This is a genomic window from Peribacillus sp. NPDC097197 (genome assembly GCF_050278025.1).
Lineage (GTDB): Bacteria > Bacillota > Bacilli > Bacillales > DSM-1321 > Peribacillus.
The window spans coordinates 346,029-393,822 of sequence record NZ_JBNNST010000003.1 but is presented as its reverse complement, the minus strand read 5'-3'; the positions used below and the strand labels follow the sequence as shown (position 1 = coordinate 393,822).

At 39.3% G+C, this 47,794-nt stretch carries 48 protein-coding genes and 3 pseudogenes (1 of these 51 running past the window's edge); 41 read left to right on the top strand and 10 right to left on the bottom strand.

The annotated features are described in order from the left end of the window. Positions 1-828: transposase (locus ACQKL6_RS06620; protein WP_427650870.1), on the bottom strand; the 828-nt coding region annotated here is incomplete at its 3' end. 116 nt (positions 829-944) lie between these two features. Here ACQKL6_RS06620 and ACQKL6_RS06615 point away from each other — a divergent pair. From ACQKL6_RS06615 to ACQKL6_RS06565, 11 genes and pseudogenes are all read left to right on the top strand, one after another. Beyond that, positions 945-1,469, top strand: a complete 525-nt coding sequence (locus ACQKL6_RS06615; RefSeq protein ID WP_427650869.1) for a hypothetical protein — start codon at positions 945-947, stop codon at positions 1,467-1,469. Then, positions 1,469-2,065 (top strand): immunity protein Imm33 domain-containing protein, encoded by a 597-nt coding sequence (locus ACQKL6_RS06610; RefSeq protein ID WP_402876156.1) that lies wholly within the window; start codon positions 1,469-1,471, stop codon positions 2,063-2,065. Before ACQKL6_RS06615 ends, ACQKL6_RS06610 begins: the two co-directional genes overlap by 1 nt. A 29-nt stretch (positions 2,066-2,094) precedes the next feature. Then, positions 2,095-2,239 (top strand): annotated as a pseudogene (locus tag ACQKL6_RS06605) (DUF6985 domain-containing protein); the annotation flags it as partial. A 496-nt stretch (positions 2,240-2,735) separates the two neighbouring features. Continuing rightward, positions 2,736-3,134: pseudogene (locus ACQKL6_RS06600) on the top strand (RNase A-like domain-containing protein); the annotation flags it as partial. A gap of 20 nt (positions 3,135-3,154) precedes the next feature. Further along, positions 3,155-3,460 (top strand): contact-dependent growth inhibition system immunity protein, encoded by a 306-nt coding sequence (locus tag ACQKL6_RS06595; protein ID WP_402873258.1) that lies wholly within the window; start codon positions 3,155-3,157, stop codon positions 3,458-3,460. Between the two features lie 201 nt (positions 3,461-3,661). Continuing rightward, complete coding sequence (locus ACQKL6_RS06590; protein ID WP_402873261.1) at positions 3,662-4,222, top strand: DNA/RNA non-specific endonuclease; 561 nt, start codon at positions 3,662-3,664, stop codon at positions 4,220-4,222. Between the two features lie 698 nt (positions 4,223-4,920). Further along, entirely contained in the window at positions 4,921-5,088 is a 168-nt protein-coding gene (locus ACQKL6_RS06585) for a Fur-regulated basic protein FbpA (RefSeq protein ID WP_427650868.1), read from the top strand. Then, positions 5,081-5,233 (top strand): FbpB family small basic protein, encoded by a 153-nt coding sequence (locus ACQKL6_RS06580; RefSeq protein ID WP_402873267.1) that lies wholly within the window; start codon positions 5,081-5,083, stop codon positions 5,231-5,233. The genes ACQKL6_RS06585 and ACQKL6_RS06580 overlap by 8 nt, the downstream gene beginning before the upstream one ends. 328 nt (positions 5,234-5,561) lie before the next feature. Next, the gene (locus ACQKL6_RS06575; protein WP_427650867.1) at positions 5,562-6,290 is read left to right on the top strand and encodes an MOSC domain-containing protein; all 729 of its coding nucleotides are present in this window, start codon (positions 5,562-5,564) and stop codon (positions 6,288-6,290) included. 120 nt (positions 6,291-6,410) lie between these two features. Next, the gene (locus ACQKL6_RS06570; RefSeq protein WP_427650866.1) at positions 6,411-6,830 is read left to right on the top strand and encodes a hypothetical protein; all 420 of its coding nucleotides are present in this window, start codon (positions 6,411-6,413) and stop codon (positions 6,828-6,830) included. 168 nt (positions 6,831-6,998) lie between these two features. Further along, positions 6,999-7,397, top strand: coding sequence for a UPF0715 family protein (locus tag ACQKL6_RS06565; protein WP_427650865.1), 399 nt, complete (start codon positions 6,999-7,001; stop codon positions 7,395-7,397). 70 nt (positions 7,398-7,467) lie between these two features. Here the strand turns inward: ACQKL6_RS06565 and ACQKL6_RS06560 are convergent, their stop codons facing one another. Beyond that, on the bottom strand, positions 7,468-8,157 hold the full coding sequence (locus tag ACQKL6_RS06560; protein WP_427650864.1) for a hypothetical protein: 690 nt from the start codon (positions 8,155-8,157) through the stop codon (positions 7,468-7,470). Positions 8,158-8,307: 150 nt separating this feature from the next. Between ACQKL6_RS06560 and ACQKL6_RS06555 the strand changes: the two genes are divergently transcribed. From ACQKL6_RS06555 to ACQKL6_RS06545, 3 genes are all read left to right on the top strand, one after another. After that, positions 8,308-8,862: a hypothetical protein gene (locus ACQKL6_RS06555; protein ID WP_427650863.1), complete on the top strand. Its 555-nt coding sequence runs from the start codon at positions 8,308-8,310 to the stop codon at positions 8,860-8,862. A gap of 198 nt (positions 8,863-9,060) precedes the next feature. After that, positions 9,061-9,402, top strand: coding sequence for a hypothetical protein (locus ACQKL6_RS06550; protein ID WP_427650862.1), 342 nt, complete (start codon positions 9,061-9,063; stop codon positions 9,400-9,402). A 136-nt stretch (positions 9,403-9,538) separates the two neighbouring features. Beyond that, positions 9,539-9,868, top strand: a complete 330-nt coding sequence (locus tag ACQKL6_RS06545; protein WP_403080204.1) for a DUF5658 family protein — start codon at positions 9,539-9,541, stop codon at positions 9,866-9,868. 162 nt (positions 9,869-10,030) lie between these two features. On the opposite strand, the pseudogene gsiB reads toward ACQKL6_RS06545, so the two are convergent. Both gsiB and ACQKL6_RS06535 read right to left on the bottom strand, forming a co-directional pair. Beyond that, a pseudogene (gsiB, locus tag ACQKL6_RS06540) lies at positions 10,031-10,225 on the bottom strand (glucose starvation-inducible protein GsiB); the annotation flags it as partial. Positions 10,226-10,393: 168 nt separating this feature from the next. Next, on the bottom strand, positions 10,394-10,804 hold the full coding sequence (locus ACQKL6_RS06535) for a DUF1648 domain-containing protein (RefSeq protein WP_402873283.1): 411 nt from the start codon (positions 10,802-10,804) through the stop codon (positions 10,394-10,396). Positions 10,805-11,340: 536 nt separating this feature from the next. On the opposite strand from ACQKL6_RS06535, the gene ACQKL6_RS06530 reads away from it, so the two are divergent. The 5 genes from ACQKL6_RS06530 to ACQKL6_RS06510 all read left to right on the top strand — a co-directional run bounded on the left by ACQKL6_RS06530 (position 11,341) and on the right by ACQKL6_RS06510 (position 17,247). Continuing rightward, the gene (locus ACQKL6_RS06530) at positions 11,341-11,838 is read left to right on the top strand and encodes a hypothetical protein (protein ID WP_427650861.1); all 498 of its coding nucleotides are present in this window, start codon (positions 11,341-11,343) and stop codon (positions 11,836-11,838) included. Between the two features lie 182 nt (positions 11,839-12,020). Then, complete coding sequence (locus ACQKL6_RS06525; protein WP_402873913.1) at positions 12,021-13,748, top strand: LytS/YhcK type 5TM receptor domain-containing protein; 1,728 nt, start codon at positions 12,021-12,023, stop codon at positions 13,746-13,748. Between the two features lie 21 nt (positions 13,749-13,769). After that, entirely contained in the window at positions 13,770-14,501 is a 732-nt protein-coding gene (locus ACQKL6_RS06520) for a LytR/AlgR family response regulator transcription factor (protein ID WP_402873915.1), read from the top strand. 206 nt (positions 14,502-14,707) lie between these two features. Beyond that, a complete protein-coding gene (locus ACQKL6_RS06515; RefSeq protein ID WP_427650860.1) occupies positions 14,708-16,159 on the top strand; it encodes a carbon starvation CstA family protein in 1,452 nt (483 codons plus the stop codon). Between the two features lie 170 nt (positions 16,160-16,329). Next, positions 16,330-17,247 (top strand): class I SAM-dependent methyltransferase, encoded by a 918-nt coding sequence (locus ACQKL6_RS06510; protein ID WP_427650859.1) that lies wholly within the window; start codon positions 16,330-16,332, stop codon positions 17,245-17,247. Positions 17,248-17,378: 131 nt separating this feature from the next. On the opposite strand, the gene ACQKL6_RS06505 is transcribed toward ACQKL6_RS06510, so the two are convergent. Further along, a complete protein-coding gene (locus tag ACQKL6_RS06505) occupies positions 17,379-17,552 on the bottom strand; it encodes a hypothetical protein (RefSeq protein ID WP_402873295.1) in 174 nt (57 codons plus the stop codon). Between the two features lie 283 nt (positions 17,553-17,835). Between ACQKL6_RS06505 and ACQKL6_RS06500 the strand changes: the two genes are divergently transcribed. From ACQKL6_RS06500 to ACQKL6_RS06490, 3 genes are read left to right on the top strand one after another with little or no spacing between them, the layout of a single operon-like run. Further along, positions 17,836-18,324 (top strand): hypothetical protein, encoded by a 489-nt coding sequence (locus ACQKL6_RS06500; RefSeq protein WP_427650858.1) that lies wholly within the window; start codon positions 17,836-17,838, stop codon positions 18,322-18,324. A gap of 11 nt (positions 18,325-18,335) precedes the next feature. Further along, a complete protein-coding gene (locus ACQKL6_RS06495) occupies positions 18,336-18,581 on the top strand; it encodes a hypothetical protein (protein WP_427650857.1) in 246 nt (81 codons plus the stop codon). 53 nt (positions 18,582-18,634) lie between these two features. Further along, entirely contained in the window at positions 18,635-19,393 is a 759-nt protein-coding gene (locus ACQKL6_RS06490; protein ID WP_427650856.1) for a hypothetical protein, read from the top strand. A 120-nt stretch (positions 19,394-19,513) separates the two neighbouring features. On the opposite strand, the gene ACQKL6_RS06485 is transcribed toward ACQKL6_RS06490, so the two are convergent. Further along, positions 19,514-20,314, bottom strand: a complete 801-nt coding sequence (locus ACQKL6_RS06485; protein WP_427650855.1) for an IclR family transcriptional regulator domain-containing protein — start codon at positions 20,312-20,314, stop codon at positions 19,514-19,516. Positions 20,315-20,499: 185 nt separating this feature from the next. On the opposite strand from ACQKL6_RS06485, the gene ACQKL6_RS06480 reads away from it, so the two are divergent. The 10 genes from ACQKL6_RS06480 to ACQKL6_RS06435 all read left to right on the top strand — a co-directional run bounded on the left by ACQKL6_RS06480 (position 20,500) and on the right by ACQKL6_RS06435 (position 28,248). Further along, positions 20,500-21,270: a dioxygenase gene (locus ACQKL6_RS06480; protein ID WP_402873304.1), complete on the top strand. Its 771-nt coding sequence runs from the start codon at positions 20,500-20,502 to the stop codon at positions 21,268-21,270. Positions 21,271-21,380: 110 nt separating this feature from the next. Then, the gene (locus tag ACQKL6_RS06475) at positions 21,381-22,244 is read left to right on the top strand and encodes an alpha/beta fold hydrolase (RefSeq protein WP_427650854.1); all 864 of its coding nucleotides are present in this window, start codon (positions 21,381-21,383) and stop codon (positions 22,242-22,244) included. Positions 22,245-22,320: 76 nt separating this feature from the next. Continuing rightward, complete coding sequence (locus tag ACQKL6_RS06470) at positions 22,321-23,052, top strand: carboxymuconolactone decarboxylase family protein (protein ID WP_402873309.1); 732 nt, start codon at positions 22,321-22,323, stop codon at positions 23,050-23,052. Next, positions 23,049-23,735, top strand: a complete 687-nt coding sequence (locus ACQKL6_RS06465; protein WP_427650853.1) for a CoA transferase subunit A — start codon at positions 23,049-23,051, stop codon at positions 23,733-23,735. Before ACQKL6_RS06470 ends, ACQKL6_RS06465 begins: the two co-directional genes overlap by 4 nt. Then, the gene (locus tag ACQKL6_RS06460; protein WP_403122542.1) at positions 23,732-24,373 is read left to right on the top strand and encodes a 3-oxoacid CoA-transferase subunit B; all 642 of its coding nucleotides are present in this window, start codon (positions 23,732-23,734) and stop codon (positions 24,371-24,373) included. Before ACQKL6_RS06465 ends, ACQKL6_RS06460 begins: the two co-directional genes overlap by 4 nt. A 21-nt stretch (positions 24,374-24,394) precedes the next feature. Further along, positions 24,395-25,510, top strand: coding sequence for a muconate cycloisomerase family protein (locus ACQKL6_RS06455; RefSeq protein WP_427650852.1), 1,116 nt, complete (start codon positions 24,395-24,397; stop codon positions 25,508-25,510). A 52-nt stretch (positions 25,511-25,562) separates the two neighbouring features. Further along, a complete protein-coding gene (locus tag ACQKL6_RS06450) occupies positions 25,563-25,712 on the top strand; it encodes a hypothetical protein (protein WP_427650851.1) in 150 nt (49 codons plus the stop codon). 31 nt (positions 25,713-25,743) lie between these two features. Further along, the gene (locus tag ACQKL6_RS06445) at positions 25,744-27,327 is read left to right on the top strand and encodes an amidohydrolase (protein WP_427650850.1); all 1,584 of its coding nucleotides are present in this window, start codon (positions 25,744-25,746) and stop codon (positions 27,325-27,327) included. 152 nt (positions 27,328-27,479) lie between these two features. After that, positions 27,480-28,022, top strand: a complete 543-nt coding sequence (locus tag ACQKL6_RS06440) for a DUF2975 domain-containing protein (protein WP_427650849.1) — start codon at positions 27,480-27,482, stop codon at positions 28,020-28,022. Positions 28,023-28,035: 13 nt separating this feature from the next. Continuing rightward, a complete protein-coding gene (locus ACQKL6_RS06435) occupies positions 28,036-28,248 on the top strand; it encodes a helix-turn-helix domain-containing protein (RefSeq protein ID WP_402873324.1) in 213 nt (70 codons plus the stop codon). Between the two features lie 48 nt (positions 28,249-28,296). Here ACQKL6_RS06435 and ACQKL6_RS06430 read toward each other — a convergent pair whose 3' ends face one another. Together ACQKL6_RS06430 and ACQKL6_RS06425 are read right to left on the bottom strand one after the other, a co-directional pair. Beyond that, a complete protein-coding gene (locus tag ACQKL6_RS06430; protein ID WP_427650848.1) occupies positions 28,297-28,752 on the bottom strand; it encodes a hypothetical protein in 456 nt (151 codons plus the stop codon). 186 nt (positions 28,753-28,938) lie between these two features. Continuing rightward, on the bottom strand, positions 28,939-29,484 hold the full coding sequence (locus ACQKL6_RS06425) for a GNAT family N-acetyltransferase (protein ID WP_427650847.1): 546 nt from the start codon (positions 29,482-29,484) through the stop codon (positions 28,939-28,941). Between the two features lie 206 nt (positions 29,485-29,690). Here ACQKL6_RS06425 and ACQKL6_RS06420 point away from each other — a divergent pair, with 206 nt between their 5' ends. After that, a complete protein-coding gene (locus tag ACQKL6_RS06420) occupies positions 29,691-30,104 on the top strand; it encodes a cytidine deaminase (protein ID WP_427650846.1) in 414 nt (137 codons plus the stop codon). Positions 30,105-30,939: 835 nt separating this feature from the next. Here the strand turns inward: ACQKL6_RS06420 and ACQKL6_RS06415 are convergent. Next, a complete protein-coding gene (locus ACQKL6_RS06415; protein ID WP_427650876.1) occupies positions 30,940-31,209 on the bottom strand; it encodes a tyrosine-type recombinase/integrase in 270 nt (89 codons plus the stop codon). 75 nt (positions 31,210-31,284) lie between these two features. Here ACQKL6_RS06415 and drmA point away from each other — a divergent pair, with 75 nt between their 5' ends. The 8 genes from drmA (at position 31,285) to ACQKL6_RS06375 (ending at position 47,328) form a co-directional block, all read left to right on the top strand. After that, positions 31,285-34,395 carry a DISARM system helicase DrmA gene (gene drmA, locus ACQKL6_RS06410; protein ID WP_427650845.1) on the top strand — a complete coding sequence of 1,037 codons (3,111 nt, stop codon included), beginning with the start codon at positions 31,285-31,287 and terminating at the stop codon, positions 34,393-34,395. Beyond that, positions 34,392-36,122, top strand: a complete 1,731-nt coding sequence (drmB, locus tag ACQKL6_RS06405) for a DrmB family protein (protein ID WP_427650844.1) — start codon at positions 34,392-34,394, stop codon at positions 36,120-36,122. Before drmA ends, drmB begins: the two co-directional genes overlap by 4 nt. A gap of 13 nt (positions 36,123-36,135) precedes the next feature. After that, positions 36,136-39,387, top strand: a complete 3,252-nt coding sequence (locus tag ACQKL6_RS06400; protein ID WP_427650843.1) for a helicase-related protein — start codon at positions 36,136-36,138, stop codon at positions 39,385-39,387. Continuing rightward, entirely contained in the window at positions 39,384-40,103 is a 720-nt protein-coding gene (locus ACQKL6_RS06395) for a DUF4391 domain-containing protein (RefSeq protein WP_427650842.1), read from the top strand. Before ACQKL6_RS06400 ends, ACQKL6_RS06395 begins: the two co-directional genes overlap by 4 nt. A gap of 164 nt (positions 40,104-40,267) precedes the next feature. Then, entirely contained in the window at positions 40,268-42,187 is a 1,920-nt protein-coding gene (locus tag ACQKL6_RS06390; RefSeq protein ID WP_427650841.1) for a site-specific DNA-methyltransferase, read from the top strand. 16 nt (positions 42,188-42,203) lie between these two features. Next, a complete protein-coding gene (locus ACQKL6_RS06385; protein WP_427650840.1) occupies positions 42,204-44,105 on the top strand; it encodes a site-specific DNA-methyltransferase in 1,902 nt (633 codons plus the stop codon). Positions 44,106-44,117: 12 nt separating this feature from the next. After that, positions 44,118-47,102 (top strand): DEAD/DEAH box helicase family protein, encoded by a 2,985-nt coding sequence (locus ACQKL6_RS06380; protein ID WP_427650839.1) that lies wholly within the window; start codon positions 44,118-44,120, stop codon positions 47,100-47,102. A gap of 16 nt (positions 47,103-47,118) precedes the next feature. Next, positions 47,119-47,328, top strand: coding sequence for a YdbC family protein (locus ACQKL6_RS06375; RefSeq protein WP_427650838.1), 210 nt, complete (start codon positions 47,119-47,121; stop codon positions 47,326-47,328). A gap of 183 nt (positions 47,329-47,511) precedes the next feature. Here ACQKL6_RS06375 and ACQKL6_RS06370 read toward each other — a convergent pair whose 3' ends face one another. Beyond that, positions 47,512-47,794: the 3' portion of a hypothetical protein gene (locus tag ACQKL6_RS06370; protein WP_427650837.1), read on the bottom strand. 8 nt of this gene lie beyond the right edge of the window; only the last 283 of its 291 coding nucleotides appear in the window; its start codon lies off the right edge, out of view; the stop codon is at positions 47,512-47,514.

Below are 47,794 nucleotides of genomic sequence, written 5' to 3'. Positions count from 1 at the left end.
TAGTTTCTTAACCGGACTGAGTTCCCGTCGTTTTTCTTTTCGTACCTGGACATCTTCTTCAAGTTGGATACCATTCGTTTCCTTTTCAACTTTTTTCACTAATGCTTTTTCTATTTGAGTTAGTTTTTCCTCTGCCGTTAAAGAGGACGTTTCGTCTTGAGCAGACAGTTCATGCCCTTCTTCATTTGTAATGGTCTGAATCTGTTGGTACATTTCTTCGATTTTTTCTTGTAGCTTCGCCTCAAATTTGGTCGTCGCCTTTTTCCACACAAATGAATACCTGTTTGCACTGGCTTCAATTTTTGTTCCGTCTAGGAAATAGTTCTCCATTGTGATGTGCTTTTCTTCTATTAGTTGATGGATCATTTCTTCAAATAGCTTCGGAAGGAGCTTTTCCATTTGTTGTGTGCGAAATCGATTAATCGTTCGATAATCCGGTTTCTGCAGGGCAGCCAGCCATATTGTTGGGATATTTTCTTCAACCAGTTTAGCGATTTCACGACAGGAATAGACTTTTTGAGAATAGGCATACAAAATGACTTTCGTCATCATTTTGGGATGGTAAGAGCTACGTCCGCCACCATTATAGTGCTCAAAAAAGACTTTATCTTCTACTGATTCAATCATTTGATCGATTACACGCGCCACGTGGTGAACCGGAATGAGATCCTGAATGTCAAAAATAACAGTGGTTTGTTGGTTATCATAGGGAATAAAAGTAGGTGTGGAATTTCGTTTTTGAGGAACGGTAGTTTCCTCTTGAATGGTGAGTGGTAGTATAGTCTGTTCCATGTTATAATTTTCTGTAGTAATCTTTGGATTGCTCATAAATAATCGTCCTTTCGTAAATGGTGTGTGGTAACTTCATTTTACTAAAAAGGGCGATTTTTTTGTGCATAAATTTCATAAAAAAAGGGTTGCCCTAAAAGTCATTTTCCTGACTTTTGGGACAGCCCCGTTTAGAGTTAGGGAAGTACCGGATACGAAATACTTACAAACATATCTCGGTTGATAAGATGCCGATAAAGGATCTTGCGCAGAAGATTACGGCGAAGGGTGAAGGTAGTAAGGGTATTACAAAAGGTGAATATAAAAATTTGAGGAAAAAGACACCAAGTAACGAAATAAGAAAAATGGTTAATCCAGATGGTCCTAAAGTAGACCCAGTATACGGGTATGAAGTTGATAAGTTTGAAGCAGACCATATTGTTTCAATGAAAGAAATAACTGAAATGGATGGATTCAGTGGGTTAACTCGAGAACAACAAATAGAAATTCTAAATCTAAAAGATAATTTTGTTGGTCTTGGAAAATCTTCGAATGCATCTAAGGGGGCTCATAGTTGGGCTGAATGGAAAGGGCATTCTAAGATGGGAGAGGTTCCTGTTAATGTTAGAATGGAAATGATAGAAAAAGAGGAACAAGCTAGAGAAGCTCTAAAAGTAGCTATAGAAGAGAGGTTGAAGTAATGAACAAATTTGAAAAGATTATTATGGGTAAAATCATTATAGTGACTGCCGAAAAAGAATTAGAACCTCAAGTAGAAACTTTGTTTGCTATATTAGAACAGGTAGATCGTAATAAATTAATTCATGGTTTCTCTCTACAAGTAGGTTGGTCCGTCTTTTATTTACATGAGAGAGAAACCGGGAGTTTTATATTGACTTCTCCTGATTATACTAGAAATCCATTTGAAGATATAACAGAAGATTTAACTTTAGCATTGTGGGTACAACTAGAACAAGGTCATTTTTTGAGAAAGATAAATGTCGAAGGTTTATCAATAAAATTTAGTGATAAAATCATACTTTCTAAAGGTGTACTAGAACTCGAGAAAATATATTTACAAAGAAATGGAGATGTAGAAAAAGGAGATTCAGGTTGGTATATAGGTCCTGTAGAAGATAATAATAACACGGAGTTGTATGCTCTATATGCTTATCAACTACTAAAAATTAAACCAGAAATCATTCAAGTGCTTGCTTTACCAAATGACTATATGGTTGTTTTTGAAGGTAATGAAATAAAAGCAGTATTAAACGAAAACGATGTAGATGTTTTTTAAAGGCTCCATATAGATTTTATATACGAAAAGGTATCTCTGTTCCGTATGATTTCCTTCGCGATGAACGTGATATAAGAGTATCATTCGATTGTACGTGGGATGATAAAACTGGTTTAGGGGTTCGTCTCATAAATGAAAAAGTAAAAAGTAGGGTATCAAGATGTCGCAATTTAAATTCACTAGTTGTTAGGTGAAATTTCTATGAGTAACAGCAAAACAGCAGATTTAATATTGGAGATATATTGTATTAATATTTGAAAATATTAATCATAAAGTTTTTGGAGAATAAGAATAGATTTTTGATGAGCCAGAAAGAGAATGTAAGACCTTAATATCAGTTAAGGTCTTTTTGCCGTAAAGAAGATAGATGTAATGAGTTCGTAGGCGGGCAGCCAAGGCCGCAGACAAAATGGCAAACGGGACGAAATTCATCCCCTACAGCAAAGAATATGTACATAATAAAGTCCAGAAAGCCCAAGGCACAATCAAAGATATGGGCAAGTCCCTCGGGAAAGTGGAAGTGCCAACTGGAGTTAATGTTAGGACAGTAGCCGATACGACTGGAAATACTTATAAAGCTATTGGTGTGGATAAGACGACGATAAAGGATCTTGCGCAGAAGATAACGGCGAAGAGTGAAGGTAGTAAGGGTACGGGGAATGGTAAATCAGGAGAAAAGAGTTCTCTTGCACCTGGTGGAGGATTGGCTGCACATGAGGTAAAAGGTGGGCATTTGATTGAAAGACATGTTGGAAAAACTGATGAAGAGTTATTAGAGAGAATAAAGAATAATCCTAGAATTAATGGGTCTTCTACTTTTAAAGATAGGGCTACTGCTGAGAAAGTTGTTAGTACAGCCTTAAGCGAAATTAATAACAAAAATGCGATTAAATCTTGGATGAGTAATTCACAAAGTAAGTCAAACTTAGTTTTGACTTATGAAGGAACCGAAGTTATTGGGCGTGGAGTAAAAAGAGGTTCTACCACTGTTGAAAATATGTCAAATGCTAGAATTATTTTGAAAAAGGATGGAGAAGGAAATTACATTTTAACTGGCTATCCAAATTAATACTCAAGAGGTGAGATGTTATGTTGTCTTCTAACAAACTAGAAGAATCAGTTTTTCAGTTCTTGGCCGGAACTTTTCATCAAGATATTGATTCTTCAGAAGTGGCATTACAAGAATTATTAACAGAAGAAAGTATAGAATATCTAGAATCTGCTATTGTCTTTTTAACAGATTTTATTAGAAGTAGTAAGTATTCAGATATTCAAAAGAATGAATATATTCAAAGTTGTGCAGATGGTGTATACTTTCCTGCTCTTGATTTACAACCACTTCAGTGGCTCTATCAAGTAATTGAACAAATAAAAGAAGCTGTTAAAGAAAAATAACAACTATATCCCGGATAACGGACACTAATAAAAAAGTGCCTAGTTGTTCGGGATTTTCTATATCGAAAGAGAACTCTTTATAAATTAATTTATGTACGAAAAGTGGGCGCAAATAAAAAAAGTCTCATTATCATATCCATTCGATCTTCCTAAACTTTTAATGCCGAACGAATAGCCGCGAGCACGAAGGTCGCAGACAAAATGGCAAACGGGACAAAGTTCATCCCCTACAGCAAGGAATTTGTGCAAAATAAAGTCCAGAAAGTCCAAGGCTCAATCAAGGATATGAGCAAGGCCATCGGGAAAGTGGAAGTGCCAATTGGGGTTAAGGTTAGGACAGTAGCCGATACGACTGGAAATACTTATAAAGTTATTGGTGTGGATAAGACGTCGGTAAAGGATCTTGCGCAGAAGATTACGGCGAAGGGTGAGGGTAGTAAGGCTGTTGCTGTAACTAAATATGGTAGTCATTTTTTAGAAGAATTCAAATTGAAACCTAATGTACAATATGAAACGAATGGATATTTATATCAAACAGATGATTTAGGAAGAATTAAGAGAGTTTCCGGAGAATTAACTTTAGAGATGGGAGAGCGTAATACTAAACATCAGTTAGCTGCTGGGGGGGAAGATAGAGTTAAAGCTCCTAGTACTCAAGGAGATCATGGCGGACATTTAATTGGTACGCAATTTAATGGGTCTCCGCTTATTGATAACATAGTTGCAATGAACGAGTCGAACAATAGAGGAACAAGAAGATGATGACTATTTTGCCAATGCGGTTAACATACAAACCGTGGTGGTTTTGGGTACCTGGTGGCCACTAGAGCCTTTCACCAAATGACTTATGAAGTAAACTTCCCCCTCTATTGAATCAGTCGAATATATATAATTGACATTGAGAATCATTTTCATTTATAGTGAAGGTATAGTGAAAAAAGTTCTCAATTAGGAAGGTGAGAGGAAGAAGGTACTTATCGGTTTTTTATCCGGTACTACCGAGAATATGGCCGTAATTATGAAGAATTGCCTGACAACTGTAGGCTGAAAGTATATACGGAGAGGCTGGATACCGGAGAAGTAGACACTTTAAAGGAGTTTGATTTGACCCTTTATCGGTGTATATACATGGAATAAAGAGGAATGACCTTGTGGAGCAATCAAGTGAATCTTGCGCGAAATGAAGATTATATGTTTGAGTTCGGGCGATTTGGGTTATAGAAATCCTTGTGACGCGATACAGATTTTTTTAGAAAAAATGAAAGAATGCTGTGGTCATAAATGGTGATTGGATTCTATAAGTCCATCATGAACCTACTACATTTAATCCAGTAAAGAAATGCGAAGATTATGCAGATCACTCTTATATGGGGAAGAGAAAGTAGGGATTTTTCCGTTCAATCGAATATGATGTATCCCAACCTAGGAGAGAGTCTGTTTATTTATGAAGGAGGGTTTTCATGAGAACCCAAATAGATAAAAAGGGAGAAGCAAATAAAGATCAGCTTATCCAAGAACTATTGAAATTCGGCATTTTCAAGAAAAACGATAAACAATTATATGAGTTACCAGTTATTGTACTCCAAAAAGAATTCAATCAGCTAAGAGGTGAATGGAAGAATGCCTAGAAGAACAAAATCATTTAATCAACTGCTTAAAGAGAACCGAAATACCTTGCTTCAAGACAAACGTGAATTGGAACGAATCTTTATCAAAATCGATCAAAAAGCAACGGGTGAGGTTAAAAGCGATCGACAAGTACACTCGTCATGATATCCTATGCTCACATATATAAGGAAACCGATACCAGTCTATGTTTCGGTTTTTCATATGCTAGACACCATATTTCTGATTTTGATAGTTGATGTCCAAACCAAAACAAACAGTGTCATGACAAATGGCGCTTCTGAAGCAGCTGCATCCGGTTCACCCCTTGTATTTACGATAGGGACATAGTAATGGTTCTAAAAGGAATAATGAAAGCATATAAAAAAGGAACGGGTTCTACTCATGTGTAGAGTCCGTTCTTTTTTGTCACGTGCTCCCATCACATCCAGGCATTATGGCAGAATATCAATGGACAGTACGTAGGAGGGATACCATGTTAGTCGGTCATATTAAGGAAATCGTGCGGCATCCTGTTAAATCGTTTCGTGGGGAGAGCGTCCAAAAAACGAATGTCATGCAGTACGGGGTATATGGAGATCGCAGTCATGCGTTTTTGGATGAAACGAGGCCAGGTAAATTTTTGACCATCACTCAACATCAGAAAATGGTTCAATATCAAGCGCGATTTGTCGGGGAAGAGTCGATGGTTGCTTATCCCACAGTGGAAATTACCTCACCGGAAGGAAAGGTCATCACTTGGGGGGATGAGGATTTACTCAGGGCCATGGAAAATGAATCGAAGCGGAAGGTTTCTTTCATTGAATATTCGCCTACCCATGTACCATTGGGAGCGATAGAAGCGGAGCCTATTCAACTGGTGACGGATGCGTCCCTGAACGAATTACAAACGATATGGGGGAAAGACCATCTTGACCACCGACGGTTTCGGCCCAACTTCGTCATCTCGTTAACCGATAAAATCCCATTCATTGAACAAACCTGGTTCGGAAAACGGATGAAAATAGGCCGGGATGTGGAAATCGAATTGAGAAGGCCCTGTGAAAGGTGCATGATCATCACGGTGAATCCGGACGATGCAAAACGGGACCCCACTTTGCAAAAAGCGGTCCAAAAGAACTGTGCTAACCATTTTGGCGTGTATGCGTCTGTCACTCGAACAGGGGAAATAGGGGTCGGAGATGAAGCATTCCTTCTAGACTGAAAATAGGAACACTGCCTACTAATGATAAAAGGCAGTGTTATTTGGTTTTATCTCCCATTACTCCATTACGATATTGAAAAAATGGTAAAATAAAGGTGACTTATGCGGGGAGTTGTTTAGATGCGTCCTTATCCTACTTGGTTTACTTATGTGGTGAAATTACTTTGGTTGGCGGGGTTATTTGTCCTGCTTGTTGTCAGTTATACCCTTGGATTGACCATTCAGAAGAAAGTCGAGGCCACTTTTATCATCGAGCCACTTTTCTGGTTCGATAGCATGGTACCCTTTGTATTTGGTCTATACGTGTCCCTGCTTTTCGTGAAGGGATGGACATTCAAGCTTCATATGCCTCTTTTTATCTGCGTCACCCTTCCATGTCTGATTCTATCCTTATACGTACCAATCGTGTACACCTTTCTTCCAAGCGCAGCCTATTTTCCCGACCCATATTGGCTGCTTACAAGAGATAGCTTCAGGATCATACCGGTCGTAGCTGGTTTGACACTATTCACAAGCCTATTCGGAGTGAAGCGTGGTTGAAAGTTTGATGAAGGATGCTTGGGTGCGTAGTGTGGTTGAATTATCGCCAAGCGTGGTTGAATAAATGGAATCTGTGGTTGAATATTTACGTTGTGTGGTCGAATTATCGCCTAGCGTGGTTGAATTTCACGCAAACTGTCTTTTTTTTGAACGGGAGGGAGTGGGACTGTGAGGAAAATTGATCTAAATTCGGAGTTTATCCTTCATTATTTACTATGCTTGATTGTGTCATCTGTCGCCGTTTCATTTATGGGCATCGCTTTATTAAAGCCGTTATCATTTTTAGCCTTTTGGTCTGTAGGCATCATTTCGTTTTTTGCCTTTTTCTTTTATCTGTTTTTTGCTTCGCCTATACAATATAAATTGAATAAAAAGCCACGGAAATTCAGTCTTGTTTATTTGATGATTTATGTAGTGTTTTCCTTTCTATTCATGTTAATTCCGGCATATGATTCAGCTTCTAATCCATTTGTGACGAGTAACTATTATGTAATGGCTAGTTTGGCTGCCATTGTTTTTTGGATAGCGGATTCTATTTTTCTACAAAAGAAAGAATTCCTTATATAAAAAAGGAAATGCAGTCTATATGCCGTGGTAAAAATGAGCTTGATAGCCAAGCTCATTTTTTTACATAATTCTATTGATTAGCTATTTCTTCTCGTTGCTCGTTTATCTCGTTTTCTTCCTCATCTCTTGTTGGTTCGTTAACAGTATTCATATTTTTCATCATGGTTTGCTTAGCATCTTCTAAGCGGTCTTCTAGTACATTTAAGCGTTCAGATTTCGCTTCGCTAAACACGCCTCTTGAAGTGTCCATTTTCATCTCACTTGCTATGCTTCTGTGTTCACGTTCCATGGAGTTCTTCACTTGATACACCGTTTCGATGCGATCGAATGCTTGTGATGTCTCCATTAATGAAGCCTGTGTGTCGGTTCCAGCCGATTTTTCTTCTTCGGATTTCTCATCTTTCCCTAAAGCCTTTTGGCGCTCTTCCATTTCCATTTCAGCCATTTGGTGGTCTATTTCGGCAATTTGTTGCTCGAATTGTTTGAGTTGTTCTTGAATCGAAGAAATGTCTCCGCCTTTTTCCAATGTCCGTTCGGTTAAGTTGCTCTTCATTTCCTGAATGCCCTCACGTTGTTTCATTAGACTTTCAATCATGGATGTTTGCTTTTGTTGCATTTGTCCAAACAGTTGGAGCGAACTGCCGCTGATTGTGACTGTATCCGTCTTGCCAAACAGACTTGCTGATACCGAAGCCTTTACTTGCTGATGCTCCGGTTGCTTAAATAATGGAACAGACTCCGTTCCAAAAGAAATTTTCATCCCAATCCCCCCTACTCACTCTATATATCGGATTATGGATGAAAAATTATAACGATAAGGAAGATTGTATAAAGGTAACCACAAAAATTCCATTAATGGTAAAATTATTAAATAAACCGACTTTTTTACTTACATAGAGGAGGAACAAAGTTGAAAAGCAGAATTCTATTTGTGGGCACCCTGTGTTTACTCTTTCTTATCGGCTGTTCGAAATCGGAAGAACCGTCATTCGAGGATTTTTTTCACGCCGAAATGGAAAAAACGAAGGATGAGTATGGGGATGAGTTTGATTATGACTATTCTCTCGTCTATACAAAAGTCCATACAATGAACCAACATGATGATGCTATCGCCATTTTTACGGAGCATAATCCAAATGGAGACCAAATCTTTATTGCCTATTTAGAAAAAGAAAATGGGAAGTGGGAGTGGAAGCAAACAAGAGGCGCAGAATTTAACGATCCAGTCCAATGGTCTGCGATGAACGAAGAACCCTACATATACTCAGGGACGCTTACCGATGACTCCATTTCCCATATGTTTGCAGGAGATGAACCTGCTGAAATCATCGAAGTGGAGAAGGGGAAAAGATTCTGGTACGCCATTAGCGATATTAAGGACGTAAAAGTAAAAGCGGTCAAAGAAGACGGAACCGAAGAAAATGTGGAAGAAATAGATGAAGGGAGAGTGAAAAAAGTTGAGTGAGGATCAATGCCCGAAATGTAACTCATACTCGATTAAGAAAGGGATACTTGGGACAGGGTTCAAATTTGTTCAAATGTTCTCCTATGATCATTTAAAGAATAAGCCGTCCAAGATCACCTCTCATTATTGTTCGAATTGCGGGTTCATCCTTGGTTCTTATGTGGATAACCCGTCCAATTTAGAACCAAAGGGGGATAAGTGAAGCTGGATTGCTTATGTGCACGACGGAAACCGTCCATCTTGAAATTGGAAGCAGATATCGGCGCAGATCCGATATGGTGCCATCTCTGTGGCTGTAACCTGGATATAGATGAAGTCCCCACTTCAGATGAACTGAAAATGGAGCTATCAGATTGGGTGAGAGAGTATGGAGACTGGATAGATTGGGATACGGATACCATGCTTCCAGACGGATTGACTCTTGAAAAAGAACATAATGAAAAGGGATTACGATTAACGGAAAAAATCAAAGAAGAGCTGGAAGGAAAGTATAGAATTGTATTTTTTCCATCCAAAACGACCTGTATGGATACTCCTTGATCAACATGCTCCTTTAAGGGAGTATGGATTGACTGTTCTTTACTAAGAACAATTTGTCTGGCATTTTTAATGTTCCTTCTTGATAAGGTATGTTCCATTCGTACTTTTGAAAAGATAGTGGTAGGAGGAGATCATAGTGGAGGAAGCAAGGATTTCGAAAGAGAAGATGAAGAATATGCTCGTATGGATTTTCGTGCTATGTCTGTTCGATGCTGTGGTAACCGATTTTGGCATCCAGGCAGGATACATAAGAGAACTGAACCCCCTCATGAAAGAAGTGTATCATTGGAATCGCTCCTTCTTCTACGGATGCAAACTGTTCCTTCCTTTGCTTCTCTTGTGGATCTATCCGCAGTTAAAACGTAGAAAAGTGGTGAATGGCGGAATCTTGCTTTGTTTGGTAGCGTATGCCGCCGTCACGGTATACCATTTCTTCTGGATGTTACTGGTGATGAAAGGCAGTTAGACTGATAAAAAGCCGGAATTGACCGATATATCATGTGAATTGACCGATAAAAGCAATAAATGACCGATAAATACCAAGAATCGACCGATAAAAACAAAACAAACAAAAAAAACGAATAATTGTCCGTTAAGACAATTACTCGTTCTATGGAATGGTTTAATTGTTATTGTTGTCGCTGCGGGCCTTGCCGCCCTTTTCACCGATTTCTTGGTAAAACTCTTTGTCATGATTTTTGGAGGTCGCTTCTCCGCCTTTTTCACCGATCTCTTGATAAAACTCTTTGTCGTGATTTTTTGAAGTTGCTTCTCCACCTTTGCGACCTGCTTCTTCCCGACTCATTTTGTTATTGTCAGCCATGTTAATCACTCCTATAAAAGTTTTTTGTGTTGCTTACAGTATCATGTATATCCTAATCCACACTCTAGTAAACTAGTATTTTGAAAAAAATATATATTATAGAAATGAAAGTCGATTTTTTAAATAGAAACGTTTAAATGGCGCTCATTTGAGCGCCATTGTCATTTTTTAGATTAAAACTAATTGTATGCTAGTCCAGTTCGTATAAGTGAAAAAGATGACCAGTACATTCTTGGTCATGTTGATCAGAATCCGATTATTCCTGAACTCCATTTCCTTATTCTCTTGAAGAAAAAAAGGCAAGGTAATGCGATGTGGGAATCTTTCAAGGACCGTCAAGCCAATCCAGATGATCAGACCAAATAGCGGAAGGGCAAGTACGCTTTCCTTTGAACCCAAAATACTCACTTTCCCGAACGAATTAAATTGAAAGGGTATTTGACTTGGTAGAGAAGACCATTCCGTCATTATGTATACAACACTTGAAATAAGAAATAAGAGCGAAATGATATCTAATATCATTTCTATTAGCGTCCTTTTGCGTTTAACTACTAACCGCTGCTGTTTAATCTCCCTCATCTCCGTTTCAAAATAATAAACTTCCCGGCGTCTTTCTTAAAAGTGGAATGTAGCGGACCACTCTCCTATTTTAGCACGGGGGAAGGGACGAAGTATGATGTAAACCTCCCAATCAAAAAAATAAAGGGACCATATGGCAACCTTGTTCAATTAAAAAAACAAAAAACCTTAGGAGAGGGGGCCTAAAAAGGCGGTCACCTAAGGAATCGTGAGCAGGTAAATACCTGACTCTTTTTCCATTATACTCCTTTTGAATCGGAAGATAAACACCCCTTCCTCTAGGTTACAATAAAAAATATATTTTCTGTATGTTCATCACTCCATTTATATCTGTTATGGTGCGAATGGATGGTATTTTTGATGCATGTAGCCTGTGTTTTTCATGGAAAAAAGGACTTGGAATTAATTTGGGAAAAATGATAAACTAGCTATATCAGTGTGTAGAGATATTGGTCTTTCTTTTTGGGGGCCAAAAATATATGTCTCATGATACGTCTGCCATCTGAAATATTTTTTTATATGGGAGATGGATCGATATGCACGGGGAAACAAGATTACCAAGAGGCGGAAAAGAATTTATATTGTTTTTAGCCATCATTTCCATTCTTTCTGTCAACATTATCGCACCACTTATTATGGCATTTAAATTTGGATTCACGAAGGACGTGTATGTTGATACGTTAAAAGTGATTCCGTTTGTTTGGGTTTGTGTCATTATATTGGTACCATTTGTGGTAAATCCACTTGTTACTAAGCTTGTACAAAAGTTTGCTGGACCGACGGACGGCTTTAATGCACGGGTGCTGTTCACGATATTATTTAGCGTAACCATCTTGTCCGTTTTACTGACAGTTATCGGATCTTGGATTGGCATGGGGGAAATTAGCTGGAAGCCGATTCATACGTTCTTTTATGACTGGCCACGTAACTTCTTTATCGCATTCTGGGTTGAAACGTTGATCGCTCAACCAGTAGCCAGGTTTGCCATGAAGAAATTGCATGAAAGTCAAGCGCGTAAAACCGTAAATGCTTAAATCCCATACAGTACCACTCATATAAGCCGATTGATTTTATTTTAAAATCAGTCGGCTTTTTTGATGGGGTCTTTAGAAAAGGTATGGAGAACCCGTCCATCGAGCGTATAATAATAGAAGGTATTGTGTAGAGTACAAGCTATCCATACAGGGATTGCAAGAGGGATTGGGGGAGGCAGATCATCATGGAATTGTTGATTACCATGACGGAACGGCTCGGGATCATCGTGACGATTGCCTTTATCGTGACCCGTTTTCGTTTCTTTCGACAAATGTTGAATGAGGATCATTTTAACCGGAAGCAACAGGTCAAAGCCATTTTGTTCTTTGGGGTGTTCGGCATCATTGGCACCTATACCGGACTGACATTGAGTCCCGAATCGCTTGAGTTCAACCGATGGGTCGGGTCTGTCGGGGAAGATGAGGCCATTGCCAACTCCCGCGTGATCGGCGTTGTACTTGCCGGTTTATTCGGGGGATGGCGCATCGGACTTGGTGCTGGGATCGTCGCGGGGATTCATCGTTTTGCATTGGGAGGATTCACGGCGCTTTCCTGTGGGGTCGCCACGATACTTGCGGGTCTGCTTGCGGGTCTTTTTTATAAGAAAAACAAACATGTTAAACTTTCCAAGGCTTTAATGATCGGGGCTCTCGCCGAAGCGATGCAGATGTTCATCATTCTTCTTCTGTCGAAACCGACCGAACAGGCCTTTTCCCTTGTCGGGCATATTGGTATACCCATGATTATCGCCAATGGCCTAGGCAGCGCCTTGTTTCTATTAATCATTCGAAGCGTTCTGAATGAAGAGGAGAAGGCTGCTGCCTTGCAGGCACAGAAGTCATTGAGGATTGCAAGGCAAACCCTCGGGTACATGCGCCAAGGTATGAACGAAAAGTCGGCTGCCGCGGTATGCCGGATTTTGTTTGATGAAGTGAAGGCAAGTGCCATCGCGATTACCAATGAAACGAAGATCCTCGCCCATATCGGTTTGGGGGATGACCATCACTCGCCGGGACGGCCGCTCCAGACAGAAATTACACGCCAGGTGATCGAGGGTGGGGAACTGATCGTAGTGGGAAAGCGGGATATTCATTGCCAGGTTTCCGATTGTCCGTTAGGCGCGGTCATCATTGGTCCTTTAAAGAAAGGGAATCAGACAGTCGGGACGTTAAAGTTATATTTTCGCCATGAAAAAGAAATCAACAACGTGGATGTCGAGTTGATGTCAGGGTTGAGTATGCTCCTTAGTTATCAACTGGAAGTGTCACAGCTCGATGATGCACAGAAATTGGCACAAGAAGCTGAGATTAGAGCCCTTCAGGCCCAAATCAATCCGCACTTCCTATTCAATGCTTTAAATACGATCAACTCGTTAATAAGGATTGATCCTAACAAGGCAAGGAAAATGCTGCTTCACTTATCCCAGTATTTCAGAAAGAACCTAGCCAGTACGACGGTGGAGTGGACGACCTTATCGGAGGAACTTTCACATCTTCAAGCGTATGCGAATATCGAAAAAATGCGGTTTGTCGATAAGCTGCACATTCATTATGAAGTGGGTGAAGATGTTCTCCATGCGAAGATCCCGCCGCTCATCCTCCAGCCATTAATCGAGAACAGCATCCATCATGGGTTTAAAAACAAAACGGAAAACTGTTCGATACATATTCTTCTTGAAAAAGAAACGGAAGCCTCGATTAGAATCGTCATAAGGGATAATGGGGCTGGTATCGAGCCAGGTCAGTTACAAAAGCTTGGCCAAGAAATCGTTGAATCCAAAAGCGGGACAGGCCTTGCCCTTTATAATGTGAACAAACGGCTTACGATGATGATGGGGCAGCAATCGGCCTTGAAGATTCGGAGTGAACCAGGAAAAGGCACGGAAATATCCTTTCGCATTCCAAAGTAAATGAAGAAAGTGGGGAAGAACATGAAATCGGTCATTCGGACACTTGTCATAGATGATGAACGTTATAGCCGCGAGGAATTGATTCATCTGTTGAAGCAGCATCCCTCCATCGATATAATCGGCGAGGGTGAATCTGGGGAACAGGCCATCGTCTTGGCGATGCAGCTGCAGCCTGATGTGATTTTCCTCGATGTGGAGATGCCGCTCATGAATGGGATGGAGGCAGCGAAGGCCCTCCAGGAATTGAAGAACGTCCCGAGAATCGTCTTTGCGACTGCCTATCCTCAGTTCGGTGTGGAAGCCTTTCGTGTGGATGCGGTGGATTATCTATTGAAACCGTATGATGAAGAACAATTGGCAGAGACGGTTAGCCGCCTTGAAAAACTATTCTTAAAGAAAGAGGAGAATAGGCCGGTCAAAAGCGCCGGAAGACTGGCTGTCGAAGTGGAGGGGGAAATCCTCTATGTTCATCCTCATGACATCCTATACATTTCACGGGAAGAAAAGGTATCGAAGATCGTCACGGTCGACCATGAATATGAAGTGAAAACGACGATGAAAGAATTAGAAGAACGGTTACATGAATTCCCATTTTTTAGAATTCATAAAAGTTATCTGGTGCATTTGAATTATGTATTGCGTCTTACCCCCTGGTTCAATGGGGCGTACCAGCTTGAATTGAAAGGACGGGACGAAATGCTGTCCGTCAGCCGGACGTATGCCAAAGCTTTTCGAGCGGCCTTGGAGTTATGATAGGGTAGGAAGAATCTGATATGAATCCAAGCGTGAATCTCAGATTCTTTCTCGTATACATGTGACAAAATTTTGAACATTTTACACGTTAATTCGACATATGAACCTCTTACCCTCCGAAATCGACATGATAATAAGAATTCAATCTTTTCTGTCAATTCATCGTTTATACTATATGTAAGCGATTCCAAGGAGGGCATAGACAGATGTATACATTTTTAGGTGGAGTCATTCTATTACTAATCGGATATTTTACATATGGAAAATTCATAGAGAAACTGTTTGGTGTCAAAGCAGAACGACCGACACCGGCATATGCGAATCAGGACGGCGTCGATTATTTGCCGATGAGCACAAGTAAGAATTCTTTGATCCAATTATTGAACATCGCAGGGGTCGGACCCATTTTCGGTCCAATCATGGGAGCTTTATATGGACCTGTTGCGTTTATCTGGATCGTGCTTGGTTGTATCTTTGCAGGGGCGGTTCATGATTACCTAACTGGCATGATTTCAATCCGGAACCGTGGAGCGCATTTACCGGAACTTGCGGGTAAATTCCTCGGCAGAGTGATGAAGCATGTTGTCAATGCATTCGCCATCCTGTTATTAATTTTGGTGGGTACGGTGTTTGTCACGTCCCCAGCATCCTTGCTTCATAACTTGATGAATGGCACGGTGAGCCTGACGCTCATCACGGTAGCCATTTTCCTATATTATATTCTGGCGACACTTCTGCCCATCGATAAAATCATCGGACGCTTTTATCCGATATTCGGGGCTTTATTATTAATCAGTTCCGTCGGGGTGGGTGGAGCCTTGATCATCCAACAAGCGCCGATACCGGAACTAACGTTATCCAATCTACATCCGGATAACCTGCCGATTTTCCCGTTATTGTTCCTAACGATTTCATGTGGGGCACTATCAGGCTTCCATGCAACACAATCACCGATCATTTCACGTACGACTCAAAATGAAAAACAAGGCCGGAAAATCTTCTATGGAATGATGATTGCAGAAGGAATCATCGCCATGATCTGGGCCGCGGCTGCCATGAGCTTATTCGATGGACCAGTCGGATTGAACGAACTACTTGCAACAGGTGGAACGGGATTAATCGTAAGTGAAGCGGCAAAAGTAACACTTGGAGCGTTATTCGGCACCATCGCCGTACTGGGAGTCATCGTCTTGCCGATCACGTCGGGAGATACGGCTTTCCGAAGTGCACGGATGATCATTGCCGATTATGTGAAATTCCCGCAACTGAAAATGAGCAGCCGCTTAGTCATCGCGGTTCCTCTGTTCGTCATTTCCATTGCTTTGACGCAAATCGACTTCAACATCCTATGGCGCTACTTCTCATGGGCCAACCAAGCAACAGCCGTCATCGCCCTATTCGTAGGAGCCATGTACCTGTACATCGCGAAGAAGAATTACTGGGTGTCCTTACTGCCAGGAACCTTCATGCTATATACGGTGTTGGTCTATATCCTGAACGCCCAAATCGGATTCCGATTATCGATGGATACCTCCTACATCATCGGAGCCATCGTCAGCGTCATTTTGGTCATAACCTTCTTCGTCGCAGCGAAAAAACAACGAGCAGCCAACATCCCGCTCGAAGAAGATCTTTCGTATTATAAGAAAACTGCTTAAAGAAAAAACGCCACTTTGGCGTTTTTTTTATATTCAGGTAGGATTTTCGAGATAGAATAGATTGACAAAAATATTTATTTATGCTATAATTTACAGTTAAAATTTTTGTGTGTATAATGAGGTTCTCCTGGCCAGGGGAATCTTATTTTTGTTATACGGGGGATGAATGTATGAAGAAGAACGAATCAAGTATGACTTCCTTAATATCAGCCTTTGGTCGGGCTTACCATAGTCAATACGACACACCGAAAATTTTTGATGATTTTATTGTAAAAGATTTAATTAGCCAAAAAGAATTTGCGGATATTCAAGAGAACATGATTAAAGGCATTCCATTCTTTAATGATAGCATAGCAAAGAAATTTCGAGATGACCCAGATGAAATTTTAAAATGGATTACACAAGTTCAACTTTCTCCAACTCCTTTAGCACGTGCTGCCTATTGCGAAAATGTAGTACGCCATGAAATCGTGCTGGGCGTTCAACAGTATGTCATCTTAGGAGCGGGATTAGATACCTTTTGTTTCCGACACCCGGAATTAAACGAAAGCATCGATATATTTGAAGTGGATTATCCAGCTACACAAGACTTTAAAAAGATCAGGCTAGAAAATGCAAATTATCAAATCCCGGATACCCTTCATTTTGTTCCAATGGATTTCACCCGACCATTTGCCATTCAAGATCTTATTGGAAAAGGTTTCATGCCTAACAAAAAAACCTTTCTTAGTCTTTTAGGTGTTTCATATTATTTAACAAAAGAAGAACATGCCAATTTGATTAATGAATGGTTTGCCAATCTACCTTCAGGGAGTTCGATCGTGTTTGATTATGCAGATGACAACCTTTTTGAAGAAAAAGGGCTGTCCAATCGAGTGCAAAATATGGTTCAAATGGCATCAGCTAGTGGCGAGCCCATGAAATCATGTTTTACTTATGAAGAAATGGAGAAAATGTTAGAAAACTCAGGTTTACTCATTTATGAACATTTATCACCTGTTGCCATTCAAAATAAATTCTTTGGTGGTCGAACAGATTATTTGTCTGCATTCGAAACCATTCATTACATCCATGCTGTGAAAAAATAGTATGTCGCAAGAACTAGAACCTCCCAATCTCTCTATGATGGGGAGGTTCTTAGCATTTATATCTGATATTCCTTTGAACATTCCTTTTTTTGAATGTCATAATCTTCTGCGGTTCCTGATGGTATTTACTTTTACCCAAGGAAGTTTTGAATTTGATGGATGGTCAAAATCGTGGTAAACAAGCACCCGAAGGAAGTTAAGATTATGATTTTTCTATTGTTTTGCTTTTCTTCAGGTTTAAAGAATTCATGAATTTGTACAATCCATAACGCCATAGTGACAAGGGCAAGAATTCCGATGGACAAAACACTCACCTCCTAAAGACTGTTCATACTTATATTTATCTTTAGTCTAAAATTCATTTCACAGTGTGACAAGTTACTGAAATTCCAGTTAACGTGTATGTCTTTCCTTGTCATTAATTTAACATAAATATCCATTCGTTGCTAAGCCTATTTAAATCAATCTTTTCCTTGAACCTAGCCTTAAAAATTGTTTAGCAAATTAAAAACTATTCATTTTAATTTGGATAAAGTTTACAATCGTTATAACCGTTAATGGCAAGTGAATGGGGATGGGGGAATGATGATGAAACAAGTTTTATACATAGGGGCAATACTAGGAACGGTCCTTCTAACGGGATGTAGTGCAAATGAGGAAGCGAATCAGACAAAGAGTGAAGAGGCGTCTAAAGTGTTAGGGGGTGAACAAACTATAGAAGGCGCACCTTTATCCAATCTTGCAATTGATGTTGTGGAAACAACGGGTCCCCTGCAATTGACGCAGGAACAAAAGGAAGCGTACCACAAGCAGTATCAGGAAATTGTTCATCAGGCAAATGAGACAAAAATAGGGATTAATCTAGGCGTTCCTTCGATTGAGGAGTTTGAACCCCAAGATTGGGCTGAGCCAAAAGACTATAAGCAGAGAATCCAAGAACATATTGATTTCTTCTTGGCAAGTGAACGTGAGGCATTAAGTAATCTATCTTCACAAACTGTGAAGTCGTTATGGGTTCGAATGGAGAAAGGAAGAAAACCGCCCATCTTTATGTTAGCCATAAGATTTTTTCAGTAGAGGTTTCAGGTATGTTTGAGACACAATATAATGAAAATCGGGAAGGCCAAATGTTTTCAAAGGTAAATCAGATTACATCGCATATAGCCAGTTCTTCTAATGGAGAATGGAAGCAAACATTCTCGGAGGCCAAACTTGTGGATAATGGCCGTACATATAGCCTTTTGATTGAAGGGGTGTATACTTTACATCGTATAACCACAAAGAAAGCCTTCACGATCGAATTCAGTTGCAATGAATTTGGTGCTATTCTTTGACTCAAGCATTATCTTACACGACACCAAGCTTATAAAAGAAGGGATTAACAGTCATGAGTATCGTACAATTTTCGAAATTCGAGCAATACAAGGATCTGCTGTATAGCTTGCCGGCCTCGTATACAGTGGACATGATCAGAAACGAGCAATTTCTGCTTGATCGGGATGAGAAGAAAAACCTCGAAATCTATTATGCGCCTTTTGAATATGTGAATGAACGTGCCAAAGTCGTGATCGCCGGAATCACACCAGGATTACACCAGATGAAGAAATCCTTTTCAACCGTCATTGAAGTCAAAGATTACATAGAAAGTGAGGAAGAAATCCTCCACGAAGTAAAGAAACAATCCAGCTTTGAAGGGCCGATGCGAAAGAACCTCGTCAAGATGCTGGATGAGCTGGGTTTACATGAATACTTGGGGCTGTCCTCCACGATCGAGCTTTTCGCCGAGGCCAATTCCTTGGTCCATACAGGATCCGTCCTGAACTATCCGGTGTTTTATAAGGGGAAAAACTACAGCGGGACGACGCCAGACATCTTAAAGACGGAGCTCCTAAGGAAACATATCATGGAAGGGTTTGCGACCGAAATCAGCAATTTGGACCAACCACTCATCATTCCGCTAGGCATCAACGTCTCCAAGGTCCTCACCTACTTGGCGGAACAGAATCACCTCGATGCTAGCAATCTGCTACTAGGATTCCCGCATCCTTCCGGGGGCAATGGACATAGGCACAGGCAATTCGCGGAGAATAAAGAACAGATGAAAGAGATGATCCGGGATTACTTTTCGAATCATCCAATCCAGTGAAGCTGTAAGTTTGTGATTCAAGGGCATCCAGAGAATGTGTAGAATCATGATAAAAGCCACCTGAGGAGGGAGTCCCTTCAAACAGGCGGCTTTTATTGGTTTGCATTTTACGCAGATATATTAAAAATGTGAGGAGTTCGATGTCGCGATGGCCCTACTAATTTTGGCTGCCGTGTCTAATAGCAATGGAAGAAATTCTTCTTGGAGAACTTCTTCACTGATTCTTCCAGCATGTGCGGAACAATTGATGGCGGCAATGACCTGTCCTTCAGAATTTTTTATGGGAACAGCGATGGATCGGAGTCCTTCTTCGAATTGCTGATCAACCCCTCCCCAACCCATTTCACGGACTTCATCCAAGGTGCTCAGTAATTGTTGCTTGTCCGCAATCGTTTTTTCTGTAAACGACTGAAGCGTAATTTGATCCAACCGTTTCTTTAGTTCATCTTTCTGAAGATTAGCTAGAAGCACGTGTCCCATGGACGTCGCATAAGCAGGGAGGCGGGATCCGACATCCAGATTAATCGACATGATTCTTTTCGTAGGAACACGGGCAACATAGATGATTTCCGTGCCGTCCAAGACAGAAATGGAACTGGACTCACCTATTTGGGCAACAAATTCCCGCATGATGGGATAGGCCATATTCCAAATGTTCTTCGAAGAAATATAGGCATAGCCTAATGTCAGGGTTCGGGCGGTTAATGAAAAGGATCCATTTTTCGACTCTGCAAACCCTAGGTGAACCAAAGTAAGTAAGATCCTGCGCACAGTCGGTCTGCTTAAACCGGTTATTTTCGCCGCTTCACTTATGGTCAGTGTCGGAGTTTCCTGTGAAAATGCCTGAATAACAAGCAGCCCACGTTCTAGGGATTGGATATAGTCGCCACTTTTTATATTTTCTGAATATTCAGTTGACATAAATGATACCCCCTGTGTAAAATAAAGTTGTACGAATAGAAAATTTATGTACGGTTATCGTACAATTTGTTCATTCATTTTGCAAGTCCTCCAAGAAAAGATTACCTATACGATTCACTTGCAAATGTATGCGGTTACAAAGTGTAAATATAGTTGGCCATTTAAAATCTGAGGGGGAAACAATGATGTCAGAAACAATTGTACAAAATAAGCGTGTATTAGAAGCGTATGAAAGCTTTGCTAAGCATCTGAAGAATTTTTTAGATGAACAACAATTTAATCATGAAGAGTATACGAATTTCGTGAATTGGGCAGATCGTCTGGGTAAAAGTGGAGAAATCCCGCTATTCCTGGATGTCTTCATCGAGACCTATGTATTGGAAGCTAAATATAAGGGGTTGCCTGGTACAGAGCCTTCCCTTCTTGGACCTTACTTTGTGGAAGGGTCGCCGTTACTTGAAAAGCAACCGTTCATTATACCGGAAAGACCGGATGAAGCCGGAGATAAGTTAGTGTTTTATGGAAATGCAAGTTCCGTTAACGGGCAACCATTGGCCAATACAAAAGTGGAGTGGTGGCAGGATGACAGCGACGGCCTATACTCGAACTTTGATTCAAAAGCACCTGACTTTAACTTAAGAGGTCATTTCTATACAGACGAGAACGGAGACTTCGAGGTGCATGCGAGAGTTCCTATTCCTTACCAAATCCCTACGAGTGGTCCAACAGGTGAATTTGTAAGAGCGGCTGGGTACCATGCATACCGTCCTGCCCACATCCATATGAAACTCGAGCATGAAGGCCATGAAACACTGATCACTCAAGTCTTTTTTGAAGGGGATGAGTGGTTAGAAACGGATGTAGCCAAAGGCGTTCGAACTTCCTTGTTAACGAAACTTGAACAAGTGGGGGACCATAAAGAGGCATCCTTGAATTTTGTATTGAGAACCCTCTAATACTTGATGAATCGAATTCCTAGGCTGTCGAGAGCATTTCGGCAGCCTTTATTTCATAACACTAAAGATTCCTTCCATACGTATAACGGATAAAGGTGAGGTGCCAATACATGAACTCTTATAAAAAAATGATCAACGGGAACGAAATCCAAGTGGTGGATTACCCGGGGGAAAAAGGTCCGATTATCGCGATTCATGGACTAACAGGTACACATAAAAACATGCACCATTACGCGGATGCCTATAAAGGGGAATACAGATTCATTTCGGTCGACCTGCGGGGACGGGGAAATAGTGCGGATACAGATCCCGAGCCTTCCATCTTTCGTCATGCCGAAGATATCCTGGCATTAATAGAAGAAATGAATATCGAAAACCCTATCCTCTTGGGTCACTCCATGGGAGCCTTTATATCGGCCATTGTGGCCAGTAAATTAAATACAGTAAAAGCCGTCATTCTGCTGGATGGTGCTGCTACAATGTCCGAACACCAGAAAAGGATCGTTCAGCCTTCGTTGGGACGATTGAGTAAAGAATACGAATCTCAAAAACATTATGTCGAAGAAATCAAAAAGATTTACGGAAACCTAGGAATCACGTGGACAGAAACACTGGAGGATGCCGTCGAGTATGAAGTGGCTCCTGTAGCTGACCATTGGGAGAATAAATCAACCGAATCAAGAATCCTCGCTGACTTTGAAAGCTTTTATACCTTTAGTCCAAAAGAGATCTGTTCACAGATTCAATGTCCCGTATTGCTTGTGTATGCTGAGGGCGACATCGGGTCCATGCCACCGTTATTCTTTCTGTCCGACTATGAGGAAACGCAGAAGTATACGGAACGAATCGAAACGGTCGTTTCGGACTGCAATCACTACACCATGGTCTTTGAAAAACGTGATGACATCAATCAAGATATTCAATCCTTTTTGAAGAGGGTCGAACAAACACCATTTACGTTTTTGAAGCAGTAGAGAAGTGAGGAGACCTACATCCTGAAAACCATCAAACTATAAAAATGGCAATCTACATAAGAAGGGAGAATGATGAATGAGTAAAGGGTTGGATTATTTTAAGGAAGTTTATGATGAGGTGCCGGGCTGGGTGCAAAAAATGCATGATTACAGTCCGGTTGTCTTAGACCACTATACGGGGTTGCGCGGTGAAATTATGCAGGATGGCGCGTTATCACGTAAAGAGAAGGATGTACTCGTGGCCAGCATGAACGCAGCAAGACTATATCCACGTAGCATGGTGTATCACACCAAGGGCGCCATGGATTATGGTTCAACGATTCCGGAACTAGTCGAATACCTACTAGTTTCCTATTTATATAAGGGGCTTCCGTCACTTAAAGTGTCGCTTGAGTCTTTGGCATATGCCCTGGAATTATCGGGTACACCAGTTGAACAGCCAGCAAATGACCCTGAAACGATTGAAGACGTGATTTCTACGATGATTGCCTGGATGGGAGAGCTGGATACACGTTTTTTAGTAGATACATGGAACGTCATTCAAACGAATGAAGCCGAGAGGATCGAGGAGAAAATCCTTAGTGAGGGAACCGTGTCTTCTAGATTGAAATACCTGAACATGGTGGGCAATTACATTACCGAATTGAGGGGTGAGGAGGCGATTGCCTGGATAGAAAGAGCGAGACAGGCCGGAGCTTCAGAGGCGGATCTAGCTGATGTGGGATACATATGCATTCTGACGGCCGGCATTCCAGCCTGGTTTGAAATCAGCGATTCCCTGAAACGGGCAAGGGAGGGACAGGCATGACGAAAGTGACACAAGATCTGCAAGAAGCCTTATCATGCGTCAAAAGCGGTCAAACGATTTTGGTGGGCGGCTTTGGATTAGTGGGTGCACCACTTACGCTAATTGAAGGATTGACTAAAAAAGACGTGAAGGATTTGACGATTGTCAGTAATAATCTCGGGGAAGCAGGTAAGGGTTTGGGAATCCTGCTCAACCAAAACAAAATCAAAAAGGGGATTGGCTCTTATTTTACAAGCAACCGTGATGTGGGAGCCAAATATCAAAGAGGGGAAATCGAACTGGAAATACTGCCACAAGGGACATTGGCAGAATCCTTGCGTGCGGGTGGGGCGGGCCTCGGCGGGTATTACACGACCACAGGCGTCGGCACCGAGCTGGCAATCGGAAAAGAAGAACGCAATATTGATGGCGTGACTTATATTCTGGAAAAAGCGATCCGCGCGGATGTTGCCATTATCCGGGCGCATAAAGCTGATACCCTAGGGAATCTCGTTTACTACAAAACGGCTCGTAATTTCAACCCATTGATGGCAACCGCTGCGAAAAGAGTCATCGTAGAAGTGGATGAGATCGTCGAATCTGGTGAATTGGATCCAGAGGAAATCGTCACACCCCATCTTTATATCGATACCATTATCCAAGCACAGAAAATCTTGACAAAGGTAGGGGTAGTGAGCAAATGAATAAACAAATGAGCAAACAAGAGGTGCAGCATCTGATTGCGAAGCGTGTGGCCAAGGAATTGCACGGTCCTTGTACCGTCAATTTAGGAATCGGCATCCCCACACTAGTAGCCGAATATCTCGAGGATGAGAACGTGTTTCTGCACACCGAGAATGGCATGTTGGGTGTAACGGATGTTGAAGAGGAAGATATCGACCCGAACCTTGTCAATGCAGGCAAACTACCAGTCGGTGAAGCGGTGGGGACCTCCTTCTTCGATAGTTCCGATTCATTCGCGATGATCCGCGGCGGTCATGTCGATGTGGCGATACTTGGTGCCTTACAGGTTGCACAGTCAGGAATCATTGCGAATTGGGCAGTTCCAGGTAAGAATATCTTGGGGGTAGGCGGCGCCATGGATCTATTGGTCGGTGCGAAAAAAGTCATTATAACGATGAGCCACACTTCGAAAGACGGCCAAAGCAAAATTCTGAAAGCATGTACCTACCCGATTACATCGACCAGAAGCGTGGATATGATCGTGACAGAGTTAGCGGTATTCGAAGTGGTCGATAAACAATTAAAGCTGGTTGAACTGATGCCAGGTGTAACGCTTGCAGAAGTGAAAGAAAAAACAGAAGCCGATTTTATTGTGTAAAAAGGTGAGAGTGAGGTAACTATGAAAATACGTTCAGTAGATATATATATACTAGATTTACCGACAATCCGTCCGCATCAATTGGCGATGCATACCATTGTTGAACAGACCCTTGTTGTTGCCTGCATAACGGATGAAGCGGGAAATGAAGGATGGTCGGAAGTCGCGACGATAGGCGGCGCTTCATACGGGGAATCCACGCCGGAAGCAATAAAGGTCAATATTGACCGATATATATCCCCTTTGATCATCGGTAAGGAACCCGTACACTTTGACAAAATCATGTATGGCATCTCGAAACACGTAAGGGGCAACTACTTTGCCAAATCCTTGATAGAGGCGGCGATGGTCGATTTAACAGCTAGAAGCAAAGAGGTGCCTGCCTTTGAACTATTTGGCGGCCAGATTCATAAATCGCTGCCAGTCGCCTGGACTTTGGCGAGCGGTGATACGGATAGAGATATTGAAGAAGCGAAGGAACTCTTACACCAGAAACGTCATAATATCTTCAAATTGAAAATCGGTAAAGGCGATCCGATTAAAAATGTTGAACATGTATTGGAGATTAAAAAAGCCGTCGGGGACGAAGCGCGCCTTACTGTAGATGTGAATCAGGCGTGGGATGAAGATACGGCGAATGCCTGCATTGCACGTTTAGAAGACGGTGGCATTTCCATGATTGAACAGCCACTCCCAACATGGAACAACGAAGGAATGGCACGCTTGACGAGCCGATTCAAGGTGCCAATCATGGCGGATGAATCGGCGAACTCCATACAAGATTGCTTCCAAATCGCGAAACACAGAGCAGGCAATTCCATCGCCCTGAAAGTGTGCAAAGCGGGCGGAATGACTCAAACGAAAAAAGTCGCAGCCATTGCCGAAGCGGCTGGAATCGGCTTATACGGGGGGACGATGATCGAATCCAGCTTAGGGACGGCCATCTGTGCACAATTATATGCAACGATACCGGAAATGAAATTCGGTACGGAATTATTTGGCCCATTATTGTTCAAAGATACGATCACGGTGAATGACATCCAATATGAAAACTTTGAAATCATCATTCCAGATGGAGTTGGATTCGGGGTGGAAATCGATAAAGAGAAAGTACAGCACTATTCGAGAGAAATTTGATAGATAAATGTGACTTTGACTGAGGCCCACCTTGATGAAGGGGGCCTTATTTTTGACTAAACGATTCATAGTTGTAGGAAATTGTCGATTGTATAGATGGATGGTCATATTTTTAGAGGGGCTATTGCTTTTGAATAAAGGGAAAACTGGCAACCATGGAGAAAGTAAAACAGGACGTATCGATGTCGACGCGTTAAGGTAAACGAAAACTCGCAGAGAAAGGGATCTTTCCTATGAAGAAACTTTGGTATGGCGGCACAATTTACACAATGGAGAAAGAACATGAAACGGTAGAAGCCGTCCTTGTCGAGGGTGACAACATACTCGCTACGGGATCATTCGATGAACTGAGCGTCGAGGCAGATGAGCGAATGGATTTGAAAGGGGCCGTTATGTATCCGGGGTTCGTTGACAGCCATCTTCATATGCTGTTCCAAGGCGAAAAGTTAATTCGTCTTGATTTAACAAAAGCCCGTTCGGCAACCGAGATGCTGGAGATGGTGAGCGAGGCAGCGAAGACAGCCCCAAATGATAGCTGGTTGTATGGGGAAGGCTGGAACGAAAATAACTTCGCCGACCAGCGCATTCCGACAATCGGGGAACTGGATGCGATTCGAAAAGAACCGATCCTGTTGACGCGGGTTTGCCATCACGTCGTGTTGGGCAATTCAGCGGCCCTTGCAGCAGGCGGCATCACATCAGACAGCCAACCTCCAGCAGGCGGGGAAATCGGGAGAGATGCGGACGGCACGTTAAATGGCCTGTTGTTCGACCAAGCGATGAACCCTGTTACGGAAGCTGTTCCAAAAGAAGGGAAAGCGTACATCGATTCATTGACGAACACACTGAACCTTGCTGTGGATAACATGCTTTCTTATGGCCTGACGGGTGGGCATACAGAGGAAATGAACTATTTCGGAGACTTCAGAAACCCACTCACGGCGTTTCACCGCGTCGTCGGCAAGAAGAAGCATTTCCGCGTGAATATATTGCGGCATAACGCCGTATTTGAAAAAATGATTGAAGCCAACGCAGAGTTTGACGAGCCCTATGTAGAACCGGGCGCGATGAAGATCTTTGCCGACGGGGCCCTTGGCGGGTCGACGGCGGCCCTATCCCAGCCATATGCCGATCAACCGGACAACAAAGGGCTCTTCATCCAAACCGATGAAGAGTTGGAGACGTTGGTGAAATTGGCACGCAAGCATAACGAAGTCGTGGCCGTCCATATGATTGGGGACGCGGCGACGGAACAAGTCCTTCGGGTCATTGAAAAATACCCGGCACCAAGCGGCAAGCGGGACCGCTTCATCCACTGCTGCATCTTGCGAGAGGACCTCGTCGAAAGAATGGCCAAATTACCGATCGTGGTAGACATACAACCGGCATTCGTCCCATCCGACTTCCCGTGGGTCATCGACCGACTCGGGGAAGAGCGTCTTTCCTTAGCCTATCCATGGAAAACGCTGCTGGACCGGGGCATCATGTGTGCAGCGGGAACGGATGCACCGGTAGAGGACATCGATCCGCTCGTAACCATCTATGCAGCAGTCGAACGGAAAAAACCAGGCGCCAAGCATGAAGGCTACATACCTGAACAAAAGCTATCCCGTTTCGAAGCCATCCAACTATACACGATCGGCAGCAGCCAGGCGATCAACAAAGAGCATGAGCGTGGCTACATCAAACCAGGCTACGTCGCAGACTTCACGATATTCGACCGTGACCTATTCGATGGCACGACAGAGGAGATGCTGACAGCCAAAGCCGTGAAAACGGTCGTGGCGGGAAGGGTCGTTTTCGAAAGGGGAAAATGAGACGAGAGGGAGATGCTTCGATTATGGAGCATCTCCTTTTTACAAGATTGCGAGTAATTTTCAAAACTTATAATTATTGTTTTACAATAATCCTTTATTGTTTTATAATAAAAAGGAAATAAATGTAAATTGATAAAGGAGGGCTATATCTAATGAGTCTTTTTACCAAGTCTGTTTTGAAATTCTTATCAATTATGTCTCTGATTGCTCAATTTTTTTGTGCGTTTGCCGGATTAATGCTACTATTTGGGACTGGAGCTGTATTGTTAGTTCCGAATGGAGTTAAAAAACAATTACTACAGTATGTAGATGTTAACTCAAACTTAAACACAAACCCATCAGTATGGTTTTTAGTACTTTCTTGCTTAGTGGCGCTAGCAATCATTGCTTGTTTGTTTATCATTATGCATGCGCTACGTAAAATGATCGGCAATATTTATATACAAGACTTCTTTGTTTACCAAAATCTTTCGTGCCTCAAACAAATCCTAATCGCAATCACAAGCTTCACCATTTTGCAGTTCATCAGTCAGGTGTTCTTTGCAAAACTACACGCTTATAATGTCAGTAATGTTTTTTCAAATTCCAGTCCAGGTTTACTAGGAAACATTCTTCTATTAGCTATCGTATATACGCTTTATGTGGTTTTTAAATACGGAATATCCTTGCAAGACGATTCCAACAATGTGATTTAAGTGGGAGATCCTCATGATAAAAATTAATCTAGATCGAGTCATGCTAGAAAGAAAAATCTCTTCAAAAGTGTTAGCGGAAAAAGTTGGAATTACCCAAGCTAACTTATCCATACTAAAAACAGGTAAAGCGCGTGGTATTCGCTTTGACACATTAGAAAAAATCTGCCAGACATTACATTGTCAACCTGGTGACATACTCGAATATGAAGAAAAAACTGGCATATAACAATGGTTATATGCCAGTTTACAACTATTCATTAATATGGACTGAAAGTTAACTACGCCACACGTCTTTAAAATATTCGGATAGGACACCTTCTCCTTGAAATCTATCTTCAAGAACCGCTTTCACCTGATCTTTCACCTGATGAAATTTCCCTTTAAGTTTTTGATCAGTATTGGGGAAAGATGCTAAGTATGAATATGTATATACTGGGTCATCAGGGCATCGTTCATAGGCACTTTTGTTCATCGAAATGCCTTTCTCCTCCCAATATTCATAGTCACCGAAATAATAGGGAAACAGCGAAATCATATAACCAAAACACCAAAGAAAATCCTCATTTGTAATAAAATTAGCCATTCCAAAATGCGTAACTTCCTTTAACACAGCTTCTAATTCATTAAAATCTACATCTTTAATCCCTAAAGGTCCCTCTTCGATAAGACATACCAGCAAAAGAAACCAAGTCGAATCGCCACTTTCAAGTCTTGGGGATTCTGCCGCCAACTCTTTATCAGGAGCGATTTTGCTTCATTCCATTTTTCTTGCCTTTCTAATGTATCAACTTCAACCCATTGCCAATCAATCACAATGGTTCACCACCTAACTTGGATATGTACGAACTTCAGTGGAACAAGACTCAGGCATTGAATATGGACGACGACTGTATGACTGATTCCGCTAAAGCCCCCGTTACTTGAATGACTTATACCAGTATAAAGTGGTTTCAATATCAGGATTATAGGACTGCTTGAGTGTGTCCACTCCACCTAGCATGAATCCTTGTTTCACATAAAATCTGCAGGCACCTAGATTATCATCTTGGGTTTCCAAGGACATGCCTATCAGGTTTCTTTGTTTGGCCCACTCTTCTGCCTGATGTAAGAGCAACGTTCCGACGCCACTGCCTCTATGCTCTTTCTTGGTCGCAATGTTTTCAATATAACAGAAGCGGTTCCAATCCTGAATGATTCTAATTTGTCCTATGCACGTATCATTCAGATAAGCTAAAAACAACGCTTTATCCTCTTGGTTTATATAGTGACTCCAATCAAGTTCGTCATCTGGAAAACGTGTTTCTCTAGCTTTATCAAAAAGAACCTCTTCATAAGACCACTTTCCTGCTTGTAAACGGGGGACAACTCTACCATATAACGTAAAATAATCATTTGTCAGATTGATATCCTTTATTAAATCTTTATTTAATGGAGAAATAATGAGTTTATCTTCACTACCCAATCTCAAACACTTCCTTTTATGATGTTTTTGAAAATATTTAAGGATCATTAAACCACTGCACGTTAGCTGAATAAGCCTCTCTTTATATACTACCAAAAAAAGTAAACTAGGTAATGTAAATTCATGCTAAAGTGGTATAGGATTGTTAAAGTTTACACGTAAACTAATACGTTAAAGTATTTTTGCAAGGTAATGGGGGGAGAAACATGAAGATTGAAGAAAGACTGTATCAAGCAGCAATCGAATTGATCATAAGTAGATACCCTTCTGGATGGGGCGGTGCCGCAGCAATGTATACGGAAGATGGTATGGTCTTGACAAGTGTTGCGCCAGAGGTCATAAATGCTTCGACAGAATTATGTATGGAAACGGGTGCGATCCTTGAAGCACATAAGCTGAACACACAGATTACACATTCTGTTTGCGTTGTAAGAGATAACGAACAGGCTGAATTTAAAGTCTTAACTCCTTGTGGGGTATGCCAAGAAAGACTTTGGTATTGGGGTCCTCATGTAAAAGCAGCTATTACGAACCCAGATCAAAGACTTGTATATAAAACACTGGAGGAAATCCAACCATTTCATTGGTCTAGAGCCTATGATAATCAAGATCCTTCTTGAACTAACGGGGTCTTTGAAAAAAATGAACAGTAAGCACATTAAAGTTGGTGAATACATGTCAGGTAAAAAATATGAATTAGTAAAAGCGTTTCCACCTGAATTAGAGGAAGATGTGATGAGGTGTTGAGTATAATTTCCCAAACAAGTAAGGACTTCTTCTACTGTTTTGAGGTTAATTCTAAGGGAAGTAAGTTGATGATCCCTGAACGCATATACAATAATGAAACTTCCTTATCGCACTATCATTCATTAACAAATCGACAACAATTAGTAGTAGATTGTTTATATACAAGGCATCACGATGGTTTTATTAGAGAAAAGCATTTAAAAAAGATCATTCATCAATGCAGTGACTACAATGGGTGGATCCTTCCCTATATCATTCGATTGACGGGTGAGTATGTAATCGAAATCTTACAAGTGATAAAAGAAAATTTGAGTCACATTAATAAGGGTATAATAAAAAATTTCATTACAGAGAATCCAAGATTTTATCATACAATCGAAAGTCGAGTAGTAAGTTATTTCTGATGATCATGAGACTGGAGATGACGGCACAGGTCGAGTTAAATACCGAGTGAATGATGTCGATGTACAGGTCGTCAGGAACGTGTCTATTATTAAGATGACCAGAGATTCTCGAACTACCAGAATTCCAAAGTTTAGGTACATTCTGAGACGGTTGGTTCGACTCCCGCGTCTCCATACTGTGAAATGTACTGAATTTCACTGAGTGCCATAAACGTTGATATAACAACGTTTATGGCGCTTTTTTAATGCTTTTGAGTTGTATTGAATTGGATTTAATCCTTATTAAAAACCTTATTAACCTTTGTTAATCCTTTGTAGAATTGCCCATGAAGTTAGTAAACTTATCGATTGTTTCGGACTTCGCTTTTTTGGTAACGTGTGCATAAACATCCAGTGTTGTTTTTACATCACGATGGGCTAGTCGAAATTGAACTTCCTTAATCGATGCCCCAGCTTCAAATAAAAGCGAACAATGGGTATGGCGTAATCCATGTGCTGTTATCGTCACAAGCTTATGCTTTTTTAGAAAAGTAGCTAACCATTGAACAGTTTTGTTAGGGTCTTGGAAATATATTGAATCGGAGGATATAGAGTAGCTACTGTAAATGATATAATAGTAGTAACTACCTAAGAGAGAGGTGTGGATGAAATGGAGAAGTATACAATTCTACGTAAAGACTTAATTCAAGAGCTAGAAACATATTTAGTTGGACCACATAGTGTGGATGAAATACTAGGAATAGACATTCGTCCAATGCAGCTTTATTTAACTGGGAAGCTAGTACCATTCGGGTCATCTTCAGATGTTGTAAATGAGCGTGATAATGCAATTGAAACACATGTGCAAGTAAGCGAAGAAGAAATAAATGAACAACTAACAATAAAGAAAATCTTCCGTCCATCCACAATGGGATTCAGCTTCAAGTTAAAAGAATTGACTACAGTAAAAATTGAGACATCTTGGGCAGTCTATGAGGACGAAGAACATAAGCGAATGCCACAATCAGAAAAATGGCAAATTGATCTGTCGTCTAAAAGAGTAGATACCCTTGAAAATAGTAATGACTCAAAATATGGCAAAGTCCGTTACACGGTTACATATCGCAATGGTTTATATCATGTGAACGTATTTTTAATGAATACATTAAAGCGTGAAGATCAATATCCTGAACAGGATGAAGTAATGTTCCAATGCGAATTAAAGGTACATATACCAACAACGTATGTAGCTAAGTTTACTTCAAAAGCTGATCAATATCATGTACAAAATGAGCTACTTTATCGTGATAAAGAAGAACTAGCAATTGGTCATGGTGTTGGAGTAGATTGGGAGAACGTTGGCAATATGATCACGATTTATTCGACGTGGATGCCGCGCTATGAACTGCCTAACATAGAGCATTGCAAAATCAAAAATCAATCTTTCAAAATGAAAGATTTAAGTGAAGCTCCTGTTACGCTATTAGAAGAGCAATTAAGTGTCATTCCAGCGGCATATCAGGCATGGCTAGATAATGAAGTGAAATTAATAAGCGATTTACCAACACATCTTAAAGCTGAGGCAGAGCAAAATGTGTTAAAAGTTAAAAATATTATTAAGCGCTTAGAGGAAGGGATCGCATTAGTAACCGAAAGTAATGATTCTTTATGCTATTTAGCTTTTCAATTTGCGAATCGTGCGATGCTTTTACAAAGAGCGCAATCAGCAGTTGCACAAACGTATCGTGCAACTGGCCAACGAGTAAAGCCTACATTAGATGGTGAATGGCGTTTGTTCCAATTAATATTCTTATTAATGAACATAGCAGGATCTTCTGATGAAAATCATACAGACCGAGAAATTGTTGATTTAATTTGGTTCCCAACGGGTGGAGGGAAAACTGAGGCCTATCTTGGGGTGGCAGCTTATGTGATGGCTTATCGTCGTCTATTAGCACCAAATCAAATTGAGAAATATGCTGGGGTCACAGTGTTTATGCGTTATACATTGCGTCTACTAACTACTCAGCAATTTCAACGTGCAGCCGCTTTAATTTGTGCAGCGGAAGTGTTACGAAAGCCTAATGCCAAATTATTTGGTGAAGAGCCGTTTAGTATAGGGTTATGGATTGGACAAGATTCATCACCGAATAAATTTGAAGACGCAATCGAAAAATTAGAAGAGCTTCGTGAAGGTAAGGAAGTAAAGACTGGAAATCCGATTCAACTGATGAACTGTCCGTGGTGTGGGGCAGAATTAGGTCCTGAACAGTATGAAATCGATAAAAAGTCGCAAAAGATTTGTTGTTCAAATAAACAATGTACATTTAAGCATGGTATCCCAGTTTACACAGTAGATGAAGCTATTTATAAAAAGCTACCAACTTTATTAATAGGAACGGTAGACAAAATTGCACAGTTACCATGGAAAAATAATATGCATGAGCTTTTCGGTAATAAAAATGTTTATCATCGTGAATTAGGCTTTGAATACAGTGAATCGACACCAAAAGGCTATAGTCGAATTAATCGCCTAAAGCCACCAGAACTGATTATTCAAGACGAGCTACATCTAATATCTGGTCCACTAGGTTCATTAACAGGCTTATACGAGGTAGCAATTGATTTATTAACGAGACATAATGGAAGACCTGCTAAAGTCATTGCCTCGACAGCGACAATTAGTGGAGCGGATGAACAAATTCGAGCGCTTTATGGACGAGATATGCAGCAATTCCCGCTTGCAGTTCAAAAAGCAAATGACAATTTTGTTTCGAAGGAGATACCAACGACAGAAAAGCCTGGACGATTCTATGTCGGAATATGTGCGCCAGGAGTAAGTAATAAAATCCAAGCAATCCAAACATATAGTGCGTATACCACAATTACGCGTACGAAAGCAAAATTTAAAGTAGATCCGTACTACACAATGCTCGGTTATTTTAATACTGTAAAAGAATTAGCGAGTATGAATACAACATTTAAAGATGAAATTAATACGCGTTTAAATATGCTTGATCCAAATAAAAAATTTAACCATGATTTAGTCGTAGAGGAATTAACGAGCCGTAAAAAAGCACAAGAAATTCCACAGCTACTGACGCAAATGGAAAAAACAATGGAGGAAGACGGCGTTTTAGATGCGGTACTTGCAACAAATATGATTTCGGTTGGTGTCGATGTTGATCGTCTTGGCACAATGTTTGTACAAGGACAGCCAAAAACAACTTCTGAATATATTCAAGCAACAAGTCGTGTAGGGCGTAAATATCCGGGAATTGTTTTTGTTCTACTGAATTCACTGCGTTCAAGGGATCTTTCGCATTTTGAACGATTTAAAGTTTATCATCAAGCGTTATACCGCCATGTTGAAACGATGAGTGTAACGCCATTTGCTACAGGTGCTTTATATAAAGGGTTAACGGGTACATTTATTGGATTTTTACGTCAAAGCATTATGGAAATGAATGCAGAACAAAGCCCGAAACAAATTTTACAGTTACAAAAGGAAGTTGATGACGCAACTGTTCAATTTTTAGCACGTGTTCAAGACGCATATGGTACAACAATTGAAACGGAAGTAAAGGGATTAATTGAGTGGTGGCAGGAGCTAGCTAACAAGTATAGTGATCAAAAGTTAGCGTATAAGCCGTCTAAGTATGTAAAAGGTTCTTTATTAAGAAACTTTAGTGAAGAAAATAAAAATCAAGATGCACGTCCAGCGATGATGTCATTACGAAATGTAGAATCAGCTATCGAAATTGAGGTGTTAAAATCATGAGCCAACAAACGGAAACGATTCGTCCTTCACAGCTTATTTATCAATCTGGACCGGGAGCAATTGTAGAATTATTAAATCAAAGTGTCATTGTTAAATCAGCAGATCAGTGGCAAACTTCCAGAGCGCCGCAGGAAAAAGATGCTCGTATTACATCCTTTTTAAAGGTAGATCATGTACGGATTTTAAATGAAAACCCTGATAAACAAAAAATTAAAGCTGTAACCTTCCCTAAATGGAAAATCTGTCCCAAATGTCAAAGTATGACGGATTTTAATAATACAACGTGTTATTATTGCGCACAAAAAAATACAGAAGATCTTCAAGAGCTTTATGCAAGTCGATTCGTTTTAGTATGTGAAGAAGGGCATATTTCTGATTTTCCGTATGAAGAATGGGTTCACCGTAAAAAGCCTTGTAGCGAGAACTCTAAGCATCCGCGCTTAGTGCTTAAAACACGTGGCAAAAGCGGTTCTTTATCGGACTTGCATGTAATTTGTCTTCATTGTAATCAGAGTGAAAGTTTAGGACGAATTATGCATCCTGAGGAACGAGAGGCGTATTCTTTATTTGATTGTAAAGGCGATCGTCCATGGATTAGCCCAACAGCAAATAAAAAATGTTCTTGTAAGATGAAAACAACACTTCGCGGTGCATCAAATGTTTATTCACCATCTGTTATGAGCTTTTTACAAGTACCATTGACAGAGTCTAGTTCTGTTTTTGATATTCTTTATTTAGTAGAAAAAGATAAAGATAACTTTAGTAAAGCATATCTAGGGATGGGGGAAAGCGGGTTAGAGATGGCTTGTAACTTTAAAGGTATTCCATCTTCCTTTATCCCGATTATAAAACGTTATTTAGACGGTGAAATTTCACTTGAAGAAAGCTCAACATATGAAACAATTAAAAAGCAAGAATGGAATACGTTAACGCAGGATGAAATTGATGTAGAACGCTTTTTATCTAAAAAAGTAGCAATTGCTCCAGCACTTACTCCTTATTTTGATGGGATTTATCGAGTAGACTCTGTACCTGCAGTACAAGTACTAAAGGAATTTACCCGACTTGATTACATTGATCGCTTCACTGATGATGAAGTAAAAACGCAGCCAGTTGTCATTACAGGAGAACCGAAATGGTTACCAGCAGTAAGAAATTATGGTGAAGGGATTTTCTTTAAATTAAATGAAGACAAACTATTAAAATGGGAGCAAAGTGAGCAAGTTACGAAGGCGATTATTCAAGCATACAATACAAGTCGTGTAGAGTTTAAAAAGGAACCGTTAGACATTTTACCGCGCCAAATTTTATTGCATACGTTTAGCCATGCACTTCTACAAGAATTAGCAGCACATTGTGGTTATACAACGACCTCTTTAAAAGAACGTATTTATGCTAGTGAAGATATGTTTGGAGTGTTTATTTATACGGCGTCGGGCGATTCAGAAGGTAGTTTAGGTGGTTTAACTAATTTAGCCCAAAGTGAAAAGCTACTACCAATCATTATTCGTGCGCTAGAAAAAATGAGTTACTGTTCTTCTGATCCAATTTGTTCGGATGGTGAATTTGAATATCACACAACTGCGAATGGTGCCGCTTGTCATGCATGTACATTTGTATCGGAAACGTCGTGCGAGTGGGGCAACTTATTATTAGATCGTCGTACGTTAATTAATATAAATCCTAATGAGCAGGACGGCTATTTCGACCAATTATTAGAGATGTAAGAGGTGTGACAATGTGAAGGTAGATTTAGTAGATAATAAAGGGACAAACACCCTTGCGGAAGTATTGAAAAAGGAAATCAAAAAAGGCTCTAAAATTGCTGTTGCCTCGGCTTCATTTAGTTTGCATGTCTTTCAAGAATTAAAAAAAGTATTGGAAAAAGGAGAATCCTTTCGATTTTTATATACAGAGCCAACGTTTTACAATCAAGAAATTGACCAAAATCATCAGATGAAAATTGTTGAAAAAAAAGGCCAAACAGTACAATTAGATGGTAATTACTCTGAAATTCTATTACGCAATCAAATGCAGTCAAAGCAAACGGCACGCGAACTAACGGAATGGATTAAACAATATGCTGATTTTAAAACAGTTTTAGGTGAAGTAGCCTATCCGAAGCAAATAATGATTCAAAATAAAGCGGATGACAATATATTTATTCAATCTGAAATTGAATTTACGGCAGATGGATTAGGGATTACACCGTCTAATCGGCATGCAAGCTATACAGTTATGAAAGAATCGATGGGCGTAACACAAAATATGCTCGCAGAATTTGACCGCCTTTGGCAAGATGAAACGAAATCCATAGCAATAACAGCAGAAATCGTGCAGCATCTAGAAGCATTTCAAAAGGAAAATACACCAGAGTGGCTTTATTTTGTTACGCTTTATCATATTTTTTCACAGAATTTAGAGGGAATTTCGGAAGAGAATATCATTAAAGAAGGTACAAATTTTAAAGACACAGTTGTTTGGAATAAGCTTTATCCGTTTCAGCGTGATGGTGTAATCGGCATGATTGATAAAATGGAAAAATACAATGGTTGTATTTTAGCTGATAGTGTCGGGCTTGGGAAAACGTTCTCTGCATTGGCAGTGATTAAATATTATGAATTACGCAATGACCGTGTACTTGTGTTATGTCCGAAAAAGCTTCGTGATAACTGGGCAGTGTATACACAAAATGATAAGCGTAATGTATTAAGTGATGATCGCTTCAATTACGACATTTTAAATCATACCGATTTAAGCCGTGAAAGCGGAATGTCAGGTGAAATCCGTCTCGATACAGTGAAGTGGGGTAACTATGATTTAGTGGTTATTGATGAGTCCCACAATTTCCGAAATAATAATGCACGCAAAGGCCGCTTAACACGCTATCAAAAGCTGATGCAGGAGATTATTAAAAAGGGTGTTAAGACGAAAGTTCTACTTCTTTCTGCAACGCCCGTAAATAATAAAATGACGGACATTAAAAACCAAATAGCTTTCATTACAGAAGATAAAGATGATGCTCTGCTTGCAGAAGGAATCGTTAGTGTTGAACAAACACTACGTTCGGCACAAGCTGCATTTAACCGTTGGACAGCACTGCCTGCTGGGGAGCGTACGACAGAGCGGTTTTTAAATATGGTGGAGCAAGATTACTTCCAATTACTCGACTTACTAACAATTGCCCGTAGCCGAAAGCATATTGAAAAATACTATGATGTAAAAGATATTGGTAACTTCCCAACACGCCTGAAACCAATTTCAATAAAATCTGATGTTGATACAGAGCAAAATTTTCTTAATATGAACGAGGTGAATGAACGCTTAGAGTCGCTTAATTTTAGTATTTATCAGCCGATGCAATATGTTTTGCCACAAAAGCGAAAACATTATGAAGCGTTATACGACACTAAAGTTAAAGATGGTCAATCAACATTTAAACAAACGGACCGAGAATTTGCAGTAGCAGCTTTAATGAAAGTAAATTTATTTAAGCGATTAGAAAGCTCAATTCATTCATTCCGTTTAACATTGGAAAAGTTAGTGGCACGCATTGAAGGCACGCTGCAAACATTACAGCTACAAAGTAAATCAACACTGACAGAGCAGTTTGACGACACGGAAATAGATGACGAGCAGCTTGAAGCGATTACAGTTGGTAGTGATAAAGTGCAAATTCAATTAAATGATATCGATGCACTTAAATGGGCAGGAGATTTAAGTGCGGACTTAGCAACATTACATGAATTACTAGAAAAAGCAGAGCAAATCACAAGTACACGTGATGCGAAGCTCGAACATTTGATTCGTCTTATTGAAGATAAAATTAGTAATCAAATCAATCAGAATAATAAGAAGGTCATTATTTTCTCAGCATTCGCAGATACAGTGAAATATTTATATGAGCAGTTGTCCGAGCGCTTTTTGGACAAACAGTTACACTCAGCACTTGTTTTAGGTAGCGGTGCCAATAAATGTACGTTAAAAGGTGTGCGCGTAAAAGACTTAAATGATATTTTAATTAACTTCTCACCAAGATCCAAAGAGCGCTATAAAGTGGACAGTAAACGTACAGATGAAATTGATCTATTATTTGCGACAGACTGTATTTCAGAAGGGCAAAACTTGCAGGACTGTGATTACTTAATTAACTACGATATTCATTGGAATCCAGTGCGTGTCATCCAACGCTTTGGTCGAATTGACCGAATTGGCTCAACGAATACGGAAATTCAGCTAGTCAATTTCTGGCCGAATATGGATTTAGATGAATATATTAACCTTGAGGAACGTGTAAAGGGACGTATGAAAATTTTAAATACGTCTGCATCAGGTGAAGAAGATATTTTAGATACGTCATCGAAAGAAATGAACGATTTGGAATACCGTCGTAACCAGCTAAAAGCACTGCAAAATGATGTGTTAAACTTAGAGGATGTATCAGGTGCAATTTCAATTACAGACTTAACTTATACAGATTTTAAAAGCGATTTAACTTCTGCATTAAAATCGTATAAAAAAGAGCTGGCAGCAGCACCAAAAGGGTTATATGCAGTCGTAAGTAATAACAACTTTTCTGAGGCAAAGCCAGGTGTCATTTTCTGCTTGAAGCAGCATAAAGAAGTGGCGGTGGAAAGCAACAGTCTAGCACCGTACATTTTGCTTTATGTGACAGGTGATGGCGAGGCATTCATTCATTACACGCATGCGAAAAAAATTCTCGATGCATATCGTAAATTAGCGCATGGGAAGCAAGAGATTGATCACAAGGTCGTGGCTTTATTTAATGAAGAAACGAATTACGCAGCGAATATGGAAGCGTATCAAGAGCTTTTAAAGCAATCGGTTAATATTATTAAAGATAAACAAGAAGAAGTAGGGATTGAAAGCTTGTTTAGCTTCGGTGCCAATACATTGCAAGCAGAGTTAGACTTAGGTGATGATGACATCGAGCTTATTTCATTTTTAGTTGTAAAGGATGAGGCTGAATGAATGAAGCCCAATTATTAAAGGTAATCGACTTACCAAAACCAACACATGTATTAAAAACGCTACCGTATAACCAACTAGAAACAAGACTTACAGCTGCTCAGAAAAAAGTGATTTCTGAGCAAGTTGTAGCGCGCGGCATGCGGATTTTAGCATCGATTCAAACGAACAATACAAATATTGAAGCGTTTGAAAGTGAAACAGAACGCTTTGATGCAATCGTGTTTCTAGCGATTCATCTGAAAAATATAAAAAAGGCAGCTCAAATTTATAAAATATTTATGAACGTTATGCCGAATCCACTTGTTATTTTATTTTATGATGTACATACGAGATGGCTATTTTCAATACACGAGAAGAAAAATGACGGTTATTTAGCAATCAAGCAACTGTACGAGATTCAAGAAGCGGTAACATTGGAACAAGTAGAACAGCATCTAAACTTTGATGAATTGAATAAAACGAATTTAAAAACGTTTTATGAATCATGGCTTGAACGAATGTTACAAATTGAATTACAAGTTCGGTACAGTGTGTATGCACCTGTTACATTGCAAAATAATGTATTAGAAAAGCTTGTCGTGATGGATGAGCAAATCGATGATTACGTCAAGCAAGCAAAGAAAGAAACACAGCTGAATAAGCGAGTGGAATTGCAGCAGGCGGCGAATAAAGTAAAAGAGCAGAAGGCAAAGCTCATTACTAAAATGCAGTCATAACAAAAAGCCCAACGTCTGCTACGCAAACAATGGGCTTTTTAACACAATATTCACCAAAATCTACTATGCAAATCATGAATGAATATCAGATAGTGTAAATTTATGTATTTATTGTAATAGATAATGTAAAAAATATAAATCATTAAGTATAAAGGGGCAACAAAATGGTCAATAAGATGAACGGAGAATCAGTAGATTTAACAGCACAAAATATTGCACGTTTAAAAGAATTATTTCCAGAAATTTTAACAGACGGCGAGAAAATTGATTTTGATATGTTAAAGGCTGTATTAGGTGACGAAGTAGATAGCGAGAACGAACGCTATCAATTTACATGGCATGGCAAGAAGCAGATGATTGCTGGCACACAAAAGCCATCAAAAGGGACATTACGGCCTGATAAAGAAAAAAGTAAAAACTTGGATACGACAGAAAACCTTTATATTGAAGGTGATAACTTAGAAGTTTTAAAGTTACTTCAAAAATCATATAACGGCAAAATCAAAATGATTTATATTGATCCACCGTACAATACAGGAAAAGATTTTGTGTACAAAGATAATTTTAAAAACGGTGTGCAAAATTATTTAGAGCAGACAGGTCAAATAAATAGTGAAGGAAATAGACTAACTACTAATACAGAGAGCAACGGAAGATTTCATACAGATTGGCTAAATATGATGTACACTAGGCTGAAATTGGCAAGGAATTTACTTAAAGACGATGGTGTAATATTTATTAGTATTGATGATCATGAGTTAATGAATTTATTAAGACTGTGTGCAGAAATCTTTGGAGAATCTAATTTCATCTCTAATTTTGTGATTGAAAAGAGGACTAATAGAGAAAATAGAAAAGTCGTTTCCTCAAGACACGAATATTTAGTTTGCTATGCTAAAAATATTGGAAGTAAAGTACCTATATTAAGGCAATTGCCAATGAGCGAAAAAGCTTTAGCAAATTATAAAAATCCTGATAATGACCCTAATGGTTTATGGAAATCTGACCCAGCGACTGCGCAAGCCGGTCATGGTACAAAATCACAATTTTATGAATTAGTAGCTCCAAATGGAAATAAGCATACATTACCTAGTGGAAGATGTTGGCTATATACTCAAGAGGAAATGGAAAAACATATAAAAAACAATCGTATTTGGTTTGGGAAAGATGGTAAGGGTGTTCCTAGAGTAAAAACGTATTTAAATGCTAAGGAAAGAGGACTAACACCAGAATCCATGTGGTTTTCTGAAGATGTCTCTACAAATGAAATTGCGAAAAATAATTTTAAAAAGCTATTTGACGATCAAGCAATATTTGAAACACCTAAACCAGTAGAACTTATATTACAAACCTTACGTCTTGCAACAAATCAGACAGATAATGATATTATTTTAGATTTCTTTTCTGGATCTGCTACTACAGCACACGCTGTAATGCAATTGAATGCAGAAGATGGAGGTAATCGTAAATATATCCTTGTTCAAATTCCGGAAATATTAGATTTAGAAACAGAAGCTTATAAAAATGGATATGACACAATTTGCGACATCGGTGAAGAGCGTATTCGTCGTGCAGGTGAAAAAATTAAAGTGGATCTAGTAGAGAAGCAGAAAAAGTCAGGTATGTTAGATGAAAATATTGTTAATCCTGAATCACTTGATATTGGCTTTAGAGTGTTAAAACTTGATACGTCGAATATTCGTGAGTGGAACGTCGATTTTGTTGATTTAGAGGGCAAGCTTGATTTATATGATACACCGTTTGTGGAGGGCCGTTCAGAGCTTGATGTTGTGTACGAAATTATGTTAAAGCAAGGGCTTGAGTTAACATATCCAATTGAGACATTTGAAGTAAATGGTCAAACAGTTTATGATATTGGATTCGGTAGCCTTTTCATCTGCTTATCACAAAAAATTACGACGGACATTGCACAGGCGATTATTGCGCGTCGTGATGAGCAAGGAACCGATACTAGTAATGTCATTTTCAGCGATACGGGCTTTGCAACAGATTCGGATAAATTGAATTGTATTGAAATTTTAAAAGATGCCGGTTATTCAGAAGATAATATTTTAACGGTTTAAGAAAGAGGTTTAGGCAATGAACAAAATAAATGGTGAATCATTAGATGTAACAAAACAAAATATTGCATGTATGAAAGAATTATTTCCAGAAATTTTAACAGACGGCGAGAAAATTGATTTTGATATGTTAAAGACAGTGCTTGGTGGCGAAGTAGACAATGAAAATGAACGCTATCAATTTACATGGCATGGCAAGAAAAAAATGATTGCTGGTACACAGAAACCATCAAAAGGTACACTTCGCCCCGGTAAAGAAAAAAGTAAAAACTTTGATACGACAGAAAATCTTTATATTGAGGGAGATAACTTAGAAGTTTTAAAGTTACTTCAAAAATCGTATAACAACAAAATCAAAATGATTTATATCGATCCACCGTACAATACAGGTAAAGATTTTGTATACAAAGATAATTTTAAAGACGGTGTACAAAATTATTTAGAGCAGACGGGGCAAGTGGATTCGGAAGGGAATATTCTTTCAACAAATGCTGAAAGTAATGGACGTTTTCATACTGATTGGTTGAATATGATATATTCTCGACTTAAATTAGCTAGAAATTTGCTAAGTAACGATGGTGCTATATTTATTAGTATAGATGATAATGAGCTAACAAATTTGATAAAGGTTTGCAATGAAATATTTGGTGAAAACAACTTTTTAGCAAATATAGTTTGGCAAAAGAAATATGCTGCAACTAATGATGCTAAAGGTTTTTCTACTACTCATGATTATATTTTGGTGTACCAAAAGTCAGGGGAATTTAACAGGAATTTATTACCTAGGACGGAAGAACAAAATAAACCTTATAAATATAACGATAATGACGGTAGGGGATTATGGAGAAGTGGAGATTTATTAGTAAAGTCATTTTCAAAAACAGCGGTTTATCCAATTATCAATCCTAATACTGGTATAGAACATTGGCCAGCAGAGGGAAGTAGTTGGCGTGCTAGTAAAGAAACTATGGAGCGATGGTTAAACGAAAATCGAATTTACTTCGGTAAGGATGGAAAAGGTGCGCCTCAATTAAAACGCTATTTAAATGAGGTACAACAAGGAAGAGTCCCTATAACTTGGTGGAATTTTGAAGAAGTAGGTCATAATGATGAAGCGAATAGAGAAATAAAGGATTTATTTGAGAAAAAGCCACCATTTGATACACCAAAGCCGACTCGACTTATTAAACGCATTTTACAAATTGCAAGTCAGAAAGATTCTATTATTCTCGACTTTTTCTCCGGCTCAGCAACAACAGCTCACGCAACAATGCAGTTAAATGCTGAGGATGGTGGTAATCGTAAATTCATTATGGTACAGCTTCCAGAACCGTTAGATGAAAAGTCAGAAGCGTATAAAGATGGGTATCGTACAATTTGCGACATCGGTGAAGAACGTATTCGTCGTGCAGGTGAAAAGATTAAATCGGAGTTAATTGAGAAGCAGCAAAAGTCAGGTATGCTAGACGAAAATGTTGTAGACCCAGAAGCACTAGATATTGGCTTCAAAGTAATAAAGTTAGATACATCGAATATTCGTGAATGGAATGTTGATTTTGCTGATTTAGAAGGTAAGCTAGATTTATATGATACACCGTTTGTAGATGACCGTTCTGAACTAGATGTTGTGTACGAAATTATGCTAAAGCAAGGGCTTGAGTTAACTTATCCAATTGAGACATTTGAAGTAAATGGCCAAAAGGTATATGACATTGCATTCGGTAGTCTTTTCGTATGCTTATCAAAAAGAATTACGACGGACATTGTACAAGCAATTATTGCACGTCGCGATGAACAAGGAACAGATACAAGTAGTGTTATTTTCAGTGATGCAAGCTTTGAAACAGATTCAGATAAGCTAAACTGTATCGAAATTTTAAAAGATGCCGGTTATCCAGAAGATAACTTGCTAACATTGTAGAGGTGATGCGGCATGAAAATTCAATTTAAAGATTTAACGTATCAAACAGATGCCATTAATGCAGTATTAAGTGTGTTTGAAGGGCAGCAAATTCGTAAGTCAGAGTTTACAATTGCTGATCAAGCAGCACAAGGGAGGCTATTTGGAGAGAAAGGTATCGGGAACAAAATAGACATTTCTATAACGAAGCTTCTACAAAACGTTCAGCAAATTCAAATTAATCAAGGCATTCCTATTGCTAAGGATATAGTTGGCTCGTTTCCACAGTTTAATATTGAGATGGAAACAGGTACGGGGAAAACGTTTGTCTATTTAAAATCGATTTTAGAGATGAATCGTAAATACGGCTTTACGAAATTTATTATTGTTGTTCCTTCTGTTGCAATTAAAGAAGGGGTTATGAAGACGCTTGAAATGACAAAACAATATTTCAAAGCACAAATGCAAGGGCAAGTATATCGTTCTTTTATGTACGATAGCTCAAAGTTAAATAATGTACAAGCGTTTGCGACAAGCGATGATGTTGAAATTATGGTGATTAACATTCAAGCATTCTCAAAAAGCGCGAAAAATAACGATAATATGAACATTATTTATCGTAACGATATGGACGCGTTATATGGGATTGCGCCTATTGAGCTAATTGCGGAAACAAATCCAATTGTCATTATTGATGAGCCGCAAAGTGTAGATAATACACCTAATGCACAAGTCGCAATTGCAGCATTAAATCCATCGGTAACGTTCCGTTTTTCCGCAACGCATAAAAATAAAAGTTATCCATTAATATACAAATTAGGGCCGGTAGAAGCGTATCAGCAGGAACTTGTTAAGCAAATTGAAGTAGCAGGTATTAAACGATCAATCGATGGTAATGAAGATTATTTGAAGTTAGTTGGGATTAAAGCAACTAAAAAGAATGTAACAGCAACGGTAGAAATGTTTTTAAAAAATAAAAATGAAATAATAAAAGAAAAGGTTTCGTTAAAACAAGGCGATGAATTATATGTGAAGTCAAAACGAATTGAAGCATATCAATCAGTAGGCTTTGTAAAGGATATTTCGGCTGAACCAGGTAATGAATATATTGAGTTTTCAGGTGAACCTTCGATTATCCGTTTAAGTGATTGGCAAAATGAAGATTTAGATATTAAGCGTGGCCAAATTCGCAAAACGATTGAAGAGCATTTAAATAAAGAGCTAAAGTTAAGTGAAAAAGGCATTAAAGTATTAAGTTTATTCTTCATTGATAATGTTGCGAACTATCGCCAATATGACGAAGAAGGTAATGAAGTATTAGGTATTTACGGGCAAATTTTCGAGGAAGAATATAAGGCTGTAATAAAATCCGAAAAGTATAAAAAACTACGTGACTTTGATATACCAGTAGAAGAAGTTCATAACGGATACTTCTCAGTTGATGGTAAAAAGAAAGTGAAAAATACGAATGGCTCTACGAAAGAGGACGAAACTACTTATAACATCATCATGAAAGACAAAGAAGATTTATTAACAATGTATGATGAAGAGAAGGGAAGAACGAAAGCTGCGCATAAGTTACGCTTTATTTTCTCTCACTCTGCTTTAAAAGAAGGTTGGGATAATCCAAATATATTCCAAATTTGTACACTGATTGAATCAACAGATACGATAACAAAACGTCAAAAAATTGGACGTGGACTTCGTATAGCTGTTAATCAGGATGGTGAGCGTGTACCTGGCTTTGAAGTGAATACACTTATTGTGATGGCAAATGAGAGCTACGATGAGTTTGCAAAAGGGTTACAAACCGAATACGAAGAAGAAGGTATGGAGTTTGGCCTATTTAAATTAGATATTTTTAGCTCACTTGTCATTGCAGTAGACGAACATACGGGCATTAAAACACCGTTAGGACATGAACGATCTGAAAAGCTTGTTAATTATTTAAAAGAACAAAAATATATTGATGACAAGCATAAAGGAACTGTAGAACTTGCCAAGGCAATTAAGGAAAATACATTCGAAATTCCACAAGAGTTTCAAGATATTGCACCAGATATAAAAGAAAAAATTATCGAAGCAATTGAACAGAAATTTAACGTTGAAAAAATCGAGATTAAAGATAATGCAAAGAAAGAGCAAGTGAAATTAAATAAAGAAGCATTATCGGGACCGTTTTTAGAGCTATGGGAGCGCATTAAATATAAAACGAATTACACGATTGAGATAGATACAGAGAAATTCATTGAGCAGGCAGCGAATAAGCTGAATGATGAGTTAATAATTCGAATTAATAAATTAGAATATGAGCGCCATAAAATTGAAACGACTGAAGCAGGGATTTCCACTGGTAAGGAAGAGTCAACAGTATTTGCGACAACAGAACGTGAATATGAAAAAGCACCAGATATTTTAACGTATTTACAAAATGAAACAAAATTAAAGCGTAAAACGTTAATTAAAATTTTAAAAGATAGTGGCACGTTATCTGACTTTAAACGTAATCCACAAACGTACATGATGGAAGCTGCTCGTATTATTAATGCAGCGAAACGTATGGCAATGGTTGATGGCATTAAATATGAAAAAGTAGCTGGCAATGAAGTGTATGATCAATCGCTGTTCTTAAAAGAAGAAATTGATACGTATAGTGATAGCATTGTTCCAGTTAGCAACAACCGCTCACCTTATAATCATATTGTTGTAGATTCTACTGTGGAACGAGAATTTGCAGAAGCATGTGAAAAAGATAGAAATGTTAAGTTTTATATCAAACTACCTGCTGAATTTAAAATCAAAACACCACTTGGTATGTACAATCCAGACTGGGCTTTAGCGCTTGAAAAAGACGGGAAGGATCATTTGTACTTCATCGTTGAAACAAAAGGAAGCATAGCATCTGAAGATTTACGCCCAACAGAGTTGGCAAAAATCCGCTGCGGTGAAAAGCATTTCAAAGCGATTGAAACAGGTGTAACGTTCAAAAAGGCAACAGCTTTACAAGAAGTATATTAACTAGGAGGCTTTGAGAATGGCTGAAATCAAATACGAAGTAGTTGAACATATCGGTGTTCTTTCAGAATCAGCAAAAGGGTGGAAGAAAGAGTTAAACCTTGTTAGCTGGAACGGTGCAGCACCAAAATACGATATTCGTGAGTGGGCGCCGAATCGGGAGAAGATGGGGAAAGGAATTACCTTATCTGATTCAGAAATAAATGAACTTAAAAAAATATTAAAATAATTTTTGAACCAAGGGATGAGTTTTTTCCTTGGTTTTTTTATTTGTATGGTACTTATCAGTCGTAAATGGATTCTTTTTATTTATCGTAAAATACGGCTTTACGAGGTGGTTTTGCTCAAACTTTATTTCAAAACTAATTTAAATCGCCTCTACAATAAATGAAAGTTGCATTGAAGTAAATTACTATGCCTCACCCATCCCAAATGCAAATAATAATAGTAGTATGCAAACTAATATAAATAAATTAGCTATTACTCCAATACCACCGATCAATAATCTCATTGCATTTTGTTTAGTTAATCGTATAGAAGTTCCGGCAAGTATAATACCGATAATTGACAAAGTTATAATAAAGTAAACTTTTGGAACAGGATTAGCATTTGGGCCACTTGTTGCAAAGAAAATCATAATACTTATAACGACAGGTACTATCGATAAAGCACCTAAAATAATTCCCTTTTTAAAT

Coding starts and splice junctions, on each gene's coding strand:
- ACQKL6_RS06595 (WP_402873258.1), top strand. CDS start 3,155: ATGTTGTCTTCTAACAAACTAGAAGAATCAGTTTTTCAGTTCTTGGCC.
- ACQKL6_RS06530 (WP_427650861.1), top strand. CDS start 11,341: ATGCACGGGGAAACAAGATTACCAAGAGGCGGAAAAGAATTTATATTG.
- ACQKL6_RS06440 (WP_427650849.1), top strand. CDS start 27,480: ATGAGTCTTTTTACCAAGTCTGTTTTGAAATTCTTATCAATTATGTCT.
- ACQKL6_RS06460 (WP_403122542.1), top strand. CDS start 23,732: ATGAATAAACAAATGAGCAAACAAGAGGTGCAGCATCTGATTGCGAAG.
- ACQKL6_RS06590 (WP_402873261.1), top strand. CDS start 3,662: ATGGCAAACGGGACAAAGTTCATCCCCTACAGCAAGGAATTTGTGCAA.
- ACQKL6_RS06375 (WP_427650838.1), top strand. CDS start 47,119: ATGGCTGAAATCAAATACGAAGTAGTTGAACATATCGGTGTTCTTTCA.
- ACQKL6_RS06420 (WP_427650846.1), top strand. CDS start 29,691: ATGAAGATTGAAGAAAGACTGTATCAAGCAGCAATCGAATTGATCATA.
- ACQKL6_RS06535 (WP_402873283.1), bottom strand. CDS start 10,804: ATGAGGGAGATTAAACAGCAGCGGTTAGTAGTTAAACGCAAAAGGACG.
- ACQKL6_RS06380 (WP_427650839.1), top strand. CDS start 44,118: ATGAAAATTCAATTTAAAGATTTAACGTATCAAACAGATGCCATTAAT.
- ACQKL6_RS06470 (WP_402873309.1), top strand. CDS start 22,321: ATGAGTAAAGGGTTGGATTATTTTAAGGAAGTTTATGATGAGGTGCCG.
- ACQKL6_RS06575 (WP_427650867.1), top strand. CDS start 5,562: ATGTTAGTCGGTCATATTAAGGAAATCGTGCGGCATCCTGTTAAATCG.
- ACQKL6_RS06610 (WP_402876156.1), top strand. CDS start 1,469: ATGAACAAATTTGAAAAGATTATTATGGGTAAAATCATTATAGTGACT.
- ACQKL6_RS06515 (WP_427650860.1), top strand. CDS start 14,708: ATGTATACATTTTTAGGTGGAGTCATTCTATTACTAATCGGATATTTT.
- ACQKL6_RS06560 (WP_427650864.1), bottom strand. CDS start 8,157: ATGAAAATTTCTTTTGGAACGGAGTCTGTTCCATTATTTAAGCAACCG.
- ACQKL6_RS06435 (WP_402873324.1), top strand. CDS start 28,036: ATGATAAAAATTAATCTAGATCGAGTCATGCTAGAAAGAAAAATCTCT.
- ACQKL6_RS06570 (WP_427650866.1), top strand. CDS start 6,411: ATGCGTCCTTATCCTACTTGGTTTACTTATGTGGTGAAATTACTTTGG.
- drmA (WP_427650845.1), top strand. CDS start 31,285: ATGGAGAAGTATACAATTCTACGTAAAGACTTAATTCAAGAGCTAGAA.
- ACQKL6_RS06585 (WP_427650868.1), top strand. CDS start 4,921: ATGAGAACCCAAATAGATAAAAAGGGAGAAGCAAATAAAGATCAGCTT.
- ACQKL6_RS06445 (WP_427650850.1), top strand. CDS start 25,744: ATGAAGAAACTTTGGTATGGCGGCACAATTTACACAATGGAGAAAGAA.
- ACQKL6_RS06485 (WP_427650855.1), bottom strand. CDS start 20,314: ATGTCAACTGAATATTCAGAAAATATAAAAAGTGGCGACTATATCCAA.
- ACQKL6_RS06390 (WP_427650841.1), top strand. CDS start 40,268: ATGGTCAATAAGATGAACGGAGAATCAGTAGATTTAACAGCACAAAAT.
- ACQKL6_RS06395 (WP_427650842.1), top strand. CDS start 39,384: ATGAATGAAGCCCAATTATTAAAGGTAATCGACTTACCAAAACCAACA.
- ACQKL6_RS06475 (WP_427650854.1), top strand. CDS start 21,381: ATGAACTCTTATAAAAAAATGATCAACGGGAACGAAATCCAAGTGGTG.
- drmB (WP_427650844.1), top strand. CDS start 34,392: ATGAGCCAACAAACGGAAACGATTCGTCCTTCACAGCTTATTTATCAA.
- ACQKL6_RS06490 (WP_427650856.1), top strand. CDS start 18,635: ATGAGTATCGTACAATTTTCGAAATTCGAGCAATACAAGGATCTGCTG.
- ACQKL6_RS06385 (WP_427650840.1), top strand. CDS start 42,204: ATGAACAAAATAAATGGTGAATCATTAGATGTAACAAAACAAAATATT.
- ACQKL6_RS06580 (WP_402873267.1), top strand. CDS start 5,081: ATGCCTAGAAGAACAAAATCATTTAATCAACTGCTTAAAGAGAACCGA.
- ACQKL6_RS06510 (WP_427650859.1), top strand. CDS start 16,330: ATGAAGAAGAACGAATCAAGTATGACTTCCTTAATATCAGCCTTTGGT.
- ACQKL6_RS06480 (WP_402873304.1), top strand. CDS start 20,500: ATGTCAGAAACAATTGTACAAAATAAGCGTGTATTAGAAGCGTATGAA.
- ACQKL6_RS06455 (WP_427650852.1), top strand. CDS start 24,395: ATGAAAATACGTTCAGTAGATATATATATACTAGATTTACCGACAATC.
- ACQKL6_RS06500 (WP_427650858.1), top strand. CDS start 17,836: ATGAAACAAGTTTTATACATAGGGGCAATACTAGGAACGGTCCTTCTA.
- ACQKL6_RS06520 (WP_402873915.1), top strand. CDS start 13,770: ATGAAATCGGTCATTCGGACACTTGTCATAGATGATGAACGTTATAGC.
- ACQKL6_RS06495 (WP_427650857.1), top strand. CDS start 18,336: ATGTTTGAGACACAATATAATGAAAATCGGGAAGGCCAAATGTTTTCA.
- ACQKL6_RS06465 (WP_427650853.1), top strand. CDS start 23,049: ATGACGAAAGTGACACAAGATCTGCAAGAAGCCTTATCATGCGTCAAA.